This window comes from Streptomyces yerevanensis (assembly GCF_000716805.1).
In the GTDB taxonomy this organism is placed as follows: Bacteria; Actinomycetota; Actinomycetes; order Streptomycetales; family Streptomycetaceae; genus Streptomyces; species Streptomyces flaveus.
Map to the genome: position 1 here is coordinate 1 of NZ_JNWJ01000043.1, position 57671 is coordinate 57671.

Annotated in this window: 48 protein-coding genes (1 of these 48 running past the window's edge); 28 read left to right on the forward strand and 20 right to left on the reverse strand. The window is 70.1% G+C overall.

All coding sequences use genetic code 11. The features are described from left to right. Positions 1-182 precede the first annotated feature (182 nt). Positions 183-656, reverse strand: coding sequence for an indole-3-glycerol phosphate synthase (locus OP79_RS34310; RefSeq protein WP_106972550.1), 474 nt, complete (start codon positions 654-656; stop codon positions 183-185). Positions 657-813: 157 nt separating this feature from the next. Next, entirely contained in the window at positions 814-1599 is a 786-nt protein-coding gene (locus OP79_RS34315; protein ID WP_033325793.1) for a pyrimidine reductase family protein, read from the reverse strand. 36 nt (positions 1600-1635) lie between these two features. Between OP79_RS34315 and zapE the strand changes: the two genes are divergently transcribed. The 8 genes from zapE (at position 1636) to OP79_RS34355 (ending at position 9339) form a co-directional block, all read left to right on the forward strand. Continuing rightward, the gene (zapE, locus tag OP79_RS34320) at positions 1636-2730 is read left to right on the forward strand and encodes a cell division protein ZapE (RefSeq protein WP_033325794.1); all 1095 of its coding nucleotides are present in this window, start codon (positions 1636-1638) and stop codon (positions 2728-2730) included. A gap of 134 nt (positions 2731-2864) precedes the next feature. Further along, positions 2865-3230: a hypothetical protein gene (locus OP79_RS34325; protein ID WP_033325795.1), complete on the forward strand. Its 366-nt coding sequence runs from the start codon at positions 2865-2867 to the stop codon at positions 3228-3230. 181 nt (positions 3231-3411) lie between these two features. Further along, positions 3412-4002 (forward strand): carbonic anhydrase, encoded by a 591-nt coding sequence (locus OP79_RS34330; protein ID WP_033325796.1) that lies wholly within the window; start codon positions 3412-3414, stop codon positions 4000-4002. 7 nt (positions 4003-4009) lie between these two features. Further along, positions 4010-5497, forward strand: coding sequence for a SulP family inorganic anion transporter (locus tag OP79_RS34335; RefSeq protein ID WP_033325798.1), 1488 nt, complete (start codon positions 4010-4012; stop codon positions 5495-5497). 180 nt (positions 5498-5677) lie between these two features. After that, the gene (locus OP79_RS34340) at positions 5678-6595 is read left to right on the forward strand and encodes a slipin family protein (RefSeq protein ID WP_033325799.1); all 918 of its coding nucleotides are present in this window, start codon (positions 5678-5680) and stop codon (positions 6593-6595) included. A gap of 103 nt (positions 6596-6698) precedes the next feature. Then, the gene (locus OP79_RS34345; protein WP_033325800.1) at positions 6699-8075 is read left to right on the forward strand and encodes a PhoX family protein; all 1377 of its coding nucleotides are present in this window, start codon (positions 6699-6701) and stop codon (positions 8073-8075) included. A 126-nt stretch (positions 8076-8201) separates the two neighbouring features. Continuing rightward, the gene (locus OP79_RS34350; protein ID WP_033325801.1) at positions 8202-9062 is read left to right on the forward strand and encodes an aldo/keto reductase; all 861 of its coding nucleotides are present in this window, start codon (positions 8202-8204) and stop codon (positions 9060-9062) included. Between the two features lie 79 nt (positions 9063-9141). Next, positions 9142-9339: a hypothetical protein gene (locus tag OP79_RS34355; protein WP_033325860.1), complete on the forward strand. Its 198-nt coding sequence runs from the start codon at positions 9142-9144 to the stop codon at positions 9337-9339. A 6-nt stretch (positions 9340-9345) separates the two neighbouring features. On the opposite strand, the gene OP79_RS56520 is transcribed toward OP79_RS34355, so the two are convergent. Beyond that, complete coding sequence (locus OP79_RS56520) at positions 9346-10023, reverse strand: hypothetical protein (protein ID WP_033325802.1); 678 nt, start codon at positions 10021-10023, stop codon at positions 9346-9348. Continuing rightward, a complete protein-coding gene (locus tag OP79_RS56525) occupies positions 10020-10919 on the reverse strand; it encodes an ATP-binding cassette domain-containing protein (RefSeq protein WP_051745139.1) in 900 nt (299 codons plus the stop codon). Before OP79_RS56525 ends, OP79_RS56520 begins: the two co-directional genes overlap by 4 nt. Positions 10920-10990: 71 nt before the next feature. On the opposite strand from OP79_RS56525, the gene OP79_RS34370 reads away from it, so the two are divergent. Continuing rightward, on the forward strand, positions 10991-11767 hold the full coding sequence (locus OP79_RS34370) for an aminoacyl-tRNA hydrolase (RefSeq protein WP_033325803.1): 777 nt from the start codon (positions 10991-10993) through the stop codon (positions 11765-11767). A 38-nt stretch (positions 11768-11805) separates the two neighbouring features. On the opposite strand, the gene OP79_RS34375 is transcribed toward OP79_RS34370, so the two are convergent. The 3 genes from OP79_RS34375 to OP79_RS34385 form a co-directional block, all read right to left on the reverse strand. Continuing rightward, the gene (locus OP79_RS34375; RefSeq protein ID WP_051745140.1) at positions 11806-12942 is read right to left on the reverse strand and encodes a PQQ-dependent sugar dehydrogenase; all 1137 of its coding nucleotides are present in this window, start codon (positions 12940-12942) and stop codon (positions 11806-11808) included. 94 nt (positions 12943-13036) lie between these two features. Next, complete coding sequence (locus tag OP79_RS34380; RefSeq protein WP_245685551.1) at positions 13037-14452, reverse strand: NAD-binding protein; 1416 nt, start codon at positions 14450-14452, stop codon at positions 13037-13039. 470 nt (positions 14453-14922) lie between these two features. Next, positions 14923-17319: a beta-alanine-activating enzyme beta-propeller domain-containing protein gene (locus OP79_RS34385; RefSeq protein ID WP_169786234.1), complete on the reverse strand. Its 2397-nt coding sequence runs from the start codon at positions 17317-17319 to the stop codon at positions 14923-14925. A gap of 382 nt (positions 17320-17701) precedes the next feature. Between OP79_RS34385 and OP79_RS34390 the strand changes: the two genes are divergently transcribed. The 5 genes from OP79_RS34390 (at position 17702) to OP79_RS34410 (ending at position 24678) form a co-directional block, all read left to right on the forward strand. Beyond that, entirely contained in the window at positions 17702-18838 is a 1137-nt protein-coding gene (locus tag OP79_RS34390) for a GNAT family N-acetyltransferase (protein WP_033325807.1), read from the forward strand. Between the two features lie 88 nt (positions 18839-18926). Continuing rightward, entirely contained in the window at positions 18927-20156 is a 1230-nt protein-coding gene (locus tag OP79_RS34395) for a DegT/DnrJ/EryC1/StrS family aminotransferase (protein ID WP_051745143.1), read from the forward strand. A 116-nt stretch (positions 20157-20272) separates the two neighbouring features. Further along, positions 20273-21382 (forward strand): methyltransferase domain-containing protein, encoded by a 1110-nt coding sequence (locus OP79_RS34400; RefSeq protein ID WP_033325808.1) that lies wholly within the window; start codon positions 20273-20275, stop codon positions 21380-21382. Between the two features lie 176 nt (positions 21383-21558). Further along, positions 21559-22881 (forward strand): MbnB/TglH/ChrH family RiPP precursor modification enzyme, encoded by a 1323-nt coding sequence (locus tag OP79_RS34405; protein WP_033325866.1) that lies wholly within the window; start codon positions 21559-21561, stop codon positions 22879-22881. 129 nt (positions 22882-23010) lie between these two features. Then, entirely contained in the window at positions 23011-24678 is a 1668-nt protein-coding gene (locus OP79_RS34410; protein WP_033325810.1) for an alpha/beta hydrolase, read from the forward strand. Between the two features lie 144 nt (positions 24679-24822). Here OP79_RS34410 and hemQ read toward each other — a convergent pair whose 3' ends face one another. Both hemQ and hemG read right to left on the reverse strand, forming a co-directional pair. Continuing rightward, positions 24823-25554, reverse strand: coding sequence for a hydrogen peroxide-dependent heme synthase (gene hemQ, locus OP79_RS34415; protein WP_033325811.1), 732 nt, complete (start codon positions 25552-25554; stop codon positions 24823-24825). Between the two features lie 4 nt (positions 25555-25558). Next, the gene (gene hemG / locus OP79_RS34420) at positions 25559-27052 is read right to left on the reverse strand and encodes a protoporphyrinogen oxidase (RefSeq protein ID WP_033325812.1); all 1494 of its coding nucleotides are present in this window, start codon (positions 27050-27052) and stop codon (positions 25559-25561) included. Positions 27053-27232: 180 nt separating this feature from the next. Here hemG and OP79_RS34425 point away from each other — a divergent pair, with 180 nt between their 5' ends. Further along, positions 27233-28234: a DUF4349 domain-containing protein gene (locus OP79_RS34425; RefSeq protein ID WP_033325813.1), complete on the forward strand. Its 1002-nt coding sequence runs from the start codon at positions 27233-27235 to the stop codon at positions 28232-28234. 45 nt (positions 28235-28279) lie between these two features. Beyond that, positions 28280-29668, forward strand: a complete 1389-nt coding sequence (locus tag OP79_RS34430) for an FAD-dependent oxidoreductase (protein ID WP_033325815.1) — start codon at positions 28280-28282, stop codon at positions 29666-29668. A gap of 292 nt (positions 29669-29960) precedes the next feature. Here OP79_RS34430 and OP79_RS34435 read toward each other — a convergent pair whose 3' ends face one another. Next, positions 29961-30293, reverse strand: a complete 333-nt coding sequence (locus OP79_RS34435; protein ID WP_033325816.1) for a hypothetical protein — start codon at positions 30291-30293, stop codon at positions 29961-29963. Between the two features lie 113 nt (positions 30294-30406). Here OP79_RS34435 and OP79_RS34440 point away from each other — a divergent pair, with 113 nt between their 5' ends. After that, positions 30407-31240 (forward strand): rhomboid family intramembrane serine protease, encoded by an 834-nt coding sequence (locus OP79_RS34440; protein ID WP_033325817.1) that lies wholly within the window; start codon positions 30407-30409, stop codon positions 31238-31240. Here OP79_RS34440 and hemE read toward each other — a convergent pair. Beyond that, on the reverse strand, positions 31237-32307 hold the full coding sequence (gene hemE, locus OP79_RS34445) for a uroporphyrinogen decarboxylase (RefSeq protein ID WP_033325819.1): 1071 nt from the start codon (positions 32305-32307) through the stop codon (positions 31237-31239). The genes OP79_RS34440 and hemE overlap by 4 nt on opposite strands. Positions 32308-32467: 160 nt before the next feature. Here hemE and OP79_RS34450 point away from each other — a divergent pair, with 160 nt between their 5' ends. Both OP79_RS34450 and OP79_RS34455 read left to right on the forward strand, forming a co-directional pair. Beyond that, a complete protein-coding gene (locus OP79_RS34450; RefSeq protein WP_033325820.1) occupies positions 32468-33163 on the forward strand; it encodes a DUF3000 domain-containing protein in 696 nt (231 codons plus the stop codon). Between the two features lie 327 nt (positions 33164-33490). Beyond that, positions 33491-34156, forward strand: a complete 666-nt coding sequence (locus OP79_RS34455; protein ID WP_033325822.1) for a helix-turn-helix transcriptional regulator — start codon at positions 33491-33493, stop codon at positions 34154-34156. Positions 34157-34249: 93 nt separating this feature from the next. On the opposite strand, the gene OP79_RS34460 is transcribed toward OP79_RS34455, so the two are convergent. Further along, positions 34250-35269: an aldo/keto reductase gene (locus OP79_RS34460; RefSeq protein ID WP_033325823.1), complete on the reverse strand. Its 1020-nt coding sequence runs from the start codon at positions 35267-35269 to the stop codon at positions 34250-34252. Between the two features lie 200 nt (positions 35270-35469). Between OP79_RS34460 and OP79_RS34465 the strand changes: the two genes are divergently transcribed. Together OP79_RS34465 and OP79_RS34470 are read left to right on the forward strand one after the other, a co-directional pair. Further along, positions 35470-36072 (forward strand): TetR/AcrR family transcriptional regulator, encoded by a 603-nt coding sequence (locus OP79_RS34465; protein WP_033325825.1) that lies wholly within the window; start codon positions 35470-35472, stop codon positions 36070-36072. A 119-nt stretch (positions 36073-36191) separates the two neighbouring features. Then, complete coding sequence (locus OP79_RS34470) at positions 36192-37487, forward strand: ribonuclease D (RefSeq protein WP_078492187.1); 1296 nt, start codon at positions 36192-36194, stop codon at positions 37485-37487. On the opposite strand, the gene OP79_RS34475 is transcribed toward OP79_RS34470, so the two are convergent. Genes OP79_RS34475 through OP79_RS34485 form a run of 3 tightly spaced genes read right to left on the reverse strand, consistent with a single transcriptional unit; the run spans position 37465 to position 40564 of the window. Next, positions 37465-38295: a carbohydrate ABC transporter permease gene (locus tag OP79_RS34475; RefSeq protein WP_033325826.1), complete on the reverse strand. Its 831-nt coding sequence runs from the start codon at positions 38293-38295 to the stop codon at positions 37465-37467. The two genes, OP79_RS34470 and OP79_RS34475, sit on opposite strands and share 23 nt — an antisense overlap. Next, positions 38292-39236 carry a carbohydrate ABC transporter permease gene (locus OP79_RS34480; protein ID WP_033325827.1) on the reverse strand — a complete coding sequence of 315 codons (945 nt, stop codon included), beginning with the start codon at positions 39234-39236 and terminating at the stop codon, positions 38292-38294. The genes OP79_RS34475 and OP79_RS34480 overlap by 4 nt, the downstream gene beginning before the upstream one ends. Further along, positions 39236-40564 (reverse strand): ABC transporter substrate-binding protein, encoded by a 1329-nt coding sequence (locus OP79_RS34485; RefSeq protein ID WP_033325828.1) that lies wholly within the window; start codon positions 40562-40564, stop codon positions 39236-39238. Before OP79_RS34485 ends, OP79_RS34480 begins: the two co-directional genes overlap by 1 nt. Before the next feature lie 162 nt (positions 40565-40726). Here OP79_RS34485 and OP79_RS34490 point away from each other — a divergent pair, with 162 nt between their 5' ends. From OP79_RS34490 to OP79_RS34515, 6 genes are all read left to right on the forward strand, one after another. Beyond that, positions 40727-43222 (forward strand): glycoside hydrolase family 2 protein, encoded by a 2496-nt coding sequence (locus OP79_RS34490; RefSeq protein ID WP_033325829.1) that lies wholly within the window; start codon positions 40727-40729, stop codon positions 43220-43222. Then, positions 43219-44244 carry a LacI family DNA-binding transcriptional regulator gene (locus OP79_RS34495; protein WP_033325830.1) on the forward strand — a complete coding sequence of 342 codons (1026 nt, stop codon included), beginning with the start codon at positions 43219-43221 and terminating at the stop codon, positions 44242-44244. The genes OP79_RS34490 and OP79_RS34495 overlap by 4 nt, the downstream gene beginning before the upstream one ends. Positions 44245-44412: 168 nt before the next feature. After that, positions 44413-45639, forward strand: coding sequence for a thiolase family protein (locus tag OP79_RS34500; protein ID WP_033325831.1), 1227 nt, complete (start codon positions 44413-44415; stop codon positions 45637-45639). Further along, positions 45636-47765, forward strand: a complete 2130-nt coding sequence (locus OP79_RS34505; RefSeq protein WP_033325832.1) for a 3-hydroxyacyl-CoA dehydrogenase NAD-binding domain-containing protein — start codon at positions 45636-45638, stop codon at positions 47763-47765. The genes OP79_RS34500 and OP79_RS34505 overlap by 4 nt, the downstream gene beginning before the upstream one ends. Before the next feature lie 151 nt (positions 47766-47916). Next, positions 47917-49359, forward strand: a complete 1443-nt coding sequence (locus OP79_RS34510) for a cellulose binding domain-containing protein (RefSeq protein ID WP_033325834.1) — start codon at positions 47917-47919, stop codon at positions 49357-49359. A 59-nt stretch (positions 49360-49418) separates the two neighbouring features. Beyond that, positions 49419-50846, forward strand: coding sequence for a polysaccharide deacetylase family protein (locus tag OP79_RS34515; RefSeq protein ID WP_245685552.1), 1428 nt, complete (start codon positions 49419-49421; stop codon positions 50844-50846). Positions 50847-50907: 61 nt separating this feature from the next. On the opposite strand, the gene OP79_RS34520 is transcribed toward OP79_RS34515, so the two are convergent. The 3 genes from OP79_RS34520 to OP79_RS34530 all read right to left on the reverse strand — a co-directional run bounded on the left by OP79_RS34520 (position 50908) and on the right by OP79_RS34530 (position 55228). Further along, positions 50908-52698: a glycosyltransferase gene (locus tag OP79_RS34520; RefSeq protein WP_033325836.1), complete on the reverse strand. Its 1791-nt coding sequence runs from the start codon at positions 52696-52698 to the stop codon at positions 50908-50910. Continuing rightward, a complete protein-coding gene (locus OP79_RS34525; RefSeq protein ID WP_033325837.1) occupies positions 52695-53966 on the reverse strand; it encodes a nucleotide sugar dehydrogenase in 1272 nt (423 codons plus the stop codon). Before OP79_RS34525 ends, OP79_RS34520 begins: the two co-directional genes overlap by 4 nt. Before the next feature lie 230 nt (positions 53967-54196). Beyond that, positions 54197-55228: a PLL family lectin gene (locus OP79_RS34530; RefSeq protein WP_245685553.1), complete on the reverse strand. Its 1032-nt coding sequence runs from the start codon at positions 55226-55228 to the stop codon at positions 54197-54199. Between the two features lie 57 nt (positions 55229-55285). On the opposite strand from OP79_RS34530, the gene OP79_RS34535 reads away from it, so the two are divergent. After that, positions 55286-55660 carry a PIN domain-containing protein gene (locus OP79_RS34535; protein WP_033325839.1) on the forward strand — a complete coding sequence of 125 codons (375 nt, stop codon included), beginning with the start codon at positions 55286-55288 and terminating at the stop codon, positions 55658-55660. 57 nt (positions 55661-55717) lie between these two features. Here OP79_RS34535 and OP79_RS34540 read toward each other — a convergent pair whose 3' ends face one another. Together OP79_RS34540 and dxs are read right to left on the reverse strand one after the other, a co-directional pair. Further along, a complete protein-coding gene (locus tag OP79_RS34540) occupies positions 55718-57244 on the reverse strand; it encodes an amino acid permease (protein WP_033325840.1) in 1527 nt (508 codons plus the stop codon). Positions 57245-57394: 150 nt separating this feature from the next. After that, on the reverse strand, positions 57395-57671 hold the final stretch of the coding sequence (dxs, locus tag OP79_RS34545; RefSeq protein ID WP_033325841.1) for a 1-deoxy-D-xylulose-5-phosphate synthase. Its footprint extends 1652 nt past the window's final position; only the last 277 of its 1929 coding nucleotides appear in the window; its start codon lies beyond the right edge, outside the window; its stop codon occupies positions 57395-57397.

Sequence of the window (57671 nt, forward strand, 5' to 3'; positions counted from 1 at the left end):
AGTCGTTCCCACTCGGCATCCGTCAGATCACCCCGTCCCATGTCCATATCAACGACTTGGGAACGGAGTCGTCACATGATCGACCGGACAAGTCCTAGGGGCGCGGGGAACTGCGCGACCAGCCACGACGGCGCCGCAGTCGAAAACGAACCCACCCGCCCAACCGCCGGAGGCAACCCGCGCTACACCTTGCTGTGCGAGAACAGCTTCAACACCGGCACCCCCACCTTGTGCCGAGCCCGCGAGGCCCAGTCACGGTGGAAGAACTCCTCCACGTAGTGGGGATCGGTGAGCACGATCACCTCATCGGCGTCGGTCTCGTCGACAAGGGACTTGAGTGAGTCCAAGGGGTGGTGCTCGATCAACCGCCCCACCGCCTGCGCACCTGCAGCCCGCAGGGCGACCAGCGAAACGTCGAGGGCCCGCTGCCCCTCACTGATCGCCTGCTCCCCGGCGGGAGCCTCCAGCTCGCGCGCCGCCTCGTTCAGCGAGCCGAGCGCCACGTCGTCGATGGCCCGCAGCAGCCGGGCCGCCTGCTCACCGCGGGGCTGGAGCAGCACGTGGAAGGCGACCTCCTCGTCCCCGTGCAAGCTGGTGACGAACTCCACGTCGGCGGACGTGAGGGCCTTCTCGATCATCAAAACGCTTGTGAACACGACAGGCGCCCCTTCTCCTCCGAGGGCCGTCGTTGGCCCTGCCTCCTCCGTGGGCCCGTTTCCAGGCCCGCGAAAATCATCTTGCCCCGTACCCGCACGGATACCGCGGGAACTAGTGTGCCCCCGGCAGCAGACCCGGAAGATCGGCTCCGCTGCGTCACGTCCGACGGTATCGGCTGAACAGGAACCCGGCCTCTTCCAGCAGAGACGTCAGCTCGAACCGCTTGGGCACCGCCACCCGAGGCCCCCCGGCGATGCGCTGCGCGTTCCCCGCCGTGAGCATCGGGGAGACCGTCAGGCACAGCTCGTCGAGTACCCCCGCCGCGACCAGCTGACCGAGCAGCCGCGGTCCGCCCTCGGTCAGCAGCCGGTGCAGACCGCGCTCACCCAGGGCGCGTACGGCCCGTGCGGGGTCCACACCCATGCCGTCTCCGGCGATCACCACCTGGGCGCCGGCCTTCTCGGCGGTCGCGATCCGGTCGGGAGCCGCCGCGGCTCCCGTGAGCAGCAGCGTGGGCACCAGGGGCGAGGTGAACAGCGGCAGCGTGAAGTCCAGTTCGAGGCTTGCGCTCACCACGGCGATCGCGGGCGCCGGGCCCTGGTCTGCCGCCTCGCGGAGCGCGGCGAAGTCCTCACGTGCGCGTGCGGGCCGGTAGCCCTCCTGCCGCACCGTCTCGGCACCGACCAGCACCACATCCGCGAGCCCTCGAAGTGTGCCGAAGATCCGCATGTCGGTGGCGCCGGAGATGGGCTGTGAGCGGCCGTCGTGCTGGGCGGCGCCGTCGAGCGTGGAGACCATGTTGGCCCGCAGCCAGGGTTCACGGCCGCCCGGACCGTGCTCGGGATACGCGTAGGCCACGGCCAGCTCGGCCAGGCTCCACTCGCGGTCCGCGTCGCCGCCGGAGGGCGCTGTCTCGTCGGTCACAGGGAACAGACGTCGCATGTCGGCAGTGTGGCACGCCCCGTAGAGTGAGTAAGCGTGTCCACTTCCACCGCAGCCTCCGGGACCGGCCCCACCGCCGAAGCGACCCCGCTGTCCCTGTGCGCCCGCGAGCCGCACGTCCCCGCGGACCGGCTGGTCGCCGAGATGGTGCCGCCGCCGCGCTTCGACTCGGTCCGCTTCAGTACGTACATCCCGGACCCGAACCAGCCCAGCCAGAGCGAGGCCGTCAGGGTGCTCGACGGCTTCGCGACCGGGCTCGGCGGGGCGCACGCCAGTGGTGCGGGCAGGCGCCGCTGGTTCTCCCGCAAGCCGGAGGCCCGCCCGGCCGGCCCCCGCGGCGTCTACCTCGACGGCGGCTACGGCGTCGGCAAGACGCACCTGCTCGCCTCCCTGTGGCACGCGACCCCGGCGGAGCCCGCGCTCAAGGCCTTCGGCACGTTCGTGGAGCTGACGAACCTGGTCGGCGCGCTCGGTTTCCAGCAGACCGTGAAGACGCTGTCCGGCCACCGTCTGCTGTGCATCGACGAGTTCGAGCTGGACGACCCCGGCGACACCGTCCTGGTGTCCACGCTGCTGGGCAAGCTGGTCGAGGCGGGCGTGGCGCTCGCGGCCACTTCCAACACGCTGCCCGGCAAGCTCGGCGAGGGCCGGTTCGCGTCGGCCGACTTCCTGCGGGAGATCCAGGGCCTGTCGGCGCACTTCCGCGCGCTGCGCATCGACGGCGAGGACTACCGTCACCGCGGGCTGCCCGAGGCCCCGCCGCCGTTCTCCGACGAGCAGGTCACCAAGGCGGCGTACGCCACCGAAGGCGCCGCGCTCGACGACTTCCCGCGTCTGCTGGCGCACCTCGCCCGGGTGCACCCCAGCCGGTACGGCGCGCTGACCGACGGCCTGAAGGTGGTGTGCCTCACGGATGTGGGGCCGGTCCCGGACCAGTCGACCGCGCTGCGGCTCGTCGTCCTCGCCGACCGGCTCTACGACCGCGAAGTGCCGGTCCTCGCCTCGGGGTTGCCCTTCGACCAGCTGTTCAACGAGGAGATGCTGAAGGGCGGTTACAGGAAGAAGTACTTCCGGGCCATTTCCCGGCTCACCGCGCTGGCCCGCGACGCGAAGGGGCTGGTGGAGAACTGACTCCGGGAACTTTCGCGGACCCTTTCAGGTTCTCTTCAGGGTGAAACGTTAAGTTAACCCTGCAAACAACTTCCCGCGTTAACTTGGTTGTTGACGTGAGAAGCCTTGACCGGAGAGCGGCTGAGAGGGGGCGCATGTTACGAGGCACGACGGCCCGGACGCTGTATGGCGTACTCGCCGCCGTCCTACTGGCCCTGCAGCTCTTTGCTCCCACCGCCTCCGTCGCGTCCGCACACCCGAGGACCGAAACCGCGGTCGCCGCCGAACCGGCCGGCTGCGGCGAGGGCAAGCATCTCAACGCCGAGACGGCGCCCCTCAGGGTCCGCGACCGGCAGCGCTCCACGGACTCCGCCCAGGAGACACCCGCGCGCGCACTGGTCGCCAGGGACCCGGCGACCGAGCACGGGGACCCGGCACACACCGGGGCAGCCGCGTCGCTCCGTACGACCAGATCGTCAAGAGCCCATACCCCAGCGGTACTTCAGGTCTTCCGTTGCTGATCTGACCGCCGGGTACGAACCGTTCACGTCCCACCCTCACCACGCCACGTCTGCCGAGCGCGCGACGTGGGGGTCGTGCCGACGTGCCCGTATGCGCTCTGTCTCGTCAACCGACGTGCCGTGACGGCACGCCTGGTACACACCGACGCGCCCCCCACGGCGCGCCAGGAGGAACTGACACATGCAGCCCCTCATCGATCACGCCCGCTCCTTCCGGAAGCAGTCCGCCGAGCGTCCGGAGGAGTTCGCCCGCCTCGCCGAAGGCCAGTCCCCGCAGGTGCTGTTCATCACCTGCTCCGACTCGCGGGTCGTCCCGGCCCTGATCACCGGAGCCCGGCCCGGTGAACTCTTCGAGCTGCGCACCGCGGGCAACATCGTGCCCCCGTACGTCTCCGAGCAGCCCACCAGCGAGGCGGCCACCATCGAGTACGCGGTGGAGGTCCTCGGAGTCGACGACATCGTCGTCTGCGGCCACTCCCACTGCGGTGCCGTCGGCGCCCTGGTACGCGACGAGGACCTGACCGCCGTACCCGCCGTCCGCGACTGGCTCACGCAAGCAACACCCAAGCCAGCGGGGGCAGTCGAGGACCCGACCGTCACCGACGCCGTTCAGGGCCACATACTCGCCCAGCTGCTCCGGCTCCGCTCGTACCCGTGCGTGGAGCGTCGCCTGGCGGCCGGTCAGCTACGCCTGAACGGCTGGTTCTACGAGATCCACACCGGCTCCGTACTGGCTCATGACGCCCAGTCCGACGTCTTCACGGAGCTCTGAGGCCACGATGCTCACCAAGTACCCCTATCTGCGGCAGGACTTCACCGCCTCGCTCGTCGTCTTCCTCGTCGCCCTGCCGCTGTGCGTGGGCGTCGCCGTCGCCTCCGGCGTACCGGCCGAACTCGGCCTGGTCACCGGCATCGTGGGCGGGCTCGTCACCGGATTCCTGCCCGGCAGCAGCCTGCAGGTCTCGGGTCCGGCCGCCGGTCTGACCGTGCTGGTCTTCGAGGCCGTACGCGAGTTCGGGCTGCCCGTGCTCGGTGTCATCGTGCTGGCCACCGGACTGATCCAACTCCTCATGGGCGCCCTGAAGTTGGGGCGCTACTTCCGGGCCATCTCGGTGGCCGTCGTCGAGGGCATGCTGGCCGGGATCGGGCTCGTGCTGATCGCCGGGCAGCTCTACTCGGCGGCGGGCGTGGAGGCCCCGGCCTCCGGTCTGGCCAAGCTGGCCGGACTGCCGGGGCTGCTCGCCGACTCCGCCGGATCCGCCGAGGCGCTGGCCTCGCTCGGGCTCGGGGCCGGCACGATCGCCGTGCTCGTGCTGTGGAAGCACCTGCCGCGGCAGGTGCGTACGGTGCCGGGGGCGCTCGGCGCGGTCGCGCTCGCCACGATCGTGGCGCTGGTGTTCTCGCTGCCCGTCGCGACCGTCGAGGTCCAGGGCCTGCTCGAATCGATCCAGCCGCCGGGGCTCGGCGCCTTCGGTGAGCTGGCGAGCGTGGGCCTGCTCGGCACGATCGCGGCCTTCGTACTGATCGCCTCCGCGGAGTCGCTGTTCAGCGCCGCCGCCGTGGACCGGCTGCACGACGGACCGCGCACCGAGTACGACAAGGAGCTGATGGCGCAGGGCGCGGGCAACACCGTCTGCGGCGTGCTCGGCGCGCTGCCGATGACCGCGGTCATCGTGCGCAGCTCCGCCAACGTCCAGGCGGGCGCGAAGACCAAGGCGTCCCGGGTGATGCACGGCGTATGGCTGCTGCTGTTCGCGGCGCTGCTGCCCGCGGTGCTCGCCTACATTCCGCTGCCGGCACTCGCGGGCATCCTGGTGCACGCGGGCTGGAAGCTCATCCCGCTGCGGGGGATCGCGTCGATGTGGCGTGATCACCGGGGCGAGGCGCTGATCCTGATCGTCACGGCCGTGTCGATCGTCGCGGTGAACATGTTCGAGGGCGTCCTCATCGGACTCGCCCTGGCCGTCGCCAAGACGGCCTGGGAGGCCTCGCACATCAAGCTGGAGATCATCGACAAGGGGGCGGGTCCGGTCCAGGCGTACCTGTCCGGCAACGCCACCTTCCTGCGGCTGCCGAAGATCCTCGACAACCTGGAGGCGCTGCCCCAGGACCGGCCGGTGGAGCTGGACCTGTCCGGACTGCACCACCTGGACCACGCCTGCCGTACGGCCCTGGAGAACTGGGCCGAGCGGCACAGCGCGACCGGGACGGAGCCGGTGAGGGTCAGCGCGTCCGGGACCGAGCCGGTGAAGGTCAACACGCCGTAGCCTGCCTTCACCACCTGTGATCAGACCTGGTCCGAGGCTCGACCGAGCCTCGGACCAGGCATACCGTTACCGGCATACCGTTAAAAGAACGACATAGAGCGGTTCAGAGCGACGTAAGCGGCGACTCGAAACGGGCAGGGCCTCGAACGGCAGAGACTCGCACGGCAGGGGGTCGTCATCATGCTTGAGGAGTTGGTGGCCGCGGCCGTGACGGCCGGGAGCGCGGGGCTGGTGTATCTCGCGGCGGCGGCACGGATCGTCAGGCAGTACGAGCGGGGCGTCGTCCTGCGGCTCGGGCGGCTGCGCGGTGAGCCGCGCCCGCCCGGATTCACCATGATCATCCCCGCCGTCGACAAGCTGCACAAGGTGAACATGCAGATCGTCACGATGCCCGTGCCCGCCCAGGAAGGCATCACCCGGGACAACGTGACGGTGCGGGTCGACGCAGTCGTCTACTTCAAGGTGGTCGACGCGGCAGCCGCGATCATCCGGGTCGAGGACTACCGCTTCGCGGTCTCGCAGATGGCGCAGACCTCGCTGCGCTCGATCATCGGCAAGAGCGACCTCGACGACCTCCTGTCGGACCGCGAGAAGCTCAACCAGGGCCTGGAACTGATGATCGACAGCCCGGCGGTGGGCTGGGGTGTGCAGGTCGACCGGGTCGAGATCAAGGACGTGTCGCTGCCGGAGACGATGAAGCGGTCGATGGCCCGGCAGGCCGAGGCCGACCGGGAGCGCCGGGCCCGGATCATCAACGCCGACGCGGAGCTCCAGGCCTCGAAGAAGCTGGCGCAGGCCGCCGGGGTGATGTCCGAGCAGCCCGCCGCACTCCAACTCCGGCTGCTGCAAACGGTGGTGGCGGTCGCCGCCGAGAAGAACTCGACGCTGGTGCTGCCATTCCCGGTGGAGCTGCTGCGGTTCCTGGAGCGGGCGCAGCAGGCCGCGCCGGCGCTCGGCGAACGGGAACAGGGTGAGCCCACGAGTCCCCCGGCTGTCCCGACTCCCCCACCGTCCTCGACTCCCCCGCCGCCCGGGTCGCCTGGCGATCAGTCGCCGTCCGAGTCACCCGAGCCACTCGAGTCGCCTGACGATCAGTGAGGCGCCACGCCACGCGCGTGGTTCACTCAGCCCCCACCGCGTGGTACACACGTGCGGGTCACAGTCCTGTCCGCATCCTGTCCGCCAACAGGAAGGTCGCCCCATGTCCGCCACACGACGTCAAGTACTCGCCCGGTCCGGTGCCCTGGGAGCAGGCATCGCGTTCTCCGGTGCCCTGTCCGAACTCTTCGCCGGTACGGCCACCGCGCTGGGCCACTCCGGATACGGTCCCCTCGTCCCCGACCCCAAGGGCCTGCTCGACCTGCCGAAAGGTTTCCGCTATCGCGTGCTGTCCCGCGAGGGCGACGAACTCCGCTCCGGCGAGGGCAAGGTGCCCGGCAACCACGACGGGATGGCCGCCTTCGCCGGGCGTTCCACGGACAGGCACTCAGGCCGCGTCCACCTGGTCCGCAACCACGAGAACCGCAACACCGCGACGCTCGCCGTCCCGACGGTCGAGGGGCTGACGTACGACCCGATGGGCAAGGGCGGCTGTACGACGCTGACGCTCGACGAGCACGGGAAGGTGCTCGGGGAACGGGTCGCCATCGCCGGTACCGCCGTCAACTGCGCGGGCGGGCCGACCCCTTGGGGCACCTGGCTGACCTGCGAGGAGAACGAGGACAAGGCGGGCACCAACGGCTACACCAAGGACCACGGCTTCATCTTCGAGGTCGACCCGGCCGATCCGCACCGCACGGGCGCCGTGCCCCTCACCGCGATGGGCCGCTTCCAGCACGAGGCGATCGCCGTCGACCCGAAGCGCGGCATCGTCTACGAGACCGAGGACGCCTTCGAGAAGCCCTTCGGCCTCTTCTACCGCTTCCTGCCCAACAAGCCCGAGGGCGGCTGCGGTTCGCTCCGCGCAGGCGGCCGGCTCCAGGCGATGCGCGTGCCGGGCGTACCGGACCTCTCCACGATCCAGGAGACGGGCGCCACGTTCGACGGCATCGAGTGGGCGGACGTACCGGACCCGCTGGCCGCCCAGACCCCCATCCGCCTCCAGGACTTCGGCCCCAAGGGCATCACCCACGCCCAGAAACTGGAGGGCTGCTACTGGGGCGGCCGGAGCGTGTACTTCGTCTCCTCCTTCGCCCGCAGCGCCGAGGGCTCCGCCGCCGACCACTACGGCCAGATCTGGCGCTACGACCCCGACGCCCGCCGCCTGACCCTGGTGATCGTCTTCGGCCCCGACACCGACGTACAACTCCCCGGCGAATCCCCCGACAACATCTGTCTCGCCCCCTCAGGCGGCCTGATGGTCTGCGAGGACGGCGGGGGCGCCCAGCACGTGTACGGCGTGACGCGCCGCGGCGAGGTGTACGCGATGGCCCGCAACCGGCAGAACATTGGGTCTCCCGAGGAGCCCGAGTGGGGCGAGTTCGCGGGCGTCACCTTCTCCCCCGACGGCCGGACGATGTACGTGAACTGCTACGCGCCGGGGACGACGTTCGCGGTGACGGGGCCCTGGCGAAGGTAGCCCGCCACGCGATGCCGAGCGATTCATCACCACGGCTGCTGAAAGCGATCAGGTTCTCGTGTTGGACGGCAAAAACGTCGAGGTGGAGGCTGGGCGTACCGAATGACTCCCCCAGGAGGAACCTCCATGCAGACACGCACCATCGGCGAGGCCCAGGTCGGCGCGATCGGTCTGGGCGGTATGCCGATGTCCATCGAGGGGCGCCCCGACGAGCGGCGTTCGGTCGCGACGATCCACGCCGCGCTGGAGGCCGGCGTGACCCTGATCGACACCGCGGACGCCTACCACCTGCACGCCCACGAGGTCGGCCACAACGAGTCCCTGATCGCCCGCGCGGTGGCCGAGTACGGCGGAGACACCTCTGACGTGCTGATCGCGACGAAGGGCGGCCATCTGCGTCCGGGCGACGGCTCATGGACGCAGAACGGCTCGCCGGAGTACCTGAAGAAGGCCTGCGACGCGTCACTTGAGCGGCTCGGCGTCGAGGCCATCGGGCTCTATCAGTTCCACCGGCCGGACCCGAGGGTCCCCTACGTGGAGTCGGTCGGGGCGATCCGCGATCTGCTGGACGCGGGCAAGATCCGCTTCGCGGGCATCTCCAACGCCGATCCCGATCAGATCCGGCAGGCCGGCGAGATCCTCGGCGGCCGGCTGGTGAGCGTGCAGAACCAATTCTCGCCCGCTTTCCGCTCCAGCGAACGGGAGTTGGAACTGTGTGCGGAACTCGGCATCGCGTTCCTGCCGTGGAGCCCGCTGGGCGGGATCGCGCAGGCCGGTGAGCTGGGCTCGCGGTTCGCCGTGTTCGCGGACGTGGCGCAGGCACACGGCGTGAGCCCGCAGCAGGTGTGCCTGGCGTGGATGCTCGCGAAGGCGCCGGTGGTGATACCGATTCCGGGCTCCTCACGCCCCGAGACCATCCGCGACTCGGTCGCCGCGACGGAGCTGAAGCTGTCCGCCGAGGAGCTGGCCCGACTCGACGCGGCGTGACGAGCTGACGAGGAGTGCGGAGGAGGCGGGTTCACCGGTGCGGGCATCGGTCGCACCGGGTCCGGCCTACGCTGAAGCCATGAGCGACTACCGCGGCACCGGCGGCTCCGAGGCCGCCCGGGAGACCCCGGAAGCCCCGGCGAAGGCCGAGGGACCGCCCTTCGCCGAGTGCGTGCTGTGCCAGAAGCCCACGGAGTACCCGGAGTCGTACAAGGGGATCACGCTGTGCCCCGTCTGCGAGTGGCAGGAGGCGCAGCGCACCGCCTGCTCCGGGTGACGGCGATCAGCCTCGGCGGGTGGTGAGCGCGCAAGCCACCGCGATGGCCGCCGCTGCCGTCGCGCCGGCACCGATCAGCGGCAGCAAAGGCGCCGGTACCGTCCCCGCCTGCGAGCCCGTCACCAGGTCGCTGATCGCCGCCCGGGCCGGTGAACCCGTCACCACCAGCGCCAGCACCGCCCCGAGCAGCATCGCCGGAACCGCCCGGCCGGGCGAACGCAGCAGCGGCCACGTCGTGAGCGCGCCCACGGCCGTGCCCAGCAGGGCGCACACCAGCGCGGCGACGAGCCCGGCCCCGCCCGCCGGGAGGATCGGCAGGCGCGTCTGGTGGTTCGTGCTGGTCGGATCGCTGATCACCATCACGACGACCGTCGCCGCCACCCCGAGCAGCGCCGCCGCGCCGAACGCCGTGAGCAGGCAGGCCAGATGCGCCCGTGTGGGCCCGGCCGCCGCGCCCACACAACTCCGCGCCGCGGGCGGTTCGTTGGTGGCGCAGATCCGTACGAACCAGGCGGCGATCGGGAGTACGGCGGCGGCCGCGTAACCGAGCGAGTCCAGTATCGGCTGGCCCGTCTGGACTCCGACGGCCAGGAACACCGCGTACAGGATGACCGGCGGCAGCCAGCGTTGCGAACGCAGCAGGAGGGCCGCCTGGTAGCGGAGGAGGGGGCGGAGGGCGGTCATGAGCGGACCTCGGCATCCGTGTCGGCAGAGCGGGACGTCAGTACGCCGTTCGCGGCGGACTCCTCCCCCACGCTGATCACATGCCACGGCGGGCGGGCCGTCAGCAAGGTCCTGAGAACAGTGTCCGAGTGGGTCTCGGGGACGGTGAGGCGGAGCCTTCCGGGCCCCGGCTCCTCGACGGACACCGTCAGCCGTGTCGCCTCGGCGGGCGGCTCGGCACCCGACGGCCCCTCGACCTCGACGACCACGTACGAGTCCTGCGGCGCCGAACTCTCCGTCATCGCACGCAAGTTGCCGTCGGCCACCGCGTACGTCGCGTCCGGCACCCCCGCCAGCCGCCGAGGGTCGTGGTCGACGAACACCACCGTGCCGCCGACGGCCGTGCGCTCCAGCACCGCCCGCTCCAGTTCCGTGCGGGCGGCCCTGTCGAGGCCGGACCAGGCCTCGTCGAGGACGAGGAGTTCCGGTTCGGCGAGCAGGGCCTGGGCGACCGCGACCTTCTGGCTGGTGCCCTTGGAGAGTTCCGACATCGCCGTACGGGCGTACTCGGCGGCGCCCAGGCGCTCCAGCCACTCGACCGCGGCACGGGCGGCCTCCGCGCGGGAGAGACCGTGGATGCTGCCGAGGTGGATCAGATAGCCGGCCGCGGTGAAGGGCAGGGCGGCAGGGAAGCGCTCGGGGACGTACGCGGTGCGCGGACGGCCGGTGATGCGGCCCTCGGTGGGGGCGTCGATCCCGGCGAGCAGGCGCAACAGGGTCGACTTGCCGGTGCCGTTGGCGCCCTCGACGCGCGTCAGGGTGCCGGGGGCCAGTGTCAGGTCGACTCCGCGCAGGACCCAGGGGCCACCGAGGCCGTAACGGCGGCCGACCCCTTCCAGCAGCAACTCGCGTTTCATGCGGGCCATCCTCGCGCGTACTTTCGGCTGCGCGCAGAGGAACCGATCTTCCGCCTGGCAGACTGGAGGGCGTGAGCAGCGACCAGACGACCACCCCGGGCGGCCAGGCCGACAGTGAGGACAGCCCCTTCCGTCATGAGCAGACCGCCCGCGACAAGGCGCCGCAGTACGTGCTGCCGTTGGTCGTCCGTATCGAGCGGAGCGAGCCCCCAGCGCGTACGGACGCACTCGAAACCGCTGCCCGCGCCGTCCTGGTGATGCTCAGCGACGAGCGGTCGCAAGGGGACGGGGAGTGGGCGCAGGCGATGCGGGACTGGCAGGACGCCCGGATCCGCAAGGTGGTGCGGCGGGCGCGGGGCGCCGAGTGGCGGCGGGCCGAGGCGTTGCCGGGCATCACGGTCACCGGCAAGTCGGCCGAGGTACGCGTCTTCCCGCCGGTCCCCCTGGACGGCTGGCCCAAGGACCTGGCCCGCCTCCAGGTCTCCGGCACGGAACTCGACGACCCTGAAGCACCGGGGGACCCCGACCCGACGGCCCCCGTGCTCTGGATGAGCCCCGATGTCGACATGTCGGCCGGCAAGTCCATGGCCCAGGCCGGCCACGGCGCCCAACTCGCCTGGTGGGAACTCCCCGACGAGGCCCGCAAAGCCTGGCGCGACGCCGGCTTCCCCCTCTCGGTCCGCACCGCGCCTCCCGCCCTGTGGGCCCAACTCACCACGAGCGGGCTCCCGTTGGTACGCGACGCGGGCTTCACGGAGATCGCGCCCGGGCTGACCGTCGCGGTCGAGGGATACGAGCGGGTCGGCGCCCTGCCGGAAGGCGCGCGACGACCGGCCACCTGGGGCTGAGTGCGCGGCGTCGTCGTCCGGCAGAGCGACGACTTCCCTCAACCCAGGGTGACCCGCAGGATGCGGTCCGCGCCGTCCGGCTGGCCTCCGTTGGCGTCGGCGTTGGTGGTGGTCAGCCACAGTTGTTCGCTGCCGGGCACCTTGAGCACCGTACGGAGCCGACCGTACGTACCGACGTAGTACGCCGTCGCCGTGCCCACGTTCTCCGTGTCGCCCTCGATGGGGATGTGCCAGAGGCGCTGGCCGCGCTGGGCGGCCATGTAGACGACGTTGTCGGCGATGGCAATGCCACTGGGCGAGGCCTCGCCGGTGGTCCAGGTCTTCTTCGGGTTGGTCATCCCGGCGACCGAGCAGGTGCCCTCGCAGGTGGGCCAGCCGTAGTTGGCGCCGGGCTTGATCAGGTTCAGTTCGTCGAAGCGGGTGTTGCCGAACTCGGCCGACCACAGCCGCCCGTTGCGGTCGAAGGCGAGCCCCTGCGGATTGCGGTGGCCGAGACTGTAGACGTGGTTGCCGAAGGGGTTGCCGGGGGCCGGGTCCCCGGAGGTGGTCAGGCGCAGGATCTTGCCGTTGAGGGAGTCGCGGTCCTGGGCGAGGGCGGTGTTCTGGGCGTCGCCGGTCGTGGCGTACAGATAGCCGTCGGGGCCGAAGGCGAGCCGTCCGCCGTTGTGGTAGCGGGCCTTGCTGATGCCCTGGAGGATCACCGTGTAGCCGCTGAGCGAGGTGCCGTCGTATGTCATGCGGGCGATGCGGTTGCCCTCGGCGGCGGTGTGCATGAAGTACACGTGGTGGTTGGTGGCCCAGTCGGGGTCGACGGCGACGCCCATGAGTCCGCCTTCGCCGTCGGTGGTCTGGCTGTTGGGGACCGTCCCGACCTGGGTCTTGGTGCCGTCGGGGGCGACCTTCCAGACCCGGAAGTCGTCGCGCTCGGTGACCAGGGCGTGTGAGCCGTCGGGCAGCCAGTCGACGCCCCAGGGGATGGTCAGCCCGGTGGTGAGGGGGGTGACGGAGGTCGGTACGCCCGCAACTGCCGCTGTGGCGGCGGGAGTTGCGGTGTCGGCCTGGGCTGGCCCGAGTCCGGTGAGGCTCGCCAGTAACAGCCCGGTCAGGGACAGAGCCGTGCCCGTGGTCAGCGCTCTACGGGTTCTACGGGTGCTGCGCTTGCTCGTCGGTCGCATCGGTTCTCCAAGAGTGGGGGGCCGTCCCAGAATCGCGACCTGACGGGACACGGTCAATTACCTGAACGGATCGAACAGCATTACCTGAACCGGATCAGGTGTCCTGCTGGTGATGGCACCGCGCCCCGTGCGGCCACCGGGTGAACGTCCCGTTCGCGCGCTCCACCAGCAGCCGTCGGCCCTGTGCGAGCACTCCGCGTGGCCGCAGGCCCGTCAGGCTCGCGGTCGTATAGGCGGCGCTCAGGCTGGCGAGGTCGCGGACGATGCCGATGCTGAACAAGGACTGGGTCTCGGCGATGGCCTCGTGGTCGCCCGCCCGGATGACGACCCGCAGATCGGGTGCGACGGCCCGTGCGGCCACGGCCACCGCGATGTTGTCCAGGTCGTCGGAGGCGACTGCGGCCATGGCCTGGGCCGTGTCGAGGCCGAGCTTGCGCAGCACGAACCTGTCCCGCGCGTCGGCGACGACGACGGGGATGCCGAGTGCCTTCGCCAGCCGGAGGTTGGGGGCCGCCGGGTTGCGTTCCACCGCGATCACACCGAGGCCGAGCCCCTGCAATCGCGTGCACAGCCGGAGCCCGACCTGTCCGAATCCGACGACCACCACATGGCCCGCGCGGGGAAGCGCCCTGGGGCCCACCATGCCGATCGAGCGCGGGGCCAGCAGACGGTCGACCATTCCGGCGGTGAAGACGGCGGTGAACACAATGGTGATCAGCATGGCGACACTGCTGAACACCAGGTAGGCGGTCCCGCCGTGCGCGGCTGCGGGGCCGACGGTCGCCAGGGTTCGCGCCGCTTCGAAGAGGGCTTCCACCGGCGACCGGTGGTTGAGGGTCACCGACCAGATCCAGTCCGCCAGCAGCACCGCGAAGAGACCGGCAAGGCCGGTCAGCATGATCCGTGAGCTGCCGTCGTGCGGTCGCAGCTGGCCCCTGATCTTGCCCAGCCGGGCCCGGTACCTCAGGGAGCGCGGCGGCCGGTACGGCTCGAGACGTACGGCGTCCTCGCCCCAGCGGGCGCCGACATGCCCCGAGGGCGTCCCGTGGAGCGCCAGCAACTCGGGCTGGAGGCAGGCGGCCAGCAGGACGGGGGCGGCGACATCGGCCGGTGAGGTGACCCGGCAGTTGGGAACCGTGCTCTCGAGCTGGCCCGCGACCGTCCGGTCGAAGACGGTCACCACCAGGGCGACACCTGGACGGATGTGCTCGACGGCGAGCGCGTAGCGCAGGGACTCGGCGTCGTCGTCGAAGAGAACCGCGACGCCCGCCACCTTCCGGTCCAGGGCCCGTCGCAGTTCTTCGTCCGTGGGCTGGGTCATATGGCACACGACGTCCCCTGCTGATTGCAGAGAACCACAGACCCTGCGCGCCGCATCGCCGCCGATCACGACGTAGTACTGCTGCTGTGCCTCGTTCCCGTCCTCGTCCCCTCCCTCGCCCCCGGTCGACTCGGAGAGTTCCGCGGGTTCCGGGAGTTCAGAGGGCTCAGAGAGCGAAGGCGCAGTCATCTGAGCGGTACGGGTCGCAGTCGAGGCATCGGAGGGTCAGGCAGCCACCGCATCGGGTGAGCGACCGCCCGCAATGGCATGTGGGGTCACTCGGATCATCGAATTCCCTGTCCGTGCCCGGTTGGCGGCGGATACCGGCGGTTCCCGGCACGGGACGCCTGCTGGCGAAGCTCATGGACTACTCCCATCGGGGTGGAGCGCGGTTGGCGGGGCACGGTGACACGGCGCCGGCACATACAGGCAGCGAGAGCAGTACGGGATTGAAGGCTCCCTTGACGGCGGAGCAGGCCGAGCTCGTCGGCGAAGCTGGGCGGGGATCACCCGCGCGGAATGCCGCAACACCGAACCTAGGGCGACCCCGTCTCTCGCGCTATGAGCAGATGTCACGCCCCTGACCCCCTTGAGTCCGACAGATGCTCAAGGGCCGTGGCGAATACCGGGGGCACACGCCGCCAGTCTCCCCGCGGCGTTCAGCCGTTGACCGCGAAAACCGTGCCGCTGTCGTTGCCCACGTACACCGTGCCGCCGGTCGCCGCGGGTGAGGAGCGGATGTCCGCGCCGGTGCGGTACCTCCACAGCTGCTTGCCCGTGTCCTTTCGTACGGCGTAGAGGTTGCCGTTCTTGCTGCCCACGTACACGGCGTCGCCGAGGACGGTCGGCGAGGAGTAGACGATGGCGCCGATGGTGAACTTCCACCTCTGCTTCCCGTTCAGGGCGTCGACCGCGTACAGATTGCCGTCGTCGCTGCCCACGTAGACCACTCCGTCGGACACCACCGGTGAAGAGCCCACGCCGCCCCGTGTGGCGAAGGTCCAAAGGCGTTCGCCGGTATCGCAGTTGACGGCGTAGAGGTTGCCGTCGTAGCTGCCCGCGTAGACGACGCGGTCGGCGATCGCCGGTGAGGACTTGACGTCGCCGTCCGTGTCGAAGGCCCAGGCGCGTTCTCCGGTCGCCGCGTCGATGCCGTACAGCCGGGAGTCCTCGCTGCCGACGAAGACCTTGCCCCACGCGACCACCGGGGAGGAACGGATCCGGCCCTCGGCGGCGAACGCCCACTTCCGGTCGCCGGAATCGGCGTCCACGGCGTACAGCCGGCCGTCGTCACTGCCCGCGTAGACGACTCCCCCGGCGACGACCGGTGAGGAGTTGATCTCCCCGCCCGCGCTGAACTTCCAGCGCTGGTCGCCGGTCTTCACGTCGACGGCATAAAGGTGATAGTCCGCGCTGCCGAAGTAGGCGAGGCCCCCGGCCACGGCGGGGCAGGTGTAGACGCCGTTGCCGGTGGGGAACGCCCAGCGTCGCTTTCCGGTCTCGGCGTCCAGGGCGTACATGCTGCCGTCCTTGCTGCCGGCGTACACCAGCCCGCCCGCGGCAAGGAGGGCGGGCGCGACCGGGCCTCCGGTGCTGTACGTCCATCTCTGGCTGCCCGGAGTCGGGGCGGCCGCCGGGTCGTTGAGGGGGTCGTTGCCCGTGCTCTTGTCGGGGTCGTCCTGATCGCCGAGCCCCAGCAGGTAGGAGCCCGCGCCGAGGGCGGCGACGGCGCCCGCTCCGGTGAGTGCGATCAGCACGCGGCGACGGGTGGGCATACCGGGGTCGCGGTCTCCCCCGCTGCCCGGAAGCGTTCCGCCGATCGGAAGCGGCCTGTTCCCCGACGGCCCGGGTGATGGATTGCCCGACGGCCCGGGTGACGGCTGCGGTCTCAGCCGCGCGTCCGTCCAGGTGGGCGGACCGCTCGGGGGTACGGGGCCGGGCGCGCCCGGACCGGAGTACCGCAGGCCCTCGGGCGAGGCGACGGTCGGTGTCCGGAGCGCCTCGGGTGCCCCCGCGGTTTGCCCGGGCGGCTCCTGCGGCAGGCGGGGGTCCACCGCGACCCCGGTTCCCCCGACTCCGGCTCCGGCTGTCGCGGGCCGCCGGCCCGTCTCCGGCACCTGGCCGCCCATGCCGGCCTCCTCGGCCCGCCGCACCGAGGCCGCCACCGGCGCGGGCAGCCAGGCCCCGCCTTGCAGGGCGAGGGTGACGGTGCCCGGACCGTACTGGCCGTACGCCGCCGTGGGCGACGGAAGGATGCGGGCCGCGAACTCCGCGAGCAGCTCCGCGACCGTGGGCCGACGTGCCGGATCCTTCTCGAGGCAGTGGGCGAGGAGCGGGCGCAGCCCTTCCGGTACCGCGGACAGATCGGGCTCGTCATGGACCACGCCGAAGCCGATACCGGCCGCAGGGCTGGAACTGAAGGGCCCCTCGCCGCCGGCCGCGTAAACAAGCACGCTCCCCAGGGCGAACACATCGGCGGGCACACCGGCACGCCCACCCGTCAGCTGCTCGGGCGACATGAACGCGGGCGTGCCGACGACGACTCCACTGCGGGTCAGCGAACTCGAACCGGCGCTGATCGCGATCCCGAAGTCGATCACCTTGGGCCCGTCGGGAGCCAGCAGCACATTGGAGGGCTTCAGATCCCGGTGGACGAGGCCCGCGGCATGGATGGCCTGGAGTGCCTCGCTCAGACCGGCGCCCAGCGCGAGCACCGACGATTCGGGGAGCGGTCCATGCCTCGCGATCGTGGCGTCGAGCGAGATGCCCGCGACATGGACGGTGGCGAGCCACGGCGGGTCCCCGTACGGATCCGCGTCGACGACCGCGGCCGTGAACGCCCCGCTGACCGCACGGGCGGCAGCCGCCTCCCGGGCGAACCGCTGCCGGAACTCGGGGTCGTCGGTGAATTCGGGCCGGATCGTCTTGACGGCGACCGCACGCCCGCCCGGCGACCGCGCCAGGTAGACGCGCCCCATCCCGCCGGCTCCGAGGCGGCCCATGATGCGGTACGGCCCCACCTGCCGCGGGTCGCTTCTTTCCAACGGCTGTGCCATGGGTCCCCCTGAACCAGCCGGAGGGCGTGTCGCTCCCCGGATGTCTGTCCCGTCCATGATGTCCGGCAGGCACGGAATACGCACCTCACTGTGCGCTCGGACGCGGGCGGAGTACGCGAGGGTTCCACAGCACGCGGCACCGCCCCTGCTGCTGAAGAGTCGAAGGGGCCGCAAGTTGCTGTAAGTCGCCGGGAGTTGCTGAGAGTTTCTGAGAGTTGCGCCGGATATCCCTGAACAGACCCTGTTACCCGATCTATAGCATTTCATTGCAACAGACACCCTTGACAGCCTGCGGGCTGTTTCGCCACGTTTGAGCTCTGCCAAGCGCAGGACAAGTAGGACGCGGAGAGCGCGTGTTGGGGGAAACGGGGGGCGGTCGCCCATGCGATCGATCAGCAGTGCCGTGAACATCACCATCCACAGAGCCGAGCATCTCGACGCCTCGCTCAGCCGGGCCTGGCACAAGGCGATGGACGAGTCGCCCGACTACGCCAACCCGTTCCTGGCACCGGAGTTCGCGGCCGGGATCGGCGCGTGCCGCGGTGGAGCGCGGGTGGCGGTCCTGCACGAGAACGGGGAACCCGTCGGCTTCCTCCCGTACGAACGCAACTCCTTCGGCGTCGGCCGGGCCATAGGTCTCGGCCTCTCCGACTGCCAGGCCCTCGTGCACCGCCCCGGGATCACCTGGGACACCGAGCAACTGCTGCGCGCCTGCGGGCTGTCCGTCTTCGAGTTCGACCATCTCGTCGCGGAGCAGAAGCCGTTCGGCCGCTACGCCACGGGGACGTTCCCCTCACCGGTGCTCGACCTGAAGCCCGGCGACGGCGACTACGCGCAGTGGCTGCGGGCCGCGTACCCGGGGCTGGCCAAGACGACGCTGAAGAAGGAACGCCGCCTGGGGCGCGACCTCGGTGAGATGCGGTTCGTCTTCGACGAACGCGATCCGCGGATGCTGCGCACGCTCATGCGGTGGAAGTCCGCCCAGTACCGCAGGACGGGACGGATGGACCGGTTCGCGCGGCCGTGGATCGTGGACCTGGTGGACCATCTGTTCCAGGTGCGCGAGGAGCACTTCACCGGTGTGCTGTCCGTGGTGTACGCGGGCGACCGCCCGGTGGCCGCCCACTTCGGGCCGAGATCGCGCACGGTGCTGGCGGCCTGGTTCACCGCGTACGACCCCGAGCTCCGCTACTACTCGCCCGGCCTGATCATGCACCTGCGGATGGCGGATGCGGCGGCCCGGGACGGCGTACGGCTGATGGACATGGGCCGCGGCGACAAGGAGTACAAGGACTGGCTCAAGACCCGCGAACTGCGCGTCGCCGAGGGCTTCGCGACCCGCCCCCACCCGGTGGCGACCGCGCACCGGCTGTGGCGCCGACCGGTGCGCGGCCTGCGGAACACGGTCCTGGCCCATCCCAGCCTGCGCGAGCCGGCCGACCGGCTGCTGAAGACGGTCGGTTCCTTGCGTACGTCGGGCCGGACTGACTCCGGCAGCGCCGTACCCCGCGCCCGCTGAGCAGAACACCCTCGTACGCCCCATGCTCGTCCCCCTTGTGCACCCCCTCGAACGACCCCTGGACGGCCCTTCGACAGAAGAGGTGACCATGCCGTACGGATCGCGGCTCGCCGCGACGATGACACGGCGGCTCGGACGGGAATGCGTCTACACGCCCTCGGCGCGGCTGGCGCTGTATCTGGCGCTACGGCGCTGGTGCCGGCCGGGCGCACGGGTGCTGATGTCGCCGGTGAACGACGACGTGATCCTCTTCGTCGTCCTCGCGGCCGGACTGCGCCCGGTGCAGGCCCCGGTGTCCATGTGGGACGGCAACATCGATCCCGCCGCCGTACCCGAGTCGACCTGGCGGAACGTGGACGCCGTACTGACCACGAACCTGTACGGGTTGCCGGACCGCGTCGTCGAACTGCGGCGCCGCTGCGAGGAGTTGGGCATCCCTCTGCTCGAGGACGCGGCACACGCGATCGGCACGCATGTGGACGGGCAGCCGATCGGGACGTTCGGGAAGGCGGCGGCGTTCAGCCTGTCCAAGCATGTGGCGGCGATGGCGGGCGGTTTCCTCGCCGTCGAGGACGCGCGCACCAGGCGGGAGTTGGAGCTGCTGCGCGACGATCTCCTCGAGCCGGCCCGCCTGCGCACCGACCTGGCCGCGGCACTGCGCCCGCTGGCGCGTTCCGCCGTACGCGGCCTCCACCTGGTGCGTCCCGCGTGGCGCACGATGCAGCGCCTCGGCCTGCTGGAACGGGACGACTTCCGCATGCCCCTGCACGCGCCACGGCTGGCCCGCAGCGCTCGCGAGGCGCCCAGCCTCAAGGCGTACGAACCATGGGTACGCGTCGACCTGCACGACTTCCGCTCCCGCCACGGAGCCCTGGTCCGTGGCCAGTTGGGGCTCCGCATGGCGGGCCTCGACGCGAACCTCGCCCGCCGCAGGGCCGGCGCCGCCCTGCTCTCGGGCACCGCCTGGGCCTCCCCGGCACTGCGCGACCGGGCCACCCACGAGGGCCCTCCTCCCGTCTTCCGGGTGCCGCTCCTGGTCCACGACCGCGACGCCCTCGTGGAACGCCTGGTGAACCACGGCGTGATCGCCGGATACATCTACGATCCCCCGCTCGACGACTACGCGGGCCCGGAGTTCACCGAACCGTCCCCCGCCCCGTCGGCCGCCCGCTGGTTCGCCTCACACGTACTCCCGGCCGACCCCCTCCTGGCCCGCAGGATCACTGCCGCGCTGACCAGGGAGCAGGCGACGACCGCGCACCCGTCCCTCGCCGCCCCGCTGCCGGACCCCACGCCACGGACGCCCTTGGGCCAGTGAAAGGCATCGCAATTGCGGTGACATACCGTGATCGCATCGTGACGCCATGAAGTGTCGCGTGGGACCGTGACCAGGACCGGTCCGCCGGCGGACCACCAACACACGAGGTATCCACCATGACCGACACATCCGCGCACACCCCGAACGCCGAACGGCTGGCCGAGGAGATCTTCACCGGGCTGCGCTCGGCCCTCGAGATCCTCGCCATCGACATCGGCGTCCGCCGCGGCCTGTACGAGGCCCTGGCCGCGCACGGCCCCATGACACCCCGCGACCTGTCCAAGACGGCGGGCATCCATGCGCGATACGCCCGCGAGTGGCTGGAGCAGCAGGCCGTCGCCGGCGTGCTGATCGCCTCCGGACCCGCCGCTTCCAGACCCGTCCACGACGATTACGAGCGGCGCTACGAGCTGCCCGCCGAACACCGGCGAGTGCTGCTGGACCGCGACGACCCGTTCTTCCTGGCGACCGGCCCGCAGTTCATCGCCTCGATCGCCGAGGTCCTGCCCGAGGTACTGGAGGCCTTCGGCACGGGCGGCGGCGTACCGTACGAGCGCTACGGCGAGGGCACCCGCGAAGGCATCGCGGGCCTGAACCGGCCCATGTTCCAGCCGGAGACGCTCCACTCCTGGGTCGCGGCCCTGCCGGACGTCCACCGGCGGCTCTCCGAGGCTCCGGGCGCGCAGGTGCTCGACCTCGGCTGCGGCCTGGGCTGGTCGACGATCGCCCTGGCCCGCGCCTTCCCCACGGCCCGGCTGACCGGCATCGATCTGGACGCCGCCTCCGTCGAACAGGCCAGGCGCAACGCCGAGGAGGCCGGTCTCGGCGAGCGCATCGCCTTCGTACGCACCGACGCCGCGGGAGCAGGCCTCGACGGAGCCGTGGACCTCGTCACCGTCTTCGAGGCACTGCACGACATGGCGGACCCGGTCGGGGTGCTGGCCTCGGTGCGCGGACTGCTCTCTCCCTCGGGCGCTGTGCTGATCGGGGACGAGAAGGTGAGCGAGGAGTTCACCGCTCCGGGCCCGGAACTCGACCGGCTCAACTACGCCTTCAGCGTGCTGCACTGCCTGCCCGCCACCCGTGCGGAGGGCGCGAAGGTGGAGGCGGGCACGGTCCTGCGGCCCGCAACGGTGCGCGCGTACGCCCACGAGGCGGGATACGGCTCGGCAGAGGTACTGTCCGTCGACCACGACCTGTGGCGCTTCTACCGCCTGTCGCCCTGATCCGCGCCCGCCGCTCCTACCGCCCCGACCCGGCGAACCTCAAATGTTGCTCTGAACGTCCCCGCCGATGGGTTCGGCCCCGCTTGCCGGGGCCATGACCCGGTTACGCCGGAACGCAGGCCCGTCGAAGGAGACGACGCACAGGTCCTGGTGAAACCGTGGTGAAGGAGGGGACGATGCAGCGACTGGGTACGGGAATCGGATGGCGGCCGGAGATCGCCGAGGCCGTGGAGCGCATGCCCGGCATCGACTGGGTCGAGGCCGTCGCGGAGAACGTGTGCCCTGGGCACATCCCCGACTCGCTGCGGCGCCTGCGCGAACGCGGCGTCACGGTCGTACCGCACGGCGTCTCCCTCGGCCTCGGCGGCGCCGAACGGCCCGACGAGGACCGCCTCACCGCCCTCGCCGAACGCGCCGAGGCGCTCGCCGCACCGCTCGTCACGGAGCACATCGCGTTCGTCCGCGCGGGCGGCACCCTCACCGCCTCGCCACGCCTTGAGGCCGGGCACCTGCTGCCCGTGCCGCGTACCCGGGACGCCCTCGACGTCCTGTGCGAGAACATCCGTATCGCGCAGGCCGCTCTGCCCGTGCCGCTCGCCGTCGAGAACATCGCGGCGCTGTTCTCCTGGCCGGGCGAGGAGATGACCGAGGGGCAGTTCCTGTACGAACTGGTCGACCGTACCGGCGTACGTCTCCTCATCGACGTGGCCAACCTCCACACCAACCACGTCAACCGCGGCGAGGACCCCGCCAAGGCCCTCGACGAACTGCCTGTCGAGGCCATCGCGTACGTCCACGTCGCCGGCGGCTTCGAGCGCGACGGCGTCTGGCACGACAGCCACGCCCACGCCGTGCCCCCGGCGGTCCTCGACGTCCTCGCGGACCTGGCGTCCCGGGTGCGCCCACCGGGCGTACTCCTGGAGCGGGACGAGAACTTCCCCGAACCAGCCGAGCTGGAGCGGGAGTTGACGGCGATCCGGGAAACCGTGGAGAACGCTCCGAAGGTAAGCGACAAGTCTTCAGGCGTACGGGACGGAGGCGCCCCGAAGGACAACACGGCCACGGACACAGGCGCCGGCACCGAACCCGCCCGTCAGCGCCTCGCCCTCGCCCAGGCCGCCCTCCTCTCCGCACTCGTCGCCGGAACCCCCGCACCCGAGGGCTTCGACCGGACGCGGCTGGCCGTGCAGGCGCGGGCGCTCGCCTCGAAGCGGGCCGACGTCGTGGCCAAGATCGCTCCGGAACTGCCGGAGATCCTGGCGAGGGCGTACCGGCCGCGGTTCCTGGCGTACGCGCACGGCCACCCGATGACCGACGGCTACCGGCACGACGCGCTGGCCTTCGCCGAGCACCTGCTCCTGCACGGCCGCCTCGAAGACGCCGACGTACAGCGGAAGTTGAGCAACTGGTGGCTGGAACGCTCGGGCCCCGCCCCGCTGTCCCGACGCCCGGCGGCCCGCTTGGCGCGAGCCACGCGACGGGTCCTGCTGAGGCGTTGAGACGCTGAGGCGCAACAGGCGCCGCCAACAAGGGACATGGAGCCGACACCGGCAGACCGGTGCTTTACTTCGCCAAGTACCCAACGAAATATCCCTTTTGACATGGCCGTGTGCTGAAGGGATACGTGAATGAGAGCCGCCCTCCTCCACGGAACCGCAGGTTCCCTGGTCCTGACCGCCCTCGTCGCCGCCCCCGCGGGCGGCGACGCCCGGGGCGCGACGCCGGGCCTGGCCGAGCGGCACGGCGTGACCGTCGCCGCCGCGCGCGCCGCCGCCGAAGGCATCCGCTTCGGGAAGTGCGCCGAGGAGCAGGACGGCCCGGGCAGCCGTGAGTGCGGCACGGTGACGGTGCCGCTCGACTACGCGCGGCCCGACGGCAAGAAGATCCAGCTGACCGTCAGCCGCACGCGGGCGACCGGCAAGAACGCCAAAGACGGCAAGAACGCCAAAGACGGCGAGGACGACAAGCGGCGGATCCCGCGGCAGGGCTCGCTCGTCTTCAACCCTGGCGGCCCCGGCGCCTCCGGCATGCACTTCCCGCTGGCCGGCCTGCTCCCCGAGTGGAAGCGCATCGCGGCGGCGTACGACCTCGTCGGCTACGCCCCACGCGGAGTGGGTCGTTCCGCACCACTGTCCTGCCAGGACCCGAAGCGGCTCCTCCACGGCCCCTCGCAGGCACCGGCGAACCCTTCGGAGTCGTACAAGAAGAAGCGCGTCGCGCGGGCGAAGGCGTACGCGCGCGGCTGTCTGAAGCGTTCCGGCAGCGGACTGCGGCACTTCACGTCGCTCAACAACGTGCGCGACCTGGACGTCCTGCGCGCCGCGCTCGGCGAGCGGAGGCTGACCTTCATGGGCGCCTCGTACGGCACGTACATCGGGGCCCTGTACGCGACGCTGTTCCCCTCGCACGTACGCCGGATGGTCTTCGACTCGGCCGTAAACCCGGACCCGGGACGGATCTGGTACCGGAACAATCTCGACCAGTCGCTCGCCTTCGAGAGGCGTTGGGCGGACTTCCGTGCGTGGGTGGCCAAGCACGACGAGGTGTACGGGCTCGGCAGCACGCCCGAGGAGGTGCTGCGCAGTTACGAGAGGGTGCGGGCGCGGCTGGCCGCCGAGCCTGCGGGCGGGAAGGTCGGGCCGGGGGAACTGCAGAGCGCGTATCTGCAGGTGGGTTACTACGACGACTACTGGCCGCGGCGCGCGGAGGCGCTCTCCGCGTATCTGAAGGGCGATCCGAAGCCGTTGGTCCAGCAGGCGGGGCCGCAACCGGAGGCGGTGGCCGAGCAGGAGAACGGCGACGCCGTCTACACGGCCGTCGAGTGCAATGACGCGCCCTGGCCGACGGACTGGCGCACCTGGAACCGGGACAACACGCGGCTCGCGCGCGTGGCGCCCTTCGAGACCTGGGACAACGTCTGGATGAACCTGCCGTGCGCGTACTGGCCGGTGCCGCGGCAGCGGCCCCTCGACGTACGGACGTCACCCGGCGAGCTGCCGTCGACGCTGATCCTGGCCGCCGAGCGGGACGCCGCCACGCCGTACAAGGGGGCGCTGGAGCTGCGGCGGCGGCTGTCCGGCTCGGTGCTGGTGACCGAGCGGGCGGCGGGCGCGCACGGGATCGGGGGCGGAGCGAACCCGTGCGTCAACGGTCACCTCGACGCGTATCTGCTGGAGGGGGAGCTTCCGGTGCGGGGCGAAGAGTGCGGTCCCCATCCCGAGCCGAAGCCCGCCTCACCGGGCGACCGCTTCCGGCCGAGGGCCGCCCAGCTAAGCGCTCCGCTGGAAGAGCGGTGATGAACCTGCGGGCCGGTAGGGGCTGGTCGCGCCCACGCGGCGGAGCCGCAAATCGGATACAGCCCCGCGCCCCTATCGGGGCCTGCGGCCCCTCAAGCGGGCGCGGTACCGCACCGACTTCACCAAGGCCGCTAAGGTCCTGCGTCAGGCCAGCCCCGCGACCAGCTCACCGATGTCCTTGCGGCGGCCCGTGTAGAACGGGACCTCCTCGCGGACGTGCATCCGGGCCTCGGAAGCGCGCAGGTGGCGCATGAGGTCGACGATGCGGTACAGCTCGTCGGCCTCGAAGGCGAGGATCCACTCGTAGTCGCCGAGGGAGAACGAGGCGACCGTGTTGGCGCGTACGTCCGGGTAGCCGCGGGCCATCTTGCCGTGGTCGGCGAGCATGCGGCGGCGGTCCTCGTCGGGCAGCAGGTACCAGTCGTAGGAGCGCACGAAGGGGTAGACGCTGATGTAGTTGCGGGGCGTCTCGTCGGCGAGGAACGCCGGGATGTGCGAGCGGTTGAACTCCGCGGGGCGGTGCAGCGCCATGTTCGACCAGACCGGCTCCAGGGCGCGGCCCAGCTTCGTACGGCGGAAGAGGTTGTACGCCTCCTGGAGCTGGTCGGAGGTCTCCGCGTGCCACCAGATCATGAGGTCGGCGTCGGCGCGCAGCCCGGACACGTCGTACGTACCGCGGATCGTGACGTCCTTGGCGGCGAGCTGGTCGAAGAGCTCCTGGACCTCGTCCGCGTAGCCGGCGCGGTCCTCGGGGAGGATGTCTCGCAGCTTGAAGACGGACCACAGGGTGTAGCGGATGACCTCGTTCAGGTCCTTGGCCAGCTTGCCCTTGTTCGGGATCCTGGCGGGGTCGGTGGTGGGGGCGTCGTCACTCATGAGGCTATTCTCCCGCTCCGCCGTGCCGGTTCTGCACCGGGTTCGTGATCAGCTCGTCCAGTCCCAGTCCCAGTCCACCGCGGTCGCCTCTCAGCTGGTCCACGGCGGCGTACGCACTCGCGATGCACGCCGGGATGCCCACTCCGTCGTACGCCGCTCCGCACACGGCGAGGCCCGGCAGCTTGCCGACGTGCTCCCGGATGCGGGCCACGCGCGAATGGTGGCCGACGGGGTACTGGGGCAGGCCGTCGGTCCAGCGCGTGACGCTTGCCGCGACGGGCGCGGCGTCGAGCCCGGTGGCTTCCCGCAGGTCGTGCCGCGAGACGTCGACGAGCTCGCCGTCCTCGCGCCCGAGGATCTCGGTCTCGCCGTACCGCCCCACGGACGTCCGCAGGACCAGCACATCCGGGTTCTCCTCGTCGATCCACCCCCATTTCTGGGAAGCGAACGTCGACGCCTTGATGGTCCGCCCGTCAACAGGCGGCACCAGAAAACCGCTTCCTTCAGGGAGGCGGATCTCGCCGCGCCGGTAGGCGAGCGTGACGAGCGCCATGGAGGCGTACTCGACACCGGCCAGCTCGGCCGCGGCAGCGGGCGCCTCGTCCCGCAGCAACGCGGCAGCCGCGCCGGTGGGAACGGCGAGGACAACGCCGTCGGCATGGAGCACACGCTCTCCGGCGACGATGCGCCAGGCCAGTTCACCGAATCGCCCAGCCGCCTCCCCCGCGACCCTGCGCAGCTCCGTCACCCGCGCCCCGGTGACGATCTCACCGCCCCGCGCCCGTATCAACTCCGCCACTGCGAGCGGCAGTTGGCCGACGCCGCCCTCGATGCCCATGAAGACGGGGCCGGTCTGCTGTGCGGCAGCCGCACGGGCCTGGATTCCCCGGACCGCCTCCGTCAACGACACATGCGTACGCGCCGCCTCGAAGAGCTGGGGGACGGCCGAGCGCATGGAGATGCGGTAGGCGTCGCCCGCGTAGACGCCGCCCAGGAGCGGCTCGATCAGGCGGTCGACCACCTCGCGGCCGAGGCGGGCCGCCACGTACTCCCCCACCGCCACGTCGTCGCCGATCTCCGTGCGCGGCAGGTCGGCGTCGCGCTCGATGCGGTGGACGCCCTCCTCGGAGAGCAGTCCGGCGAGGGCCGACGCGGTGCCGGGCACACCCATGACGTGGCCCTTGGGCATGGGCCGCAGCGCCCCGCGCGTCCAGATCGACGCGCTCGCCGTCGCGGGCTGCCGGAGCCGGGCGTCGAGGCCCACCTCTCGGGCGAGCGCCACCGCCTCGGGGCGCCGGGCCAGCATCGACTCGGCGCCGAAGTCGACCCGCGCACCCGCGATCTCACCGGGGAGCAGCTTGCCGCCGAGCCGGTCCGAGGCCTCCAGGACGGTCACGCGCGCGCCGCTGTCCAGCAGCCGGTGCGCGGCGGCCAGACCGGCGATGCCGCCCCCGATGACGACGACGTGACCGGGTCCCGTACGAGTGTCTGCGTGCATGTCTCCACTGTCCCAGACCCCACTGACACCCCCGCAGGACCCCACTGACCCCCGCGGAGCCTCGGTGTCCGTGACGAGTCCGGACCGTGACCGCATCGGGACCGAATCCGCCCAACGTTCCGCCCACCTCCGGCGTCGAAGGAGCGTCCGTCATCACGACACCCTCGGGGGTACGCCGACATGCAGACGCGTGGCACCACATCCAGGCACCGATCCGTACGACCTGTCCAGACCCTGTCGGCGCTGCTGCTGGCCGCCGCCCTCGCCCTCGCGGGGTGCAGCGGTGTGAGTGGCGGCGCCTCGGACTCGAGTGCGGGCGACGGCGGCAAGGCCGCCCCACAGAGCGACGAGAAGGGCGCCGCCGCGGTCGGCGACGCGGCCGGCAAGGACAGGAGCGAGCAGGCCACCGCGCCACCGAAGTTGAGCGCCACCCACATCATCCGTACCGCGTCCCTGACCGTGCAGGTCAAGGACGTACCCAAGGCCCTCGCCGAGGCCCGTACCGCTGTCGAGACCGCGGGCGGCATCGTCGGCAACGAGACCACCGACCGCGACTCCAAGGGCCGCGAGCGCTCGCGAGTCGTCCTGCGGGTGCCCACGGACCGGTACGAGGAGGTGCTCAAGGACCTGGAGGGCTCCGGCAAGCTGATCGACCGGACGGCGAAGGCGCAGGACGTCACGGACCAGGTCGTCGACGTGGAGAGCCGTATCAAGACGCAGCGCGCCAGCGTGATCCGGATCCGTGAGCTGATGGACCAGGCGACCAAGCTCAGCGATGTGGTCACGCTGGAAGGCGAGTTGAGCACCCGCCAGGCCGACCTGGAGTCGCTGCTGGCCCAGCAGGCATCCCTGAAGGACCGTACGAGCCTGGCCACGATCACCCTGTCGCTGTCCGAGACACCGGTGAAGGCGGCGGAGGACGAGGACCCGGGGCTCGCGGACGCGCTCGCGGGTGGCTGGAACGCGTTCGTCGAGACGTTCCGCTGGATCGCGATGGCCCTGGCCGCCCTACTCCCCTTCCTCGTGGGCGCGGCGCTGCTCCTGCTGCTGTGGACGCGTGTCCTGCGCCCCCGGCTGCCGCGCCGCCCGGCCACGGCGGGCGCGGGAGCGGGTACGGCGACCGCCGGCATGTCCCTGCCGGTCGCCCGGCCGGCGCCGGGAGCGGACGACAAGGACGACTGACGGTACTGGCAGGACTGAAATGCCAGTCCCCCGTAGCGTGTTCGTATGAGCATGAGCCGTACGAGAGAACGCCTGGTGGTCGTCGGAGGGGACGCGGCGGGCATGTCCGCCGCGTCCCAGGCGCGCCGTATGAAGGGCCCCGACGAACTGGAGATCATCGCGTTCGAGCGCGGCCACTTCGCCTCCTACTCCGCGTGCGGCATCCCGTACTGGGTGGGCGGCGACGTCTCCGACCGGGACGAGCTGATCGCGCGCACCCCCGAGGAACACCGGGATCGCGGGATCGATCTGCGGATGCGTACGGAGGTGACGGCGCTGGATGTCGCGGGCGGCCGGGTCCGCGCCCGTGACCTGGAGTCCGGGGCCGAGGAGTGGACGTCGTACGACAAGCTCGTGATCGCGACGGGCGCCCGGCCGATCCGGCCGCCGCTGCCCGGCATCGACGCCCCGGGCGTGCACGGTGTGCAGACCCTCGACGACGGCCAGGCCCTGCTCGACACGCTGGCCCGTACGTCCGGCCGGCGCGCGGTGGTGGTCGGCGCCGGTTACATCGGCGTGGAGATGGCCGAGGCGCTGATCAACCGCGGGTACGAGGTGACGGTGGTCAACCGCGGCAAGGAGCCGATGTCCACGCTCGACCCCGACATGGGCCGGCTGGTGCACCAGGCCATGGAGGGCCTGGGCATCACGATGGTGAACGACGCCGAGGTCACCAAGGTCCTCACCGGCGAGGACGGCCGGGTCCGCGCGGTCGCCACGGAGGACGCCGAGTACCCGGCGGACGTGGTGGTCCTCGGCATCGGCGTACGCCCGGAGACGACGCTCGCACAGGCGGCGGGGCTGCCGCTGGGCGACCACGAGGGTCTGCTGACCGACCAGGCCATGCGGGTACGCGGCTACGAGAACATCTGGGCCGGCGGCGACTGCGTGGAGGTCCTCGACCTGGTCTCCGGCCGCGAACGGCACATCGCACTGGGCACGCACGCCAACAAACACGGTCAGGTGATCGGCGCGAACGCCGGCGGCGGCTATGCCACGTTCCCCGGCGTCGTCGGCACGGCGGTCAGCAAGGTCTGCGACCTGGAGATCGCCCGCACCGGCCTCCGCGAAAAGGACGCACGCAGGGCAGGCCTCCAGTTCGAGAAGGTCACCATCGAGTCCACAAGCCGGGCGGGCTACTACCCGGGCGCCGCCCCGATGACGGTGAAGATGCTCGCCGAACGCCGCACCGGCCGCCTGCTGGGCGTCCAGATCGTCGGCCGCGAGGGCGCGGGCAAACGCGTGGACATCGCAGCGGTAGCCCTGACGGCAGGCATGACGGTAGAGCAGCTGACAGCCCTGGACCTGGGCTACGCGCCCCCGTTCTCCCCGGTGTGGGATCCGGTGCAGGTGGCGGCGCGCAAGGCGGTGGGGGCGGTATTCGGCAGACGGTAACTGTCTAGCTGGGGCCCAGTGCAGGCGCCCCTCAAGGAGGCCGCAGGCCCCTTGAGGGGCGCGGGGCTGTATCGATTTGCGGCTCCGCCGCGCGGGCGCGACCAGCCACAACGCACCCGCAGCCTGGACGCAACCAAAACCCAAACGAACCCCCTGCTCAACCCGCGGAGCGACACGCGCGCGTGGCTCTCCGCGCCGGCCACGCGCGCGCGTGCTCACGGCTCAGGGCGCCGAAGACGCCTGGGGGCGTCGGGCCCCGGAGCCCTGAGGGCCTGGGAGCCCAGACGACGTCTCAGGCACCCTGAGCCGCTCCAGGGGTGGTTCCGTTGATCTTCTCTATGGCCTGCCGAGCCTGCTCGCCAGGTGACCGCGGCAACGACGAGACCGGCGACACCTGCGGAGGCTGCGGCGCCGCCTGGGGCCGCGCGTGCGAACCGGGCTGACGGCTGCGCAGCCGGTGGCTGGCCGCCTCGTCGAGGGTCACGGGGCGCTGCATGCTGGCGGCGAGCCGACCGGCTTCCTGGCCGAGCGCGGCCACGTCCTCCCACGACAGTCTGAGCACGAGGGCTACTTCCGCCTCGCCATCCGGCGTGGCGATCATCGGCGGAGCGACTCGGTCGTTCATTGACCTGTTCCTCACGTGTTGCTGGGATCACGGCGGTTGCCGAAACATACGCAGACGCCAGCGCTCCCGTTCAGACCCGTTCAGAAGGGCCCGGTCGCGGGCAGAAGTTCCTTGTGGTCATCCCCGTCCATGATGTGAACCCGGCCCGCCGCACGCCGTTCGTGACGTACGCACTGATCGGCGCCAACGTCCTTGTGTTCCTGGCCACCCCGGGCGTGGCCGCCTCGGTGTGGGGCGAGAGCAGTCTCGCCCAGCTGTGCCATCTGCAGGCGTTCCTGGACCAGTGGGCCGCGGTGCCACGCGAGATGATCCATGACCAGACACCGACCGTCGTTCCCACCGGCGACGTGGGTGTGGGCCCACAGGGACCGGGCTGTGTGGTGGGCCCGCCCGACTACGACAAGTCGCCCCCGCTGTCGGTGTTCACCGCGATGTTCCTGCACGGCAGTTGGCTGCACCTGCTCGGCAACATGCTCTTCCTGCTGATCTTCGGCAACAACATCGAGGACCGCCTCGGCCACGTGCGCTACCTGCTGTTCTACGTGGCCTGCGGCTACGCGGCGGCGTACGCCTTCGCCCTCGTCAACGCCACCTCCGGTGACCCGCTGATCGGCGCGTCCGGCGCGATCGCCGGTGTCCTGGGCGCGTACCTGGTCCTCTATCCGAAGGCCCGGGTCTGGGTCCTCGTACCGTTCCTGATCTTCCTGCCGCTGCGGCTGCCCGCCTGGCTGGTACTGGGCTTCTGGTTCGTCCTCCAGGCGGTGTACTCGTCCGGCGCCGGCGTCTCCGAGGCCGGCACCGTCGCCTACGTCGCCCATGTCGTCGGCTTCGTGGCAGGCATGCTCCTCGCCTGGCCCCTGCGCCCGGGCACCCCACCGCCACCGGAGCCGCGCGGCCTGCTGTGGGGCAGGCAGGCCCGGCCGCGGCAGACCTGGAGACCTCGCTAGCGGGTGGTCCGCGTGTGGACGTACTCCGTGAGCCGGGTCAGCGCATCCGGGTCCGTGCTCGGCAGGACGCCGTGGCCGAGGTTGAAGATGTGGCCCTCCAGGCCCGCGGCGGCGTCGAGGATCTCCTGCGTCTTGGTCTCGACGGCCTCGGTGGTGGAGAAGAGGACCGCCGGGTCGAGGTTGCCCTGGAGCGCCTTGCCCGGGCCGACGCGGCGCGCGGCCTCGTCGAGCGGGACGCGCCAGTCGACGCCGACGACGTCCGCGCCGGCCTCGCCCAGCAGGCCCAGCAGTTCACCGGTGCCGACTCCGAAGTGGATACGCGGGACGCCGTACGACTTCACGGCCTCGAAGACCTTCGTGGAGGCGGGCATGACGGAGCGCCGGTAGTCGGCCGGCGCCAGGGCGCCGACCCACGAGTCGAAGAGCTGCACGGCCGAGGCGCCCGCCTCGATCTGCACCTTCAGGAAGGCGGCCGTGATCTCCGCGAGCCGGTCGAGCAGTTCGGCCCACAGCTGCGGGTCGCCGTACATGAGGGCCTTGGTGTGCTCGTGGTTGCGGGACGGGCCGCCCTCCACGAGGTAGCTGGCGAGCGTGAACGGCGCGCCGGCGAAGCCGATGAGCGGGGTCTCGCCGAGTTCGGCGGTGAGCAGACCGATGGCCTCGGTGACGTACGCGACGTCGTCGGGCGTCAGGTCGCGCAGCTGCGCGAGGTCCGCGCGGGAGCGGATCGGCTTCTCGACGACCGGGCCGACGCCGGGCTTGATGTCGAGGTCGACACCGATGGCCTTGAGGGGGACCACGATGTCGCTGAAGTAGATCGCCGCGTCCACGTTGTGCCGGCGCACCGGCTGCATCGTGATCTCCGCGACCAGCTCGGGCCGCATGCACGACTCGAGCATGGGGATGCCCTCGCGCACCTTGCGGTACTCGGGCAGCGAACGCCCGGCCTGCCGCATGAACCACACCGGCGTATGCGGCACGGGTTCACGCCTGCACGCCTTGAGGAAGGTGGAGTCGTACGCGGCTGTCGGCTGCTGCTTGCCCATGGGGCGGTCGTTGGCGCTCACACCAAAAAGTCTCGCACGCCGCACGGAGCGCCCCGTACCGCCCACGGCCACACCCGGTCACGGTCACAAACACAGCGAAACCGAGCCGTTCCCGCCCAACCGCCGGTGGCACGGGTGTCTCTCCCTGCGCGAAGCCTTCATTCCCCTTAACCTTCCCCGCATGGCTGCGGCTCAAGGACGACTGTCGGACGGCGCTGGCGGGATGGACGACGCCAAGGAAGCCGAGGACTCCAAGGAAGCCAAGGAAGGGGAGCGGAAGGGCGCGGACGCGGCTCCGCTGCCCTTCCGTACGGCCGTCGACGCGTTCGGCATGGCCCAGCTGCGGCCGGAGATCGAGATCGAGCCGACCCGGCCACCGCAGCGGCTCGCCCCGTTCGCGTACGCGCTGGAAGCCGCGGTCGTCGACGGCGACGACGACCTCGCGGACGGCCGGCTCATCCTCCTCCACGACCCCGCCGGACACGAGGCCTGGCAGGGATCGTTCCGTCTGGTCACGCTCGTACGCGCGGAACTGGAACCGGAGATGGCCGCCGACCCGCTGCTTCCCGACGTCTGCTGGTCCTGGCTGACGGGCGCGCTCCAGGCCCGCGGCCTGTCGTACGGCGAACCCGGCGGCACCGTCACCCGTGCGAGCTCCCACTACTTCGGCGGCCTCTCGGAACGCCGGCCCAACTCCCAGATCGAGATCCGCGCCTCCTGGACCCCCCGCGAGGGCCTCGGCGGCGTCCCGGACACGGCCTCCCACCTCGCCGCCTGGTGCGACCTGCTGTGCCAGATCGCGGGCCTGCCGCCGGCCACCTCAGGTGACCCCTCGGTCGTGACCCTCCCCCAGCGACGCGGTCCTCAGCCCCGCTGAGCCCAATCCCGCCGAGCCTCATCCCGCTGAGCACAGCCCGCCGGGCAACCCCTTCGCGTTCGCCATCGGCCGCTCACCCACACGCTCCAATCTCTTTATCGATACGACCACTTTCAGCCGCGTAACGAAGCGGAGTGAACTCGTTCGGCCTTCGGATGATCGACAGTTCGTCCGAATTGCACGGATTGTTACTCACCAAATCGTGATCATTCTCTAAAGGCAGACGGGTTTAGTGCCGAAGACCTCTGTGACCTTGAAAGCACGGTTCCCCCCGGCTCCCTCCCCAGAGCCGACGCCGTCTCACACCCCCCACCCCCAGGAGGCCTGGTGTCCGTTCTCCTCGAGCAGCCCGCAAGCCTGGTCGCCTATCGCCCGAACAAGCCCACCGCGATGGTGGTCGTGGCCGACCAGCGCGTGCGCTCCACCGTCACCCGCCACCTGTGGGCCCTCGGAGTGCGCGACGTGATCGAGGCCTCGTCCGTCGCGGAGGCTCGTCCTCGCATCGGCAACCCACGTGACATCTGCGTCGCGGAAGTCCATCTGCCGGATGGCTCCGGCCTCACCCTCCTCTCCGAAACCCGAGCGGCGGGCTGGCCCAACGGCCTGGCCCTCTCCGCCGCCGACGACATCAGCGCCGTACGCAACGCCCTGGCGGGCGGCGTGAAGGGATACGTCGTCACCGGTACGCGTACGAACATCGGCCTCCCCACCCGCCCCGGCGTCGCCCCCATCGGCTCGGCCGCCGCCGCCCGTATGCATCGCCGCCACCCGGGTGCCCCGAGCCACCCGGGCGGCTACCGCGAACTGTCCGGCCGCGAGGTCGAGGTGCTCCGGCTGGTGGCGGAGGGCCAGTCGAACAAGGCCATCGGCGTCTCGATGGGCCTGTCCGCCCTGACCGTCAAGAGCCACCTCGCCCGCATCGCCCGCAAGCTCGGCACGGGCGACCGCGCCGGCATGGTGGCGGTGGCCCTGCGCACCGGCATCATCCACTGAGCCAACCGCTTCACACCTCTCAGACGCCCGTCGACGGAACGTTCCGTCGACGGGCGTTGCGCATGTCCCCGACGACACCCCTTGGGACTTCGATCAGCGGCGTCGCAGTGACGGGTCGAGCAGCGCGGGCGGAGTGTCGTACTTCTCGTGCGCGGCGAGGTCGGTGCCGGGGGCGACGATGGCGTCGATCGCGTCGAGTACGTCGGCGGAGAGCACGGTGTCCGCGGCGGCGAGCTGTGAGCGCAGGTGGTCGAGCGTGCGGGGGCCGATGAGCGCGCTGGTCACGCCGGGGTGCGCGGTCACGAAGCCGAGCGCGAGCTGGATCAGGGTCAGCCCGGCCTCGTCGGCGACCTTGGCCAGCTGCTCGACGGCGTCGAGCCTGGCCCGGTTGGCGGGGACGGCGGTGTCGAAGCGTTGCGGCATGAACGTGGAGCGGCTGGTCGTGATGTCCTGGCCCTCGCGGATCGCGCCCGACAGCCAGCCCGAGGCCAGCGGGCTCCACACCAGCACCCCGAGCCCGTACTCCTCGGTCACGGGCAGGACATGGGTCTCGATGCCGCGCTGCAGGATCGAGTAGCTGGGCTGCTCGGTGACGTAACGGCTCAGGCGATGCTCGCGGGCGGCCCACTGGGCTTGCACGATGCGGTGGGCGGGGAAGGTCGAGGAGCCGAAGTAGCGGATCTTTCCCGCGCGTTGCAGGTCAGTCAGAGCCGACAGCGTCTCCTCGTCGCCGGTGCTCGGGTCCCACCGGTGGATCTGGTAAAGATCGACGTGGTCGACGCCGAGGCGGCGCAGGCTGTTGTCCAGCGCGGTGACCAGCCAGCGGCGTGAGCCGCCCCGGTGGTTGCGCTCGTCGCCCATCGGCATGCTCGCCTTCGTGGCCAGCACGATGTCGTCGCGGCGGCCGGCGATGGCCTTGCCGACCATCTCTTCCGACTCGCCGTCGCTGTACATGTCGGCGGTGTCGATGAGGTTGATGCCGCCCTCGAGGGCGGCATCGACGAGAGCGGTGGCCTCGTCCTGGGTGGTGCGGCCGATCTTGCCGAAGTTCATCGCGCCGAGCGCGAGGGAGCTGACCTGCACACCGGTGCGGCCCAAGGTGCGGTACTGCATGACCGTGTTCCTCCATTACGGAATGACGGGTGGAGCGTGGTGGCCATGCACGGCCTGGCAATGCATGGCTTGGTTGCCGGGCCCTGCTCTGGCATCATGAGTAAACGGAACGGCGTTCCGGAACAACGGAAACGATACGGAACGCTGTTCCGTTTGGCAAGCGTGGCAGCGGCAAGCACGACAGTGGAGGGAGCGGCGCGGTGAACGACAGCGACGAGAGCGCGGGGCACGCGGCCCAGTCCAGGACCCCGTCCAAGCGGAAGGACGCCCAGCGCAACAAGGAGGCTCTGCTCGACGCGGCCGCCTCGGTCTTCGTCACGTCAGGGGTGGAGGCACCCGTACGCGACATCGCGGCCAAGGCCGGCGTCGGCCTCGGCACGATCTACCGGCACTTCCCGACGCGAGCGGATCTCATCATCGCCGTCTACCGGCACCAGGTCGACGCCTGCGCCGAGGCGGGGCCGACCCTGCTGGCGACCAGCGCGACCCCGCACGCCGCATTGGGCCAATGGATCAACCAGTTCGTCGACTTCCTGGTCACCAAGCACGGACTCGCCGCCGTGCTGCAGTCCGACAACGCCGGCTTCGAGGCACTGCACGCCTACTTCCTCGACCGCCTCGTACCCGTCTGCGCCCACCTGCTCGAAGCCGCGGCCGACGCCGGCGAGATCCGCTCCGACCTCGAGGCCTACGAGCTCATGCGCGGCATCGGGAACCTCTGCATCGGCGCGGACAGCGACCCCGACTACGACGCACGCCGACTGGTCGAGCTCCTCATCGCGGGACTGCGCCGACCGAACTGACATGCCCGTCACAAGTACCGGAAACCCATGAGCAGCGCCGAGACCGGTTTTGGCCGGTCAGACCATGCGTCGATCGACGGTGCGGGTCAGGCGATGGCCCTTACAGATACCCTTGACACGTGACCGACGCCCAAGAGACCGCAGCAGACACATCACTGCGAACCACCGGAGGCGCCCCTCCGGACGACGGCGGATCCTCTGAAGCAGAGGTGCCGATTCCGTTGTTGGAGCCCCGGGACGGGATTCCGCCCGTGATCGCCGACGAGGCGTCGCTCGCGGAGGTGATCGCCGCGTTCGCCGCGGGCAGCGGTCCCGTCGCCGTCGACGCCGAGCGCGCTTCCGGTTACCGGTACGGCCAGCGGGCCTACCTCGTGCAGTTGCGCCGCGAGGGTGCGGGCAGCGCGCTCATCGACCCCGTCGCCTGTCCCGATCTGTCAGGGCTTGGCGAGGCGCTGGCCGGTGTGGAGTGGGTGCTGCACGCCGCCACGCAGGATCTGCCGTGTCTGCGCGAAATAGGCATGGTCCCCAGCCGCCTCTTCGACACCGAGCTGGCCGGCCGGCTCGCCGGGTTCCCGCGCGTCGGCCTCGGCGCGATGGTCGAGGGCGTCCTGGGTTTCGTACTCGAGAAGGGGCACTCCGCGGTCGACTGGTCGACGCGTCCGCTGCCCGAGCCGTGGCTGCGTTATGCCGCGCTCGACGTGGAGCTGCTCGTGGACCTCAGGGACGCGTTGGAGAAGGAGCTCGACCGGCAGGGCAAGCTGGGGTGGGCCCAGCAGGAGTTCGACGCGATCGCCTCGGCGCCCGCGCCCGAGCCGCGCAAGGATCCGTGGCGGCGTACGTCCGGTATGCACAAGGTGCGCCGACGGCGGCAGATGGCGGTCGTACGGGAGTTGTGGCAGGCCCGGGACAAGGTCGCGCGGCGCCGGGACATCTCGCCGGGCAAGGTGCTCGGCGACGCGGCGATCGTCGAGGCCGCCCTCTCCCTGCCGGTCAACGTGCAGGCGCTCGCCGCGCTGAACGGCTTCGGGCACCGCATGGGCCGGCGTCAGCTGGAGCAGTGGCAGTCGGCCGTGGACCGCGCGAAGGCGCTGCCGGACCACGAACTGCCGCAGCCGGGGCAGCCGATCACCGGTCCCCCGCCGCCGCGGTCCTGGGCCGAGAAGGACCCGGTGGCCGCGGCCCGGCTGGTCGCCGCGCGGGCGGCGGTGTCGGCGCTCGCGGAGACCCTGAGCATGCCTCAGGAGAACCTGATCACTCCGGACACCGTGCGCCGCGTGTGCTGGGAGCCGCCTGCCGAAGTGAACGCCGAGTCCGTCGCGGCCGCGCTCGCCAGGTACGGGGCGCGGCCGTGGCAGGTCGAGCAGGTGACCCCGGTGCTGCTGCCGGCGCTCATCATTTCGTCGCGCCCCGAGTGAAGCCGTTGTAGATGTACCGCTGGAGGAACAGGAAGACGACGAGCGTCGGGAGAATGACGAGGACCGCACCGGCCGAGATGTTCTCCCAATGCGCTCCGAACGGTCCCTTGAAGCGGAACAGCGACGTCGAGATCACGCCAAGCTCTTCGGACGGCATGTACAGGAACGGAATGTAGAAGTCGTTGTAGACCGTGATCCCCTTGACGATCACCACCGTCGCGATCGCGGGCTTCAGCAGCGGAAAGATGATCTTTCGGTAGATGGTGAAGGCGTTCGCGCCGTCCAGTCGTGCCGACTCGTCCAGGGAGACCGGGATCGAGCGGACGAACTGCAGGAAGATGTAGATCGAGACGATGTCGGTGCCCATGTAGAGGGCGATCGGCGCCCAGCGGGTGTCGAACATGCCGAAGCTGTCGACGATCTGGAAGGTCGCGACCTGGGTCGTCACCCCGGGGACGAGTGTGGCGACCAGGAACAGCGCGACCACCAGCTTCCTGAAACGGAAGGTGAAGCGGTCGATCGCGTACGCCGCCATCGAGCCGATGATGACCGTGCCAGTGATGGCGAAGAGCAGGATGAACGCGGTGTTCCCGAACGCCGCGAGCATCCGGCCGTCCTGGAACGCCGTCACGTAGTTCTCGAAGTTCAGCAGATTGTCGGGCAGTTGGAGCGCGCCGCTGTCGTTCGCCATCTCCTGCGAGGACTTGAGGGAGGTCAGGAAGACCACGAGGAGCGGAAGCAGGACGACGACACTGGCGACGACGAGGGACAGATACGTGAGCGTGCGGGCGAGGCCACCACGGGTCATACGAGATCCACCTTCTCGTCCGGGACGAGGCGCCGCTGCACCCACGTCACCGCCAGGATGATCAGCAGCAGCACGACCGCCGCCGCCGAGGCGAGCCCCGTCTTGTTGAACTGGAAGGCCAGCTTCACCGTCTGGATCACAAAGGTCTCGGTGCCGGTGGCGCCGCCGGTCATGATGTACGGGATCTCGAAGACCGCCAGCGAGCCGGAGATCGAGAGGATCACGCTCAGGCTGAGTATGGGCCGGATGCCGGGCGCGATGATGTGCCGGAACTGCTGCCAGCGGTTCGCGCCGTCCAGCTCGGCCGCCTCGTACAGCTCCCCGGGGATGGACTGGATCGCGCCGAGGAAGAGCACGAAGTTCAGGCCCATGTAGCGCCAGACGGAGACCCCGGCCAGCGAGACGTTCGCCGACGTGGACGTGCCCAGCCAGGCCTTGTCGGACTCGACGCCGAACAGCCGCAGCACCGAGTCCAGGGTGCCGCCGTCCTGGAAGAAGTAGAGGAAGACGAAACCGATCGCGACCCCGTTGATCAGATACGGGAAGAAGAGCACGCCCTTGAAGAAGTTCCGGAAGCGGACGTTGAAGCTCAGGATCGTCGCGAAGTAGAGCGCGGCGGCGATCTGGACCACCGAGGCGGCGAGGTAGTAGCCGCTGACGAAGAAGACCTCGAACAGTTCGGGGCGGGTGAAGAGTTCGACGTAGTTGTCGGCGCCCGTGTAGCTGAGTTCGGGGCTGACGCCGTCCCAGTCGGTGAAGCTGTACGCGACCATGTTGGCGACCGGCGCGTACGTGAACGTGATCAGCAGAACCAGCGGGACGGCCAGGAAGAGCCAGGGCGTGAGGCCCCGCCACAGGCGCACTTTGCGCGGGGCCCGGGACTTGGGGGCGGGTGGCGCGGCCTGCTTCGGCCGCGCCACCTTCTCGGTGGTGTCCGTCATCACGACCCCGCGGTCTTCGCCGCCTCGGTCCAGCGCTTGCCGAGATCGTCCAGGAAGCTGTCGAGGCTGCCGTCCTTGGCGCCGCGCGCGAGGTCGACGAGGTCCTGGCGGTAGTCGGGCTTGTAGATGCCGACCTCCGACTGGTTGTCGATCTCCTTGACCGCCGCACCCTGCGCGTCGTCGAGCTCCATGAGCTTCACGCCGGCGGCCTCGTACGGCTTCAGTACGTCGGGCAGCGGGGCACCCTTGACCGGCGAGAGGGCGAGATTGTCGTCCGCGTAACCGGACTTGTCGGTGAACCAGTCGATCCAGGCGCGAGCCGCTTCCTTGTGGTCGGAGTTGATGTTGACGGCCTGGTTGTAGTCCGGCGACATGGTCGCGCAGAACTTTCCGTCCGCCTGGGCCGGGAAGGGCATGAAGCCGATGTCGTCGGGATTGCTGCCGGCCTCCTTCGCCGCCGCCTGGAACTGGATGACCGCCCAGGAGCCGAGCCACATCGTGGCGATCTCGCCCTTCGCCAACTTGGGCTTGGAACCTTCCCAGTTGGTGGTCGTCGGGTCCTTCTCGATGAGCCCTTCGCGCACGATGTCGTGCAGCAGCGTGTCGCCCACCCGCAGATCGGCGCCCGCCGCCCACGGGTCGCCCTCCGCGAGCCGCGTGGTCGCCTGCTCGTCGCAGCTCACCGAGCCGTTGACGGACGTCCACTGGGACAGGGGCCACATGTCCTTGAAGTTGGTGTAGTACGGCACCGCGTCGGTCTTGGACTTGACGGCCTTGAGGCCGGTGATGAACTCAGCGGGCGTGGTGGGCCAGTCGGTGACCCCGGCCTCCTCCCAGACCCGCTTGTTGTAGAGGAATCCGGGGACCGCGCCCATCGGAGACTGCCCGTAGACCTTGCCGTCGACCGTGGTGAAGTCGGTGAAGAGGTACTTCTTGCCGCGCTCGGCCTCCGTGCCGAGGGACGCGAAGAACTTGGGGTAGTCGTTCTTCTTGATCACGGCCGGGATCATCAGGACGTCGCCGTAGTTCTCCGTGTTCATACGGATCTTGACCTCGCCCTCGTAGTCCGTGAGGGCCTCGAACTCCACCTTGACCTTCGGATAGGTCTTGTTGAACTCGGCGGCGTACTCCTTCATCGTGCCGTCCTGCACGAGGTCCGTCCGGTGGGTGAGGACCTTGATCGTGCCGGAGACCTTGTCCGGGTCCTCGGCGGCCTTGGCGTCCTCGCCCTGCGACGCGCCTCCGCTTCCGGTGCAGCCCGCGGCCAGCAGCACGGCGGCGAGAAGCGTTCCGGCGAGTGTCGTGCGGTGGGTCGTGCGGCGGTTCATCTGCACCAGCTCCGTTCAGGGACGGATGAGCACAAGTCGGTTGGCTGGTTCCGCACTCTGACAGTGGTTACTGAACCGGTAAAGTCCCAATTCCGCCAACGATGCCAAAATGCGTCGCAGGCCCGTCGCACACTGGCCTATATCGGTTTAGGGAGTACGCGCATGCTGGACGCCACACCGCTCTCCGAAGGCTGGACACTTCGCCATGACGGGGCCACCCTCCCCGCGGCGGTACCGGGCTGTGTGCACACGGACCTGCTGGCCGCGGGGGTCATCCCGGACCCGTTCCTCGGCCGGGCCGAGACCGAGGTGGCGTGGGTGGGGCGGCGCGACTGGACGTACGAGACGACGCTGGACGCGACCCCGGGCGAGCACGAGCAGACGGACCTCGTCTTCGAAGGCCTCGACACGGCCGCCGAGATCCGGGCGGGAGGCCAACTCCTCGGCCAGGTACGGAACATGCACCGCTCCTACCGCTTCGACGTCACGGGTCTTCAAGGCCCGCTCTCCGTGCGCTTCACCTCCGCGTACACCGAGGCAGAGGCGGTGCGGGAGCGGCTCGGGGAGCGGCCGAACGCGTATCCCGAGCCCTTCCAGTACATCCGCAAGATGGCCTGCTCCTTCGGCTGGGACTGGGGGCCGACGCTGGTTACGGCCGGCATCTGGAAGCCGGTGCGCCTTGAGCGGTGGTCGACGGCCCGGATCGCCCGCGTACGGCCGCTCGTGACGATCGAAGACGGCCTGGGACGCGTCGAGTTGCACGTCGACGTCGAGCGGACCAGAGTCGAGGCGGCGCTCTCCGTGACGGCCCGGGTCGGCGACGTACGGGCGTCCGCGGAGATCGACGGCACCAGCGGGGTCGTACGACTCGAAGTCCCGGACCCCGCCCTGTGGTGGCCGCGCGGCTACGGCGAACAACCGCTGTACGACATGGAGTTGGAGCTGCGCAGCGAGGCGGGCCCGCTCGACGCCTGGCGCCGCCGCATCGGCTTCCGGACCGTCGAGCTGGACCGGAGCCCCGACGCACACGGCTCCGGCTTCACCTTCGTCGTCAACGGCGAACGCCTCTTCGCGCGCGGCGTGAACTGGATCCCGGACGACGTCTTCCCGTCGCGGATCACCCGCGAGCGCTACCGCACCCGGCTCACCCAGGCGGCCGAGGCCGGCGTGGATCTCGTACGCGTCTGGGGCGGCGGGATCTACGAGGGCGAGGACTTCTACGACGCCTGCGACGAGCTGGGGCTGATGGTGTGGCAGGACTTCCCCTTCGCCTGCGCCGCCTACCCCGAGGAACAGCCCCTGCGCGGCGAGGTGGAGGCCGAGGCCCGCGAGAACGTCGTACGGCTCATGCCGCACCCCTCGCTCGTGCTGTGGAACGGCAACAACGAGAATCTGTGGGGCTTCCGCGACTGGGACTGGGAGTCGCGGCTGGCCGGGAACTCCTGGGGCGAGGGCTACTACCTGGGCGTACTGCCGCGCGTGGTGGCCGAGTTGGACCCGACGCGGCCGTATACGGCGGGTAGCCCCTGGTCCGGCTCCTGGGACCACCACCCGAACGACCCGGCGCACGGAACGCACCACTCCTGGGATGTGTGGAACCGCCTCGACTACGCCGCGTACCGCTCCGAAGTCCCTCGTTTCGTGGCCGAGTTCGGCTGGCAGGCGCCGCCCGCGTACGCCACGCTGCGGCGCGCGCTGCCGGGTGAGCGGCTCGCCCCCGACTCCCCCGGCATGCTGCACCACCAGAAGGCGGACGACGGGAACGGGAAGCTGGCGCGCGGGCTCGCGCATCACTTCGCGATGCCCGAAGGAGGCTTCTCCGAGCGGGACTTCGACCGCTGGCACTACCTCACCCAGGTCAACCAGGCGCGGGCCGTGGCCGCCGGGATCGAGCACTGGCGCTCGCACTGGCCGGTGTGCGCGGGCACGATCGTGTGGCAGCTCAACGACTGCTGGCCGGTGACCTCTTGGGCGGCGATCGACGGGGACGGCCGGGAGAAGCCGCTGTACCACGAGCTGAAGCGGCTGTATGCGGACCGGCTGCTCACCCTTCAACTCCGGGGCGGCGAGCTGATGTTGGCTGTCATCAACCAGTCCGCTGAGCCGTGGTCGCCGTCGCTGACGCTGCGCCGGATGTCGGTCGAGGGGGGCGTCGTGGCCGAGATGAGCGCGGGGCTCGCTGCCGAGGCGCGAAGTGTCGCCCTCATGCGCGTACCCAAGGATCTGGAACCCGTCGGCCCGAAGGAGTTCCTCGTGGCGGACGCAGGCGGGGATGGGGACGGATGGGGGTCCCCCCGCTCATGGGGGTCCCCCCGCTCGAGCGAAGCCGAGAGTGGGGGAGAAGCCGAGAGTGGGGGAGAAGTCGAGAGTGGGGAAGGCCTGCGGGCGCTGCACTTCCCCGTGCCGGACCGCGAAGTCCCGTATCCGCAGCCCCGGTTCGACGTGACCGTCGTGCCGGGCAAGGTGACCGTCACGGCCCACACGCTCGTACGGGATCTGCTGTTGCAGGCCGACCGGCTGGCGCCCACCGCGTCGACCGACCAGGGTCTGGTCACGCTGCTGCCCGGCGAACAGGTGACCCTCGCGGTGCGCGGCTGGGAGACTCCCGATGCCGACGCCGCACGAGCTGCGCTGTACTGCATGGAGCCCACCCGATGACCACATCCCGCGTCACCATCAAGGATGTCGCCGCGCGTGCCGGTGTCTCCAAGGGGGCGGTGTCGCTCGCCTTCAACCACAAGCCGGGGCTGTCCGAGGCGACGCGGGACCGGATCTTCGAGGCGGCTCGGGAGCTGGGCTGGGCGCCGAACCTCACGGCCCGGTCGCTGTCCAGCTCGCGTGTCGACGTGGTCGGGCTCGCCATCTGCCGGCCGGCGCAGCTGCTCGGGCTCGAGCCGTTCTACATGGAGTTCATCTCCGGCGTGGAGAGCGTTCTGACGGAGCACTCCTGTTCGCTGCTCCTCCGGCTCGTCCGGAGCGTGGAGGAGGAGGTGGGGCTGCAGGACGCGTGGTGGAGGGGGAAGCAGGTGAGCGGGTCGATCCTCGTCGACTTCCGCGCGGATGATCCGCGCGTGCCCGCGACGGAGCACCTCGGACTGCCGGTCGTGGCCGTCGGGCATCCGTCCCTGACCGGCAGCCTCACTTCCGTGTGGACCGACGACGCCACGGCCGTGACGGAAGCCGTGCGCTATCTCGCCGCCCTCGGGCATCGGCGGGTCGCCCGGGTGGGCGGGGCGGCGGTGCTCGGGCACACGTCGATCCGTACGGCCGCGTTCGACGAGGCCGTACGGGTCCTCCAGCTCGCCGGGGGCCAGCAGGTCGCCACCGACTTCTCGGGGGAGGCAGGGGCGCGGGCGACTCGGTCGCTGCTGAGCGCCGCGCCGCCGGACCGGCCGACGGCGATCGTGTACGACAACGACATCATGGCGGTGGCGGGGTTGTCGGTGGCCGCCGAGATGGGGTTGAGCGTGCCCGGGGACGTCTCGTTGCTGGCGTGGGACGACTCCCAGTTGTGCCGGCTGACGCATCCGACACTGTCCGCGATGAGTCATGACGTGCAGGGGTTCGGGGCGGATGTGGCGCGGACGTTGTTCGGGGTGATCACCGGGGAGGGTCCGGGGTCGCATCCCGTTCCGACGCCGGTACTGACACCGCGGGGGTCCACAGCACCCCCTCGGTGAGCGCCGTACGGAGGGGCGCGGGCACCGTAACGGAGTAAAAACTCGTGTGACCTTCGCCGCTCCCGGCGCCGGGACTGGGCAGTCACGTTACCCATAAGTAGCATGGGTCCTGAGCGCGCGCTCAGCGCCTCGCAGCAGCGCCTATCCCGCATCTGGAGGAGAGCCATCGTGCCTCGTACCGTCAGGGACGTCGTCTTTGTCGACGGCGTCCGTACCCCGTTCGGCAAGGCGGGCCCGAAGGGCATCTACCACGAGACCCGTGCCGACGACCTCGTCGTGAAGGCGATCCGGGAGCTGCTGCGCCGCAACCCCGGTCTCGACCCGAAGAAGGTCGACGAGGTCGCCATCGCCGCCACCACGCAGATCGGCGACCAGGGCCTGACCATCGGCCGCACCGCCGGCATCCTCGCCGGGCTTCCGCAGTCCGTGCCCGGCTACTCGATCGACCGCATGTGTGCCGGTGCGCTCACGGCCGTCACGACCACCGCCGGCTCCATCGCCTTCGGTGCGTACGACGCCGTCATCGCCGGTGGTGTCGAGCACATGGGCCGCCACCCGATGGGCGAGGGCGTGGACCCGAACCCGCGGTTCGTGAGCGAGAAGCTGGTCGACGAGTCCGCCCTGTTCATGGGCATGACCGCGGAGAACCTGCACGACCGCTACCCGCACATCACCAAGCAGCGCGCCGACGAGTACGCCGTGCGCTCGCAGGAGAAGGCGGCGAAGGCGTACGCGAACGGCAAGATCCAGGCCGACCTGGTGCCGATCTCCGTACGTCGTACCAACGAGGAGGCGGGCGAGACGGGCTGGGGCCTGGTCACCGCCGACGAGCCGATGCGGCCGGGGACCACACTGGAGAACCTGGCCGGTCTCAAGACCCCGTTCCGCGTGCACGGCCGGGTCACGGCCGGTAACGCGGCCGGTCTGAACGACGGCGCCACCGCCTCGATCATCGCGTCCGAGGACTTCGCCCGCGAGAACAACCTGCCGGTCAAGATGCGCCTGGTCTCGTACGCCTTCGCGGGTGTCGAGCCCGAGGTGATGGGCTACGGCCCGATCCCGGCGACCGAGAAGGCCCTCGCCAAGGCGGGCCTGTCGATCGAGGACATCAACCTCTTCGAGATCAACGAGGCGTTCGCCGTCCAGGTTCTGGCCTTCCTGGACCACTACGGCATCGCGGACGACGACGCGCGCGTCAACCAGTACGGCGGCGCCATCGCCTACGGCCACCCGCTGGCTTCTTCCGGCGTCCGTCTGATGACACAGCTGGCCCGCCAGTTCGAGGAGCAGCCGGAGGTCCGTTACGGCCTGACCACCATGTGTGTCGGCTTCGGCATGGGCGCGACGGTCATCTGGGAGAACCCGCACTTCGAGAACGCCGGAGGCGACAAGTGAGTACCACCACTGAGCTGTTGAAGGGTGCGGCCGAGCTGTTCCCGGACGAGGTCGTCACCCAGGCGCACGTACGCCACTTCGAACTGCCCGCGGGCGCAGGCCGGTTCGCGCTCATCACGCTCGACAACGGCCTCGACCACACCAAGCCGACCACCTTCGGCCCGCAGTCCCTGGCGAACCTCGACACCGCCGTCGACCAGGTCGAGAAGGAGGCCGCGGCCGGCGAGATCGTCGGTGTCGGCATCACGGGCAAGCCGTTCATCTTCGCGGTCGGCGCCGACCTCAAGGGCGTCGAGCTGCTCAAGAAGCACGAGGACGCGCTGGCCATCGGCAAGGGCGGCCACGAGGTCTTCAAGCGCCTCGCAGGCCTCGCGGTCCCGACCTTCGCGTACTACAACGGCGCGGCGATGGGCGGCGGCGTCGAGGTCGGCCTGCACTGCAAGTACCGCACGGTGTCGAAGGCGCTCCCGGCGTTCTCGCTGCCCGAGGTCTTCCTGGGCCTGGTCCCCGGCTGGGGCGGCTGCACGCTGCTGCCGAACCTCATCGGCGCGGACAAGGCCGTCTCGGTGATCATCGAGAACTCGCTCAACCAGAACAAGCAGCTCAAGGGCCAGCAGGTCTACGAACTCGGCATCGCGGACGCGATCTTCGAGGGCGCGGACTTCCTGGAGCAGTCGCTGATCTGGACGGCCTCCGTCCTCAAGGGCGAGATCGTCGTGGACCGCCCGGTGATCGACCGCGGCGAGGCCTGGGACCAGGCCGTCGCCAAGGGCCGCTTCATCGCGGACAGCAAGGTGCACGGGGCGGCCCCGGCCGCGTACCGCGCGCTGGACATCATCGCCGCGGCCAAGAACGGCGACCTCCAGCAGGGCTACGACGCCGAGGACGTGGCCCTCGCCGACCTGATCATGGGTGGCGAACTGCGCGCCGGTATCTACGCGTTCAACCTGGTCCAGAAGCGCGGCAAGCGCCCGGCGGGCGCCCCGGACAAGAACCTGGCGCGTCCGGTCACCAAGGTGGGCGTCGTCGGCGCCGGTCTGATGGCCAGCCAGCTCGCGCTGCTGTTCCTGCGCCGCCTGGAGGTGCCGGTCGTGCTGACCGACATCGACCAGGAGCGCGTCGACAAGGGTGTGGGCTACGTCCACGCCGAGATCGACAAGCTGCTGGGCAAGGGCCGTATCAACCAGGACAAGGCCAACCGGCTGAAGGCCCTGGTCACCGGTGTCCTCGACAAGGCCGAGGGCTTCTCGGACGCGGACTTCGTCATCGAGGCCGTCTTCGAGGAGATCGGCGTCAAGCAGCAGGTGTTCGCGGAGGTCGAGGCGGTCGCCCCGGCGCACGCGATCTTCGCCACCAACACCTCCTCGCTGTCGGTGTCGGAGATGGCGTCGAAGCTCAAGAACCCCGAGCGGGTCGTGGGCTTCCACTTCTTCAACCCGGTCGCGGTCCTGCCGCTCCTGGAGATCGTGCGCGGCGAGCAGACCGACGACGCCTCGCTGGCCACGGCCTTCGCCGTCGCCAAGAAGCTGAAGAAGACCGCGGTCCTGGTGAAGGACGCCCCCGCGTTCGTCGTGAACCGCATCCTCACCCGCTTCATGGGCGAGATCCAGAACGTCATCGACGAGGGCACGCCCGTGGACGTGGCGGAGAAGGCGGTCGAGCCGCTGGGCCTGCCGATGTCGCCGCTGGTCCTTCTTGAGCTGGTCGGTCCGGCGATCGGCCTGCACGTCTCCGAGACGCTCAACAAGGCGTTCCCGGACCGCTTCACGGTCTCCCCGAACCTCAAGTCGGTCGTCGAGGCGGGCAAGCGCGGCTTCTACGTGTACGACTCCGGGAAGCCGGAGCTGGACCCGGAGGTCGCCGCGCTGCTGAAGCAGGGCGACACGGTCCTGACGGAGGACCAGGTCCGCGCCCGCGTCCTGGACGCGGTGGCCCAGGAGATCGGCATCATGCTCGACGAGGGCGTCGTCGCCGAGGCCCAGGACATCGACCTGTGCCTGATCACGGGCGCCGGCTGGCCCTTCCACCTGGGCGGCATCACGCCGTACCTGGACCGCGAGGGCGTCTCCGAGCGCGTGAACGGCAAGAAGTTCCTGGAGCCGGGCGTGGCGAGCGTCCCGGCGTAGTCAGTCACCCCTGAGGGGGGTGGGGCGGATGATAACGATCCATGCGCCCCGCCCCCCTTCTGCATGTCTCTACGGATAAGATCCTCACACAATCTGACCACTTGTTCACGTTGCTCTGACGGTGGTGACCCAAGAGCCGAAGGAGTTCCCCGTGGCGTCCACCCGCCGCCGCCCACCCCGACGTCGGGTCTGGCCCAAGATCAGGCTGCTCCTCCTGGTGTGCGTGGTCGCCGCCGGTGCCACGGCGCTGTATCCCGTGTGGAAGGCGGCGAACCCGGACCCGCCCGAGCTCAAGGTCCGCTACCGGACCGACACTCCGGCCACGGCCGCGGCGGCCAAGCCGTCGTTCGAGGTCTTCAACGACACGAAGAAGGCACTGCCGTTGAGCGATGTGACGCTCCGGTACTACTTCACGGCCGACGGCGCCCCGGGCCCCTCGTCGTACGCCTTCAACTGCGTCAACGCCGCCTTCGGCTGCTCGCACGTCGCCGGCCGGGTCCTCGCGATGGACAAGGCCACCGACACCGCCGACCACTACCTGGAGGTCAGGTTCACGGCCGGCGCGGGCAGCCTGAAGTCCGGCGCCAACAGCAAGGGCATCGACCTCCAGCTCTTCCGCACCGACCACAAGCGGCTGAAGCAGTCCGACGACCGCTCCTTCGACGCCGAGATGACGTCCTACAAGGAAGCGAAGAAGGTCACCGCGTACAAGCGGGGCGTCCTCACCTGGGGTGAGGAGCCGGACGGCACCAAGGCGAGCGACGGGAAGAAGGCCTCGGCGAAGGCCGCCGCGCTGCCGGCGCCCCCGGCCGGGGTGCTGTTCGACGACTTCACCTACCAGGGTCCCAAGGACCCGGCCCTGTTCAAGCACGGCTGGCTGGTCCGCACCAGCAAGGGCGGCCCCGGCATCGAGAACACCTGGTCGGCGGACGGCGTCACCTTCCCCACCGCCGAGGGCGCCCTGGCCGACGGCCAGGTGCTCAACCTGCGGGCGAGCACGGACGGCACCGAGTCGGGCACGAAGCAGGCGAGTCTGGGCACCAAGAACCGCGAGTTCCGCAACGGCACCTACGCGGCCCGTATCCACTTCAGCGACGATCCGGCGAAGGGCGAGGGCGGCGACCACGTCAACCAGACCTTCTACACGATCGGCGGCAGCGGTAAGACGTACAGCGAACTCGACAACGAATACATGCCGAACGGCGGCTGGGGCCGCCTCGGTCCCAAGCTCGACACCGTGTCCTGGTACGACCACAAGAGCAACGACCGCGTCTACAAGACGACCAACAAGAGCCTCGACGGCTGGCACACCATGATGATCACCGTCGAGGACGACGACGTCACCTATCACATGGACGGCGAGAAGCTCTTCTCCAGCGACGGCAAGTACGCCCCGCGCTCCGGGATGTCCGTGAACTTCAACCACTGGTTCATCGATCTGCCGTTCAAGGGCGACCGTGCCTGGGACATGAAGGTGGACTGGCTCTACTACAACGCGAACGAACCCCTGTCGGCGAAGCAAGTGCAGTCCGCTGTCGACGGCTTCACCGACGAGGGTATGAACTACTTCGACACGGTTCAGGAGTCCCGGTGAGGAAAAGGCGGTCCAACGCCCACAGGCACGTTGCAGCAGCTCCGGAGAACAAGCCGGTGGTGAGCCGGCGTTCCGCGCTGCTGATGGGCGGCGCAGGAGGTGTCGCGATGGCCGGCGGCGGCGCGTGGCTGGGCCAGGTGGTGGCACAGCCCGCCGCCGCGCCGGCGGCCGCCGAGGGAGCCATCGGAGGCCTCACCACGCCTCCCCTCTACGCCCCCTCAGGGCGTCGCCCCAAGTACCGCCGGGCCAGCTGGTCCCAGCAGTTCCAGGCCTCCCACGGCTGGACTCCAGGGGGTGGGGGCACCGCGTCGGCCGAGGCGAACGACGCGTCCGTCTTCGTGCGCGGGACGCAGTCGGTCCGGGTCACCACCAACGGCACCGGCAAGCAGTCGTACGTCCGCAAGACCGGTATGGACGCGCTGAACCTGACCAACAAGATGATCAGGCTGGTCTTCCGGGTCGAGGAGGTGACCAACCTGTCGAAGCTCGTCTTCTACGCCGGCAGCGGTTCCCTCGCGAACCACTTCTCCTGGACGTTCCACGCGCATTCCAAGACGGCGGCCAACTACGTCCAGTCCGGGGAGTGGGTGACGGTCCATCTGCAGTGGGCCGACGTCACCGGCGCGGCCGGAACGTACTCGCTCTCCGCCTCCGGCACACCGTCCACGAAGACCGGCTTCACCGACCTGTCGTTCGCCGTGTACGACAACGCGGGCGGCCCGGTGACCTACCACCTCCAGGCCGTCGAACTGATACCGGACACCGCCTCGGTCTTCCCGAAGGGCGTCGTCTCCATCACCTTCGACGACTCCCACAAGTCGATCCACGACCTGGCCCGGCCGGTGATGGACCAGTTCGGCTTCCCGGGCACGGTCTACAACATCGCGGACGCGATCGGGACCGGCAGCTTCCTGAAGCTCGGCCAGATGCGCTCCATGCAGGACTTCTCGGGCTGGGAGATGGCGGGGCACTCGTACGCGAACGCCACCCACACCGCCAGCTACCCCAAGCTCACCGCGGAGCAGGCCGACGACGACTTCCGGAAGCTGCGCGAGTGGCTGGTGGGCAACGGCTTCTCCAGCGAGCACTTCGCCTACCCGCACGGGGCGTTCCAGAAGACGTCGGACGGTGTTCCGGTGGACCAGATCGCGGGCCGGCACTTCACCACGGCCCGGTCGATCATCTCCGAGACGATCGAGTCCTTCGCCCCGGCGATGCCGTACCGCCTCAAGGCGCTGACCGGCATCAACGACGGCACGGGCATCGGCGGTACGGCGCTGTCGAAGGTGACGGGCGCGGGCGGCCGGCTCGACCGCTGTGCGAACAGCGGTGACTGGCTCATCCTGTGCCTCCACAAGATCGTCGAGGGCGCTCCGGCGACCAGCACGGAGATCGGCAAGGCCGGTCTCACCGCGCTGATGAAGGCGATCGACGACCGGGACATCCCGGTGCTCACGGTCGAGGAGGCGATGGCCCACTACAAGTGAGGCCCGCCGACGAGAAGAGGGGCGACCGTACGGTCGCCCCTCTTCTTTGCTCTGCAGGTGCCTACCAGCCCTGGCCGTGCCCCTGACCGTTCCCCTGGCCATTTCCCTGCTGCCAGGACGGGTCCACGTATCCGCCCTGGTGCTGACCCTGGTGCTGGGGGTCGTAGCCCTGCTGGTACGGGTCGTGATGTCCGCCCTGGTGCTGGGGGTCGTAGCCCTGCTGGTACGGGTCCTGATGTCCGCCCTGCCACTGCTGCTGTCCGGCCGGTCCCGGTGTCCCCCAGGTCACGGGCTGCTGGGGAAGGTGCGCGTGCTGCTCGTCGTAACCGGGCAGCGGCTGCGGCTGGATGGGGATGGCACCGGCCGGCCGGGTGCGCAGGGCCACGCCTTCGAGGCGCATCAACTGCAGCGTCTCGCCGACCTTGGGGTCGGAGTACGGGTCCTCCTCCTCCCAGATCTCCGTCACGTCTGCCTCGTGGTCCCCCGCCACCGACACCTCGACGCCGCCCTGCCGGGTGCCCCAGCTGCCCTTGTGCAGGGTGAAGAGGGCGTAGAACCGCAGCGGGGTCAGCAGCGTCAACTGGATCACGCCGTAGATCGGCGCGAGCAGGAACATGCCAAAGCGCTTGATGAAGCCCATTCCCCGGCGTGGGAAGTCCAGGTACCGCACATTGCGGAGGTACCCCATGAGCACCATGAAGATGAGGTAGTCGCCGATGTGGTTGACGAACCGGTCCGGATGGAGGATGGGCAGGATGACCATCGAGTAGAACATCGCCGAGCCGAAGACCAGCCACAGCGCGAGTTCCATGCAGGTCAGCCAGAACGCGGGCCGGTACTTCTTCTGGTTCCGGAAGGCCCACAGGGACTCGCGGAAGAAGGACTTGTTCCAGCGGACCTGCTGGCGCAGGAAGTGCGGCAGCTTCTCCGGTACGGCCGTGTAGCCGACGGCGGTCTCCTGGAAGACCACCTTGCCCTCCATCAGGCAGTAGTTGGTCATGCGCCGGTCGTCGCCGAAGACGGCCGGCTTGCCCAGGAACTGCTGGTTGAGGAAGTCCGGGAGGTACCTGCGGACCAGCGTCCCCCGGTACACCGACAGCGCTCCGCAGCAGCAGAGCACGGACTTCAGACGCGAGTACGCGGCCCGCTCGAACAGGAAGGAGTTCCCGTACCGCAGGTCCTGAAGTCGCGTGAAGATGTTGCTGTCGTGGTTGAGGGCCAGCACCATCCCGGTGGCGGCCATGATGCTCTCGTCCGCCATCGGAAGGAGCAGCTCACGGACCGTGTCCCGGGAGAGGATGGTGTCCGAGTCCACGCACAGGAAGAGGTCCGTGTACGGTGCCGCCTCGAACCCGAGGGCGAGCGCCTCGCGCTTGCCCTTGTTCACCGGCTGCACGCTGACCGTGTACTTCACACCGCGGGCCTCGAACTCGCGGCGCATCTTCTTCGCCGCCCTGATGCCGCCGGCGTCGGCACTGGCGTCGTCGATGATGTGGATCTCGTTGGGGAGCCGGCTCTGCGCGAGGAGACTGCGCATGCCCTGCTCGAACATCACCGGGTCCTCGTTGTAGATCGGGATGACCGCGGTGACCCAGGCGTTCTCCAGGTACTCCAGTTCCTCCCGCCCCGCCTTGGCCGGACGGTAGAAGAGCGCCCCGAACATCTTGAGAGCCAGGAGCCCCAGGGCACCCATCGAGTACAGGTGCAGCGAACCGGCGTCGAGCCGGGTGACGATCAGCGCCGCAAGGCCCAGGAAGACGACGTACGAGACCTTCAGATGCCTGCGCTTGCGGTGTCCTTGGCGGCCGCCGGGATCGACGGCCCCGGGTATGTACGTACCCTCAGCGCTCACAGCTTGACCACCCGGGGGTGGTCGGCGGACTTGCCCCGGGTGTCGAAGAGCACCCGGGCGCGGTCGGCCAGCAGGCCCAGGTCGATCTCGCGGTGGGACTGGAGCAGGACGGTGAGGTCCGCGGACTCGGCCGCGGCCAGGTAGTCGTCGGTCCGCTCGACCGGCACCCCGTCGACCGTCCAGTCGGTGACACGCGGGTCGAAGTAGACGAGTTCGGCGCCCCGCGCGCGGAGGTTGGCGGCCACCGCGCGGGCAGGGCTCTCCCGCTGGTCGGAGATGTCGGCCTTGTAGGTGACGCCGAGCAGCAGGATCCGGGAACCGCGGACCGCCTTGCCCTGGTCGTTCAGCAGGTCGGCCGCCCGGTTCACCACGTGTACGGGCATGCGCTGGTTGATCTCCTGGGCCAGCTCCACGAAGCGGAACGGGATGCCCAGCGAACGGACCTTGTACGAAAGGTAGTTGGGGTCGATGGGTATGCAGTGGCCGCCCACGCCCGGGCCGGGGTAGAAGGGGGCGAACCCGAACGGCTTGGTGGCGGCGCAGCGGATCGCGTCCCACAGGTCGACGCCGATCTCACGGCAGAACATCGACATCTCGTTGACGAGGGCGATGTTCACATGACGGTAGGTGTTCTCCAGCAGCTTGGCCATCTCGGCCTCGCGCGTGCCCTTCGCCTCGACTACGCGCGTCACGAAGCGCTCGTAGAGGGTGCGGGCGGCCTTGGTGCAGTCCGCCGTGCAGCCGCCAACCACCTTGGGCGTGTTCTCCAGACCGAAGGCGGAGTTGCCCGGGTCGATGCGCTCCGGGGAGAAGGCCAGGTGGAAGTCCTGGCCGACGCGCAGACCGCCGGCCTCCAGCCGCGGTCGTACGACCTCGTCGGTGGTTCCCGGGTAGGTCGTCGACTCCAGCACGACGAGGGTGCCAGGAACGAGGTTCGCCGCGATGTCCTCGACCGCGGAGTGCACCGCGCCGAGGTCGGGCGAGCCGTGGTTGGTGAGCGGGGTCGGTACGCAGATGACGACCGCGGCCGCGTCGGCGATGACCTCGGCCCGGTCGACCGCCGTGAAGCCCTGCTCCAGCATCGCTCCGACCTCGGCGTCGGTGATGTCGTCCACATGCGAGCGGCCGGAGTTCAGAGCGTCGACGACCCGTCGGCTGCGGTCGAGCCCGACCACTTTCAGTCCGGCCGCCGAGGCAGAACGGGCCAGAGGCAGTCCCACGTAACCGAGTCCCACAACAACAAGATCCACAGCGGAGGTTCTGCTCACGACACCATTCCCCAACCCCGTTGCACCGGTTACGGCCGTATGAAGACGATTTTTCGGTTACCGGTGTCCAGTTCGAACAAGAGTGAGGATGCTAACAAGAACTTCACATCTCAAACATGGATTGCACAGTGCCTCTTCTCACTCAACCGTGCGTACAACCCTGCGCCTGCCTCAGATGTCTCACGTCATCCCACGGCTTCCTGAACGGTCTGGATTCCTGACGGGTTCCTTCAGACCTTCTGCCAGGCCGTCAGTGCCAGACCCGGCTCGTCCTTCCTGCGGGTCGTCAGCAGCTCTCCGGTGACCGGCTGGAGCGTGGCCGCCACGAGGTCGCTCTGGTGGTCCTTGCTCAGCGACACCTGGGTGTCCGGGGGGAGTTGAGGGCCCGACTCGGTCCACCAGGCGCCCGCGGACTCCTGCTCGGTCGGGTACGCGGCGAAAGCGACCCGGCCGCTTCTGGAGCGTTGGGCGAGGAGCGTGCAGTCGACGCCGTCGAGGGTGAAGCGGATGGCGGAGACGGGCCCGGGGCCTGCGCAGGGCAGGAGCGCGGCGGGCTCGGCGCCGGGGCGCCAGGCGCACAGGGTGTCCGACTCGTCCGTGAAGAAGAGGGTCACGTGCTCTTCGGAGGTGGCGAGGGCGCGCAGCGTGCCAGGGCGGGCCGCCGCCTTCAGGGGCTCGCCGTCGAGCGCGGGTATGTGGCCGGAGCCCGCCTGCGTCCAGCGCAGGATCCCTTCCGGCGAGGTCGCGTACAGCTCGACGCGGCCCGACAACCTTGTCACGGCGGCCAGTTCGCCCTCCACCTCACGGCCCTTCAGGTCACGCCAGGGGCCCCAGCCGCCGCGCTCCTTCTGGCCGCGCATGCTGACGCCGCCCCCCGCGTTGGGCACGAAGACATGGGCGCGGCCCTCCGCGTCGACCGCGACGGCCGGAACGCCGGTCTGCGCACCCGCCTTGTTGGGGTGCCCGAGCCGGTTCCAGTCGAGCGCGGCGAGATGCGGGCGGAAGTGCGTGGTGTGGACGAGTCCCGCCTCCTGCGGGCCGGTGGGACGCCAGGCCACCAAGTGGGCGTAACCATCGGTTCCCTGACCCACGGCGAGCACGGGATGCAGGCGCTGGTCGCCGCCCACGGTACGGGGCGCGATCCACGAACCGCCCGGAGTTCGCTGAGCCCAGCACCACACCGCCTCGTCCCGCGGAGCGTAGGCGCTGAGCCGGCCGTCCCGGCCGCGTATGAGCCAGGAACCGTTCACTGTACGGACCATCGACACTCCCCCACTCTAGTCGGGCCCGCCAGGACCCCTCCGTGCGACCCTGGCCTCATGAGCGCCCCTCTCCTCATGATCGTCGACGCCGCCAACGTGGTCGGTTCGGTCCCCGACGGCTGGTGGCGGGACCGCCGTGGGGCGGCGGAGCGGCTACGGGACATGCTGGTGCCGTACGCCGACGATGGGGTGCCCGGCTTCCCGGGGCCCCTTGAGGTGGTGCTCGTGGTCGAGGGAGCCGCCCGCGGGGTGTCATCGGTTTCGGGCGTACGGGTCGACTCGGCGCCCGGCAGCGGCGACGACCGCATCGTGGAGCTGGCCGCCGAGGCCGCGGGGCGCCGTTGTCTGGTGGTCACGGCCGACCGCGAACTGCGGGGCAGGGTGGGCGCGTTGGGGGCGGAGGTCACCGGACCGCGAACCGTCCGCCCCTGAACCGCCTTCCGCCTCTGACAGCCTTCCGTCCCTGACCTGCTTACGGCACGCGCGCGCCTACGGAGTCTCGCCGTTCGGCGGCGGCTTGAGCACGTCGTCGACCGTGGTCTCACTGCGCTTGCCGAGGAGGCTGTGTGTGCGGCCGTAGAGGAAGTACACGAGGAAGCCGGCCGCCATCCAGATGCCGAAGCGGATCCAGGTCTCGGCGGGCAGGTTCAGCATCAGCCACAGCGAGGCGCACACCGACAGGATCGGGATGAACGGCACCCACGGGGTGCGGAAGGCCCGGTGCAGGTCGGGGCGCGTCCTGCGGAGGATGAGCACGCCGATCGCGACGACCACGAAGGCGAAGAGGGTGCCGATGTTCACCAACGCGGCGAGTTCGTTCAGGGGCGTGAAGCCCGCGAGGATCGCGATGACCACGCCGAGCAGGATGGTGGGCCGGTGCGGGGTCCTGAACCGGGGATGGACACGGGAGAAGAAGCGGGGCAGGAGGCCGTCGCGGCTCATCGCGAAGAAGACACGGGTCTGGCCCAGAAGAAGGATCATGCAGACCGTCGTCAGGCCGACCGCCGCGCCGAAGCTGATGAAGCCCGCGTACCAGGGGTGCCCGGTGGCCTTGAAGGCGTCGGCGAGCGGGGCGTCGACGGACAGTTCGCTGTAGTGCTGCATGCCGGTCACGACGATCGACACGGCGACGTACAGGGCCGTACAGATGACGAGGGAGCCGAGGATGCCGCGCGGCATGTCGCGCTGCGGGTTCCTGGTCTCCTCGGCGGCCGTGGCCACGACGTCGAAGCCGATGAAGGCGAAGAAGACGACGGAGGCGGCGGTGAAGATGCCCATCACGCCGAAGTTGGAGGGCGCCCAGCCGAAGATGAGTTGGATCAGCGGGGCTTGGAGGCTCTCACCCGGCGGCACGTCCTGTGCCTTCGGGATGAACGGGTCGTAGTTCTCGCCCTTGATGAAGAAGGCGCCCGCGATGATCACGACGAGGACGACCGTCACCTTGATGGCGACGACGAGCGAGGTGATCCGCGCGGACAGCTTCATGCCGAGGACGAGGATGGCGGTGAGCACCAGGACGAGGGCGGCGGCGAGGATGTCGAAGCCGAAGCCGTCGGCGCCCTCTCTGCTGCCCAGCGCCGCGGGCAGCTCCCAGCCCGCATTGTCCATGAGCGACTGGACGTAGCCGGACCAGCCGACGGCGACCACCGCCGTGCCGAGTGCGAACTCCAGGACCAGGTCCCAGCCGATGATCCAGGCGGGCAGTTCCCCGAGGGAGGCGTACGAGAAGGTGTAGGCGGAGCCCGCCACCGGAACCGTGGAGGCGAACTCCGCGTAACAGAGCGCGGCGAGCGCGCAGACGACGCCGGCCGCGGCGAAGGCCAGGGCGACGGAGGGGCCGGCGTTGTTCTTGGCCACCGTGCCGGTGAGGACGAAGATGCCGGTGCCGATGATGACACCGACGCCGAAGACGGTCAGATCCAGCGCGGACAGGGACTTCTTGAGCGCGTGCTCCGGCTCCTCGGTATCGAGGATGGACTGCTCGACCTTCTTGGTCCTGAAGAGGGTGCTGCTCACGGGTTTACCTCCCACGCTTGGCGTCCTCGACGTGGTCGAGAGGGGGCGTGGTGCGTATGCCCCGGCGCGGGGGTTTCACGCGAATGGGCCGGTTTCACCACCGTAAAGGATGGGTGAAACCGGCCCATTCGGAGCCGCCATACACAGCCGTCAGTCGCGGGCCGGCTCCGCCGCGTCGATGCCGGCGGTCGGGCGTTCGGTGGGTCCGTCGAGCTTGGCGACCAGGCCGGTGACCTGGCGGGCGATGTCCGGGGCGGTCAGGCCGATCTCCGTCAGGACCTCCTTGCGGGAGGCGTGGTCGAGGAAACGCGGCGGGATACCGAAGTCGCGCAGCGGGAGGTCGACGCCCGCGTCGCGCAGGGACTGCGCGATCGCCGAACCGACGCCGCCGACGCGGGAGTTGTCCTCGACGGTGACGACCACGCGG

What these genes read in the sequence shown, in the direction of transcription:
- OP79_RS34490 (WP_033325829.1), top strand. Translation starts at nt 40,727, where the DNA reads ATGCTGGACGCCACACCGCTCTCCGAAGGCTGGACACTTCGCCATGAC.
- OP79_RS34425 (WP_033325813.1), top strand. Translation starts at nt 27,233, where the DNA reads ATGCAGACGCGTGGCACCACATCCAGGCACCGATCCGTACGACCTGTC.
- OP79_RS34430 (WP_033325815.1), top strand. Translation starts at nt 28,280, where the DNA reads ATGAGCATGAGCCGTACGAGAGAACGCCTGGTGGTCGTCGGAGGGGAC.
- OP79_RS34340 (WP_033325799.1), top strand. Translation starts at nt 5,678, where the DNA reads ATGCTTGAGGAGTTGGTGGCCGCGGCCGTGACGGCCGGGAGCGCGGGG.
- OP79_RS34335 (WP_033325798.1), top strand. Translation starts at nt 4,010, where the DNA reads ATGCTCACCAAGTACCCCTATCTGCGGCAGGACTTCACCGCCTCGCTC.
- OP79_RS34405 (WP_033325866.1), top strand. Translation starts at nt 21,559, where the DNA reads ATGCAGCGACTGGGTACGGGAATCGGATGGCGGCCGGAGATCGCCGAG.
- OP79_RS34435 (WP_033325816.1), bottom strand. Translation starts at nt 30,293, where the DNA reads ATGAACGACCGAGTCGCTCCGCCGATGATCGCCACGCCGGATGGCGAG.
- OP79_RS34325 (WP_033325795.1), top strand. Translation starts at nt 2,865, where the DNA reads ATGTTACGAGGCACGACGGCCCGGACGCTGTATGGCGTACTCGCCGCC.
- OP79_RS34350 (WP_033325801.1), top strand. Translation starts at nt 8,202, where the DNA reads ATGCAGACACGCACCATCGGCGAGGCCCAGGTCGGCGCGATCGGTCTG.
- OP79_RS34395 (WP_051745143.1), top strand. Translation starts at nt 18,927, where the DNA reads ATGCCGTACGGATCGCGGCTCGCCGCGACGATGACACGGCGGCTCGGA.
- OP79_RS56525 (WP_051745139.1), bottom strand. Translation starts at nt 10,919, where the DNA reads ATGAAACGCGAGTTGCTGCTGGAAGGGGTCGGCCGCCGTTACGGCCTC.
- OP79_RS34315 (WP_033325793.1), bottom strand. Translation starts at nt 1,599, where the DNA reads ATGCGACGTCTGTTCCCTGTGACCGACGAGACAGCGCCCTCCGGCGGC.
- OP79_RS34460 (WP_033325823.1), bottom strand. Translation starts at nt 35,269, where the DNA reads ATGCAGTACCGCACCTTGGGCCGCACCGGTGTGCAGGTCAGCTCCCTC.
- OP79_RS34390 (WP_033325807.1), top strand. Translation starts at nt 17,702, where the DNA reads ATGCGATCGATCAGCAGTGCCGTGAACATCACCATCCACAGAGCCGAG.
- OP79_RS34450 (WP_033325820.1), top strand. Translation starts at nt 32,468, where the DNA reads ATGGCTGCGGCTCAAGGACGACTGTCGGACGGCGCTGGCGGGATGGAC.
- OP79_RS34375 (WP_051745140.1), bottom strand. Translation starts at nt 12,942, where the DNA reads ATGCGACCGACGAGCAAGCGCAGCACCCGTAGAACCCGTAGAGCGCTG.
- OP79_RS34380 (WP_245685551.1), bottom strand. Translation starts at nt 14,452, where the DNA reads ATGACTGCGCCTTCGCTCTCTGAGCCCTCTGAACTCCCGGAACCCGCG.
- hemG (WP_033325812.1), bottom strand. Translation starts at nt 27,052, where the DNA reads ATGCACGCAGACACTCGTACGGGACCCGGTCACGTCGTCGTCATCGGG.
- OP79_RS34400 (WP_033325808.1), top strand. Translation starts at nt 20,273, where the DNA reads ATGACCGACACATCCGCGCACACCCCGAACGCCGAACGGCTGGCCGAG.
- OP79_RS34485 (WP_033325828.1), bottom strand. Translation starts at nt 40,564, where the DNA reads ATGAACCGCCGCACGACCCACCGCACGACACTCGCCGGAACGCTTCTC.
- OP79_RS34345 (WP_033325800.1), top strand. Translation starts at nt 6,699, where the DNA reads ATGTCCGCCACACGACGTCAAGTACTCGCCCGGTCCGGTGCCCTGGGA.
- OP79_RS34410 (WP_033325810.1), top strand. Translation starts at nt 23,011, where the DNA reads ATGAGAGCCGCCCTCCTCCACGGAACCGCAGGTTCCCTGGTCCTGACC.
- OP79_RS34480 (WP_033325827.1), bottom strand. Translation starts at nt 39,236, where the DNA reads ATGACGGACACCACCGAGAAGGTGGCGCGGCCGAAGCAGGCCGCGCCA.
- OP79_RS34330 (WP_033325796.1), top strand. Translation starts at nt 3,412, where the DNA reads ATGCAGCCCCTCATCGATCACGCCCGCTCCTTCCGGAAGCAGTCCGCC.
- OP79_RS34495 (WP_033325830.1), top strand. Translation starts at nt 43,219, where the DNA reads ATGACCACATCCCGCGTCACCATCAAGGATGTCGCCGCGCGTGCCGGT.
- OP79_RS34355 (WP_033325860.1), top strand. Translation starts at nt 9,142, where the DNA reads ATGAGCGACTACCGCGGCACCGGCGGCTCCGAGGCCGCCCGGGAGACC.
- hemQ (WP_033325811.1), bottom strand. Translation starts at nt 25,554, where the DNA reads ATGAGTGACGACGCCCCCACCACCGACCCCGCCAGGATCCCGAACAAG.
- OP79_RS34475 (WP_033325826.1), bottom strand. Translation starts at nt 38,295, where the DNA reads ATGACCCGTGGTGGCCTCGCCCGCACGCTCACGTATCTGTCCCTCGTC.
- OP79_RS34385 (WP_169786234.1), bottom strand. Translation starts at nt 17,319, where the DNA reads ATGGCACAGCCGTTGGAAAGAAGCGACCCGCGGCAGGTGGGGCCGTAC.
- OP79_RS34530 (WP_245685553.1), bottom strand. Translation starts at nt 55,228, where the DNA reads ATGGTCCGTACAGTGAACGGTTCCTGGCTCATACGCGGCCGGGACGGC.
- OP79_RS34535 (WP_033325839.1), top strand. Translation starts at nt 55,286, where the DNA reads ATGAGCGCCCCTCTCCTCATGATCGTCGACGCCGCCAACGTGGTCGGT.
- OP79_RS56520 (WP_033325802.1), bottom strand. Translation starts at nt 10,023, where the DNA reads ATGACCGCCCTCCGCCCCCTCCTCCGCTACCAGGCGGCCCTCCTGCTG.